This is a genomic window from Roseateles sp. AC306 (assembly GCF_979253795.1).
In genome coordinates this window covers 1-54085 of the sequence record NZ_CEEDEB010000010.1, presented here as the reverse complement: position 1 = coordinate 54085, position 54085 = coordinate 1, and the positions used below count along the sequence as shown (strand labels likewise).

The following is a 54085-nucleotide window of genomic DNA, read 5'->3' as shown; positions in this document are numbered from 1 at the left end:
CACCGGGCACCTATGAAGTGCAGCTCGGCGCGGGGTCGGACGACATCCGCGCCACCACCAAGCTGGCGCTGGCCGGCCGCCGGTTCACGTCCGCGCAGCTGCGGCGCTGAGCCTGCCGGTCAGGCCTCGGGCGCGTGGCAAACCGCCTCGATGTTGTGCCCGTCCGGGCCGATGACAAACGCGGCGTAGTAGTTCGCGTGGTACTTCGGGCGCAGGCCCGGCGGGCCGTTGTCCGTACCGCCGGCCGCCAGCGCTTCGCGGTAGAACGCGTCGACCTGCTCGCGCGTCTGCGCCACGAAGGCGATGTGCAGCTGCGCGGGCTTTTCCTTGGTCTCGAACAAGCACAGCGTGGCTACCTGGCCGTCGACGTAAAGCTCGATGCCGTACGACGGCTCGCCTTCGCCGCCCTTCAGGACGCCTAAAGGCGCCAGCGCCTGAAGGAAAAAGGCCTTGCTCGCGGCGTAGTCGCTGACGCCGAATTTGACGTGGTCGAACATGGGATCAGCCTTCCAGTGGGCGCGCGACGTTCAGCGGTCGGGCCGCTGGCTCTTGAAGAAGGCGTTGATCGTCAGCCGGCCCGCGCCTTCGAGGTAGGCGGCTGGCGGCGCTTTACCAACGTCGCCGGAATGGAAGATGCCGCCGTCGTAGAAGACGGCCCGGTTCCATCGGGCGGCCACGCGGCCGATGGCCTCGAAGTAGCGGTTGCTCTCGGTCATGTAGCCCGACGGGATGTCGTATTTGTCGCCGAAGGCGCTCGGGACCAGCGTGTTGGCGTCGCGGCAGAACTGGACCGTGTCGACATCGGACATCCGCGAGCGGAAGAACACCGTGCCGCCCAGCGCCTCGTCCTTGAAGAGGTAGTGGACGCAGGCGCCCATCAACTCGCCGGCTGACAAACCGATGTCGTCACGATGGCAAACCCGCTGCCGGGCGTCCAGCTCCGTGGCGGGCAGCACGACGCGGCCGAAGCGGGCATACATCCCCAGCAACCGCCTGGCGCCCAGGCGCGCGCGCATCTGCTGCTCGAAGAAGTGGGCCAGTTCGACGGCAACATCGCCCGTCAGATCCCGTTGTGGGCCGGGATAGGCATGGCCGGGGATGACCTGGAACTCGGCCGCCCCATCACGCGCCAGGTTCACGAGCGACTCGGGATCCTGCAGGAAGTCGTCGATAACGAAGACCCGGGCGCCGCCCTCCAGGGTCACCGTCTCCAGACGTGCCGCGCGGTTGATGCGCAGCACGTTGCCGGTCATGGCGCTCTGCGCGGACAGCTGCTCGTCTCGGGCGATCTCTCGGGGGTGTGGGTGACGGTCATCAAGGGCCATGGCGCCATTGTGTCGCGATACATAACGCCGCGTCCGAGCGTTCCCGAGGTGGGCTTACCGCAACCGCTGGTCCAGCCAGTTCAACACTCGCAGATCCTGAAAGTAGTTGGTGTGATGCGTCTGCGCACTCACACCCAGATCCTCCCAGTGCGGCGCCGTCAGCGTCAGGTCGCCCAGGCGGTTCATCGAGGCGCTGTCCACGACCAGATCGTTGGGCTGGTCGAAGATCAAGTCGGCGCCGTAGTACATCGCCTGGCCCTTGAGGTTCGTCACGCGCTTCCACAGTTTCCACAGCGGCTGGTTGACCTCGGCCGGCATGAAGCTGCCGCCGATGGCGCGCACCTCCGTCCCACCCGGCAGCGGGTAGAGCTGGGCCAGCTCCAGGTTGTTGTTGACGCGGCCTTGCGCCAGCAGGCCGGGCACCAGGCCGACGGCGGCATCGGTCAGCGGCGTGCGGGCGCCCAGCTCCAGCACCTTGCCCAGCACGCAGGCCAGGCCGCCCACGCCCAGGGCCAGCACCTGCAACCCGGGCGGCGCGACCTTGCGGGCCTGCGAGGCCACCTCGGCCACCGCGTCAGCAAAACTGGCGAGCGTGTCGAGCGCCTGGCGCAGCTTGTCGGGCGCGGCGAGCGACGTGCCGGCCAGCGGTGAGCCGACGAACAGCGCCTGGCGGGCGCGCAGTTCGGGCGCCATGCGCAGCAGCCAGGAGATGACGAGGCCGCCGCGGCTGTGGCCGACGAAGTCGAACTCGGCCGGGCAGGGCGCCAAGGCATCGCGCAAGGCCAGCGCGTTCAGCCAGGGTGCGACGCTCAGCGTCGGGTGGTCGAAGGCCAGCACAGCGTTGTAAGTGCCGCTGGCGTCGGCCAGGCGTTGGAGCAGCGTCTCGCCGTCCACCGTGGCGGTGAACTCCTTGGCGTACATCGCGCTGGCGCTGAAGGTGCCGTGCACGAGCACGAGCACACGGCCCGTCAACGCGGCCAGCTCAGCCGAAGCGATCGGCGCCCAGGCCTGGCCGTTCCAGCGGCGCAGGCCTTCGGCGGGCGACGTGATGGCGGCCAGCACCGGGTTGAGCCGGCGGTCCAGGTTGCGCAGCGCGTCGGTCAGCTGGTTGGCGCCCAGCTCGGGGAAAGCGATGCGCTGCACGGTCTCGCGCGACTCGGGCGCAAACGCGCGCCAGCTGCGCCGGCCCTGCGTGCCGAGCTGGCGCACCGGCGGCTCGTAGACCCAGCGCAACAGGCCGTCCTCGCCATCACCGCGCAGCAGCCGCACGGCGGCGCGGCCGTCCGCAGCCTGCGCGTCGAAGCCCCGACGGCGGCGTTGCTGAATGGGCGCGCGCCCCGCCTCGCCGCCGGGCGCGGGCACTTCGAGCTGGTCGCCCACCTCGGCCCACAACGTCTGGCTGGCGGCGGTCATTGGTCGTCCCTCAACAGCGGCAACGGCGTGATCTGCCGCTGCCGGGCCGTGATGATGTCCAGCATGGAGTCGTAGTCGGCCCGGTCGCTCAGCGCCTCGACACCGGCCTCGATGGCCTCGACAAAGCCGCAGTGCTCGGTCAGCCGCACCGTCTCGATGGGCACCAGCTTGCGGTCGAGGATGAGGCCGCGCACCTCGTCCCAGCTCGCGCGGCCGGCGTGCCACGGCACCGCCTGCGCGTTGGCGGCGGAGCTGCCGCTGGCGTCGGCCTGCACGGCGCCGCTGTAGTTGCCGGTCATCTGCATGTACTCCTCGCGGAAGGACGGGTGGCGCCACCAGCCCGGCAGCGCATGGCCTTCGAGCAGGAACACGACCGGGTAGATGTCCACCAGCTCCAGGCAGGCCGCAAACAGCAGGGCCAGGTCGATGCAGGTGCCGGCGCGGTCGGCCAGCACGGTGGAGGGCATGCGCAGCCGCTGCGAGTCGAGCTTCTTGCTGTAGCTGGGCGGCGGGTTGATGTAGCCCAATTGCCAGTCGTGCAGCAGCGTTGCCCAGATGGCCTCGACCTGGCGGTCCACGCCGAGCAGCAGTTCCTCGTCGATGCGACCACTGATCGAGACGGCGTTGTCAGGCACGCACTGGTAGCCCTCGAAGCCGGCCGTCGGGTCGTCGCGCAGCACACGGTTGTAGCGCTGCGACTGCGAGATGGCGCTCATCACCGCCGGGTCGCGCGGCAGCACGAAAGAGGGCAGCCATTGGCCGTCGCGGCGGTTGTCGCGCCACTGGTCCACCGGCAGCAGGCGCAGGCGGTGGCTGTCGTGATACAGCACCTTCTCGCCCTGGCGCACGCGCACCTGCAGGCTGGTGTTGATGGCCTCGTGCACGCCGCGCGCCACGTCGGCCGTCAGCGGCACATGAATGTCCTTGGTGAGGTTCTCGCGTTCGTGCTGCATGACGACGCGCCGCTCGTAGCGCGCCTCCTCGGCGCCCATGTGCACGGCCACTTCCACGTCCAGCGGCTCGGCCCGGTCGGGCGCGTCGCAGCTGAGCACGAAGCGGCGGAACAGCGGCTGGGCGTTGTGCAGCACGGCGTAGTTCAGTTCGGGGAAGGGCTCGATGGCGCAGCGCACCTCGCTCGACACCGGCTTGCGCTCGGCAGCCGCCATCGCGCGACGGGCCTCGTGCTCCGCCTTGGTGGCGACGTCGACAAAGACCGGCCCGTCCAGCCACAGCGTCACGCCGGTCGCGTCGACCGACTCGGGCAGCGCCCTCACCTCCTCCCACACGTTGCCAAAGGCCTTGGGCAGGTCGAAACCCGTGCTGAACAGCTGGCGCAGCAGCTGCGTGATCGCGTACTCGGCCAGCGAGTCCTCGAAGGCGTCCTGAAAGCCCAGCGCCGCGCGCGTGGCGCCCTCGGCGATCAGCATCGGCGCCAGCCGGGCGGCGCTGTTCCAGACGTTCAGCGTCGTCAGGTAGGGCGGTGTGCCGCCCACGGCCGCCGCCATGGCCTGCGACAGGGCCTGCGCATGCACCAGGCGCGGATAGCCCTTGCCGCCGCGCAGCAGCAGGCCGTCCAGCACACGGCGCGAATCGGCCAGCAGGTCATCGATGAGCTGCACGCGGCTGGGCGCGTCGGCAGCGTCCGAGTCCGGCGCCTCGACGATCGCTGCCTTGCCGATCAAAGAGCCCAGCTCGCGCAGGCCCTGGTGGCTGTCCATGCCCGCAAAGTGCAGCAGATGCGGCGGCCGCGCAGCCAGTTCGGTGGTCAGCTCCTCCAGGCTGGGGTAGTTCAGCACCCGCGGTGCCGGCACGTCGGCTGGCAGCGCGGCGGCCAGGTTCTTCAGCTCGGCGTCGACCGTCCAGCGCTCGCACAACTCGGTCGGCAGCGCGTTGACGAACAGCACGCGGAAGTCCTTCCACGCCGGGAAGACGACCGCCGCGCGCGGCACCGGCTGCCACGCGCCTTCCACCTCGTGCTGCACCTGCAGCTCGCGGATGACGGTCAGCGGCTTGGGGCCCTTGGCGGCGGCGCGGCGCTGCTCGCGCGTGGCTGCGGCCAGCACGTATTCCCACGGGAAGATGCGGCCCTCCCAGCAAATCGCCTCGTGCTGGAAAGGCACGCGCACGACCAGCATCTGCGCCTCGCCCAGCGCCTGCAGTTCGGCCGGGCCCAGGCCCAGGATGCGCAGGGTCTCGGCGGCGTCGGCCTGGTGCTGGTCGCGCACCTTGGCGTCGCGCAGCCAGCGCTGGCGGGAGCGCAGCAGATAGGTCCAGCGCAGCGCCTGCTGGGCCATGGTCTGGCGCGAGCGGGCGTCCACGCTCGCAACGGCCAGGCCCAGCGCGTCGCCGGGGCGGGCGATGTGCACGGCGTCCAGCAGCCGCTCATGCTCGGGCGGCAGCTGGGTGTTTTCAAGCGCTTTGCCGGATGTGCTCACGAACAGGCCTCTTCATCGAGAAGGCCCGCAGTATCGCGACGCTGCGCTGTCGCACAACGCCTAGACGAGACCCAGCGACTCTTCCAGCCCCAGGTGCACGTTCATCGACTGCACGGCCGCGCCGCTGGCGCCCTTTCCGAGGTTGTCCAGGCGGGCGATCAGCAGCACCTGGGTGTCGCTGGCGAACACGAAGATGTCCACGCGGTTCGTGTCGTTGCAGGCCTGCACGTCGAAGGCGCCGGCGTCCAGCGTGGCGGCATCGCGCAGCGGCTTGACGTTGATGAAGCGCTCGCCTGCGTAGTGCGCGGCCAGCGCGGCGTGAATCTGCTCGGGCGTCGTGCCCGCCTTCAGCTGGCTCAGGTGCAGCGGCACGCTGACCGCCAGACCCTTGTAGAAGGGGCCGACGATGGGCTGGAAGACCGGCGGCGTCGCCAGCCCAGTGTGGGCCGCCATCTCGGGCAGGTGCTTGTGCTTCAGGCCCAGCGCATAAGGGCGCGGCGCCTGCAGCTGGGCCGGCAGCGGCTGCTGCTCGTACTCGGCGATCATGCTTTTGCCGCCGCCCGAGTAGCCGGTGATGGATGTGGCGCTGACGGCCGCATCGCGCGGCAGCAGGCCGGCATCCACCAGCGGCCGCACCGTCAGGATGAAGGCGCTGGAGTGGCAGCCCGGGTTGGAGATGCGCTTGCTGGCCTGAATAGCGCCGCGCTGGCCGCGGGCCAGCTCCGGCAGGCCGAAGGCCCAGCCCGGTGCCGTGCGGTGCGCCGTGCTGGCGTCGATGAGGCAGGTGTGGGTGTTGTTGATCATGAACGCCGCCTCGCGCGAGGCCACGTCTGGCAGGCACAGGAAGGCCACGTCGGCAGCATTCAGCAGGCGCGAGCGCTCGGCGGGGTCCTTGCGCTTGTCGGCGTCGATCTTCAACACCTCGATGTCGCTGCGGGCCGCGAGGTACTCGTGAATCCGCAAGCCGGTCGTGCCCTCCTGGCCATCCACAAACACCTTGAACGTCATGCTCTCTCTCCGTCGGCCAACAAACCAAAGATCGAAGAATACGAGATACGCCGTGACAGGCGTTCCCAGCAACCGCACGGGAATAATGGAATCCTTTGTCGTCTGCCGGAGCCTGCTGAATGAAACCACTTGTTGACCGTTGGGCATTGATCACCGGCGCCAGCCGTGGCATCGGCCAGCAAGTCGCCCAGGCGCTGGCTGGCGAAGGCTGTCGGCTGATCCTTCACAGCCGCAGCATCGACGCCACCGCCGCGCTCGCCGGTCGCCTGCGCGGCCAGGGCGTCACGGTCCATCAGGTGGCCGCCGAGCTGAGCGACAGCGCCGCCGTGCAGCGTCTGGCAGGCGCGGTGGATGCGATCTGCGGCACGCTGGACATCCTCTACAACAACGCGGCGGTGATGACGCCCTACCACGAGGACTACCTGACCGTGGTGCCGGCCGAGTACGAGCTGAGCTTTCGCGTCAACACGGTGGCGCCCATCCTGCTGTGCAACCACTTCCTGCCGAAGATGGTGGCGCAGGGCTGGGGACGCATCGTCAACGTCACGTCGGGCATCAAGGACCAGCCCGAGCTGATGGCCTATGCCGCCTCCAAGGCGGCGCTGGACAAGTTCGTCTACGACACCGCGCCCAAGCTGCAAGGCACCGGGGTGACGATGAACCTGCTCGACCCCGGCTGGTTGCGCACCGACCTGGGCGGCCCGAACGCGCCGGGGTCGGTGGAAAGCGTGCTGCCCGGCGCGCTGGTGCCGGTGCTGGCGACCGACGGGGCCAGCGGCCGCTGGGTCAGCGCCCAGGATTTCGCTGCGCTCTGAGGGCGATGCGCGTCCTCCTGCTCCCCGGCTGGCAGAACTCCGGCCCCGCCCACTGGCAAAGCCGCTGGGAAGCCCTGCACGGCGACCGGCGCGTGGAACAGCACGACTGGGACTGGCCCCGCCGCGGCGACTGGATGGCGCGGCTGGACGAAGTGCTGCTGGAGAACGACCAGCCGGTGTTGCTGGCAGCGCATTCCCTCGGCTGCCAGCTCGTGGCCGCCTGGGCCGAGCATTCGCAACACACCGCCCGCGTCGCCGGCGCTCTGCTTGTGGCGCCGCCCGACACGGAGCGCGAGGACATGCCGCCCCAGTTGCACAACTGGCGTCCCATCCGTCGCACGCGGTTGCCGTTTGCCAGCATTGCGGTCATCAGCAGTGACGACCCCTTCTGCGCGCCCGAGCGCAGCACGCTGATGGCGGCCGACTGGGGCGCCAGCGTGGTCATCGCCGGGCCATGTGGTCATCTGAATGCCGAGTCTGGCCTGGGCGACTGGCCGGAGGGCCGGGAGTTGCTGATGAGTCTCTGAACGAGAATCCGGCGATGGTCACCAAGAAACCCAAAGGCCTCGGCCTCGGCCTCGAAGCGTTGCTCGGCCCCAAGGTCAGCGAGGCGCCCGCCACCGACTTGCCCTCCGTGCTGAAGCTCGAACAGTTGCAGGCAGGCAAATACCAGCCGCGTACGCGCATGGACGAGGGCTCGCTGTACGAGCTGGCCGAGTCGATCAAGGCGCAGGGGATCATGCAGCCCATCCTCGTGCGGCCCATCGCCCCCCATGGCGGCGTGAGCTACGAAATCATTGCCGGCGAACGGCGCTTCCGTGCCGCAAAACTTGCGGGCCTGCGCGAGGTGCCGGTGCTGGTGAAAGCAGTGCCCGACGAGTCGGCCGCCGCGATGGCGCTGATCGAGAACATCCAGCGTGAAGACCTCAACCCGCTGGAGGAAGCACAGGGCCTGAAACGACTCACCGACGAATTCGGCCTGACGCACGAACAGGCCGCGCAGGCCGTGGGCCGCTCGCGCAGCGCGGCGAGCAATTTGCTGCGCCTGTTGAACCTTTCGGCGCCGGTGCAGAACATGCTGATGGCTGGCGACCTGGACATGGGCCACGCCCGCGCGCTGCTGCCGCTGGACGGCGCCACGCAGATCACGACAGCCACCGAGATCGCCGCCAAGAAGCTCAGCGTGCGTGAGGCCGAGAAGCTGGTCGCAAGGCACCAAGGCGCCGCGCGCCAGACGCCGCTGCTGCGCGTGAAGAGCGACAAGAGCCGCGACGTGCTGAGGCTGGAAGAAGAGCTGGCCGACGCCCTCGGCGCCACCGTCGAGGTGCGCGTGAAGAAGAGCAGCAAGCGCGGCCAGAGCGGCGAGCTGGCCATCCACTTCGACTCGCTGGACGCGCTGTCCGGCCTGCTCGACAAGCTGCGCGGCGGCTAGCGCCGCTGCACCGCCGCCGCGCAATGCGGTGGCGTCCGACATCGGACCATGGCGGCGCATCCAACACTAGGATCCGTGCGGATGACCTTGCTGCCCCGCGGCATTTCGGGCGGGGCTGCTCAACACTTCTTCACGCTTGTCTGAGGGGCGCCACAAGGCCCCCTCGTTCGTGCGGTTTCCCCGAAAAGTGCCAGGTCTTGCCTAAAACCCGGGCGTATGCTGGGCTCGCCCTGTCAACGAAAACTCGACGAGATTTGTTGGTGGACGTACAGCGCTTATTCTCGTGATGGACGAGGTCTCGGAGCAACCCAAGCTGCCGAGCACCCGAGTGGAGAGTTCTGATGACGCCTTGCAGTTGAGGCGCGATCAGAACCCCCCAGCTGATCATGGGCACGGATCGTGCCTGTGACCCTGTGGAGTTCAAACCGCAGGAGATCGGCATGGACGTCATCAGTCATTTTGCAAAGCGCTACGAGCGCAGCAAGGTTGAGGAGCTCTCGCTGGAGGACTACCTCGCAGAGTGCAAGAGAAACCCCCTGGCCTACGCCACAGCTGCCGAGCGCATGCTCCAGGCCATCGGCGAGCCGCAGATGCTCGACACGCGCAACGACCCGCGCTTGTCGCGGCTGTTTGCGAACAAGACCATCAAGATCTATCCGGCCTTCGCCGAGTTCTACGGGCTCGAAGAAGCGATCGAGCAGGTGGTGTCCTATTTCAGGCACGCTGCGCAAGGGCTGGAGGAAAAGAAACAGATCCTCTACCTGCTCGGGCCTGTCGGCGGCGGCAAGAGCTCCATCGCCGAGCGGCTCAAGCAGCTCATGGAGCACGTGCCGTTCTACGCGCTCGCCGGCTCGCCGGTGAACGAGAGCCCGCTCGGCCTCTTCGACATCACCGAGGACGGCCCGCTGCTGGAGCGCGACTACGGCATCCCGCGCCGCTACCTGAACCGCGTGCTGTCGCCGTGGGCCGTCAAGCGCCTGGATGAGTTCGGCGGCGACATCCGCAAGTTCAAGGTCATCAAGCGCTACCCCAGCGTGCTCAAGCAGGTCGGCGTGGCCAAGACCGAGCCGGGTGACGAGAACAACCAGGACATCAGCTCGCTGGTCGGCAAGGTCGACATCCGCAAGCTGGAAACGTATGCGCAGGACGATCCGGACGCCTACAGCTACTCCGGCGGCCTGTGCCTGGCCAACCAGGGCTTGCTGGAGTTCGTGGAAATGTTCAAGGCGCCGATCAAGGTGCTGCACCCGCTGCTGACCGCCACGCAGGAAAGCAACTACAAGGGCACGGAAGGTTTCGGCGCCATCCCGTTCGACGGCATCGTGCTGGCGCACAGCAACGAGAGTGAGTGGAAGACCTTCCGCAACAACAAGAACAACGAGGCCTTCCTCGACCGCGTCTACATCGTCAAGGTGCCCTACTGCCTGCGCGTCAGCGAGGAGGTCAAGATCTACGAGAAGCTCATCCGCAGCTCCTCGCTGGCCGAGGCCAAGTGCGCCCCGGGCACGTTGAAGATGATGAGCCAGTTCGCGGTGCTCACGCGCCTGAAGGAGCCCGAGAACTCGTCGCTGTATTCCAAGATGCAGATCTACGACGGCGACAACCTCAAGGACACCGACCCGCGCGCCAAGAGCTTCCAGGAGTACCGCGACTACGCCGGTGTTGATGAAGGCATGAGCGGCATCAGCACGCGCTTCGCCTACAAGATCCTGTCCAAGGTCTTCAACTTCGACTCGGCGGAAGTCGCTGCCAATCCCGTGCACCTGATGTACGTGCTGGAGCAGCAGATCGAGCGCGAGCAGTTCCCCAAGGAGCTGGAAGAGAAGTACGTCGGATTCATCAAGGAGCAGCTGTCGCCGCGCTACGCCGAGTTCATCGGCAAGGAGATCCAGACCGCTTATCTGGAGAGTTATAGCGAGTACGGCCAGAACATCTTCGACCGCTATGTGACCTATGCCGACTACTGGATCCAGGACCAGGAGTACCGCGACACCGACACCGGCGAGGTCTTCGACCGCGTGTCGCTGAACGGCGAGCTGGAGAAGATCGAGAAGCCGGCCGGCATCTCCAACCCGAAGGACTTCCGCAACGAGATCGTCAACTTCGTGCTGCGCGCGCGCGCCAACAACGCGGGCAAAAACCCGCTGTGGACAAGCTACGAGAAGCTGCGCACCGTCATCGAGAAGAAGATGTTCTCCAACACCGAGGAGCTGCTGCCCGTCATCAGCTTCAACGCCAAGGCCAGCGCCGAGGACGCCAAGAAGCACGAGAACTTCGTGCAGCGCATGGTGGACAAGGGCTACACGGCCAAGCAGGTGCGGCTGTTGTGCGAGTGGTATCTGCGGGTGAGGAAGAGCAGTTAAGAAAGCAGGCGTTTGATGTCCCTGCAACAGATCATCGACCGACGCCTCTCCGGCAAGAACAAGTCGATTGGCAATCGCGAGCGCTTCCTGCGCCGGCACAAGGACCAGATCCGTGAGGCCGTGAAGCGCGCGGTGGACGGCCGCGGCATCCGCGACATGGAGCGCGGCGAGGAGGTGCGGATTCCGAAGAAGGACCTCACGGAGCCCGTCTTCGGCCACGGCGACGGCGGTGTGCGCGAGGTCGTGCGGCCCGGCAACACCGAGTACGTCAAGGGAGACCGCGTCGCCAAGCCCAAAGGCGGGCAGGGCGGTGGCGGTGGTGGCGGGCAGGCCAGCGATTCCGGCGAGGGGGAGGACGACTTCGTCTTCCATCTCACCAAGGAAGAGTTCATGCAGGTCTTCTTCGAGGACCTGGCCCTGCCCAACCTCGCCCGCACGACGCTGGCCGACACGCCTGAGTGGCGCAGCCAGCGCGCCGGCTATGTGTCTGACGGGACGCCCACCAACCTGCACGTCGTGCGCTCGATGCGCGGGGCGCTGGGCCGTCGCATTGCCCTGGGCATGGACAAGCGCCGCGAGCTGCACGAACTCGAAGCGCGCGAGCAGGAGCTGCTCAAGGAAGACCGCCCGGAAACGCCGCGCCTGCTGGCCGAGACGCGAGAGCGCATCCAGCACCTGCTCGCGCGCCTGAAGGCCATCCCCTTCCTCGACCCCATCGACCTGCGCTTCCGCTCGCGCGTGCGCATCCCGGTGCCGACGACGCGCGCCGTCATGTTCTGCCTGATGGACGTGTCAGGCTCCATGGACGAAGGCCGCAAGGACCTCGCCAAGCGCTTCTTCATCCTGCTCTACCTGTTCCTGACGCGGCACTACGAAAAGATCGACGTCGTCTTCATCCGCCACCACACGCAGGCACAGGAAGTCGACGAGCAGAACTTCTTCCACGCGACGGAGACGGGCGGCACCGTCGTCTCCAGCGCGCTCGTGCTGATGGAGCAGATCATCAAGGACCGCTACTCGCCGACCGAATGGAACATCTACGGCGCCCAGGCCAGCGATGGCGACAACTGGCACCACGACAGCGGCCGCTGCCGCGAGCTGCTCGCCGACAAGATCCTGCCGCTGTGCCGCTACTTCGCCTACGTGCAGGTCGCCGAGCCCGAGCAGAACCTGTGGGAGGAGTACCAGAAACTCTCCGACGATGCCCGCCACTTCGCCATGCGCAAGGCCGTGGAGGCCTCGCAGATCTACCCCGTCTTCCGTGAGTTGTTCAAAAAGGAAGGGGCAAGCGCATGAGCAGCAAAGAGGACCGCCGGCACCATGAGCGGCCGGCCAACCCGCCGCCCGGCACGCGTGACCGGCGCCAGCACCTGCCCCTGCAGCGCATGAAGCCGCTGGCCAACCGGCCGAGCCTGCCGCTGCCCTCGCCCAACGACTGGACCTTCGACCTCATCGAGGAATACCACGCCGTCATCAAGCACACGGCCGATCGCTTCGGTCTGGACACCTATGCCAACCAGCTCGAGGTCATCACCGCCGAGCAGATGATGGACGCCTATGCCTCGGTCGGCATGCCTGTCAACTACCGGCACTGGAGCTACGGCAAGGAGTTCATCAGCACCGAGCGCAACTACAAGCGCGGCCAGATGGGCCTGGCCTACGAGATCGTCATCAACTCCGACCCCTGCATCGCCTACCTGATGGAGGAGAACACGCTGGCGATGCAGGCCCTTGTCATCGCCCACGCCTGCTACGGGCACAACAGCTTCTTCAAGGGCAACTATCTCTTCCGCATGTGGACGGATGCCTCGTCCATCATCGACTACCTCGTCTACGCGAAGAACTACGTCGCCGAGTGCGAGGAGCGCCACGGCCTGGACGCCGTCGAGACGCTGCTGGACAGCTGCCACGCGCTGATGAACCACGGGGTCGACCGCTACCGCCGCCCGGCCAAGCTGTCGCTGGCCGAAGAGCAGGCGCGCGTGAAGGACCGCGAGCAGCACGCCCAGTCGCAGATCAACGACCTCTGGCGCACCCTGCCCAAGAAGCCCGACCGCCCGGACGAAGCCGCCGAGAGCCGCCGCTTCCCCGACGAGCCGCAGGAGAACCTGCTGTACTTCATCGAGAAGAACGCGCCGCTGCTCGACCCCTGGCAACGCGAGATCGTGCGCATCGTGCGCAAGATCGCGCAGTACTTCTATCCGCAGCGGCAGACGCAGGTCATGAACGAGGGCTGGGCCACCTTCTGGCACCACCGGCTGCTGAACCAGATGTATGACGACGGCTACCTGAGCGACGGCATGATGATCGAGTGGCTCAAGTCCCACACCAACGTCGTCTACCAGCAGGCCGGCGCCAACCTGAACCCGTATGCGCTCGGCTTCGCGATGTACACCGACATCCGGCGCATCTGCGAGAACCCGACGGACGAAGACCGCGACTGGTTCCCCGACATCGCCGGCAGCGACTGGCTGCCCACGCTGGACCATGCGATGCGCAACTTCAAGGACGAGAGCTTCATCGGCCAGTACCTGAGTCCGAAGATCATGCGCGACTTCCGCCTCTTCTCCATCCTCGACGACGAAGCCAAGAGCGAATACGAGATCAGCGCCATCCACGACGAAGGCGGCTACCGCCACGTGCGCCAAGCCCTGTCGCGCCAGTACGATCTGTCCACCCGGGAGCCCAACATCCAGGTCTGGAACGTCAACCTGCGCGGCGACCGCTCGCTCACGCTGCGCCATGTGCAGCACCTCAACCGCCCGCTGCACGACAGCGCTCAGGAAGTGCTCAAGCACGTCGGCCGGCTGTGGGGCTTCGCCGTGCAGTTGGAAAGCGTCAACCAGCGCGGCGACGTGACGCGCCGCTGGAACGTGCCGGCCCAGCACACCTGATGCGGGTTGCGGCGCTCATGGCCTTGGCCCTGGCCGCGCTGCTCGCCGGCCCGGCCAAGGCGGCTGGGCTGACCGAACGCCAGGCCTGCCTCAAGCTCATCGGCACGGCGCGGGCTCTGCATCTCGCTGGCGAGAACAAGCGCGGTGACTACCGCTGCAAGCGCCACGCGACGGACGCCGACTTTGTTTTCACGCTGCGCTTCGACGGCCCCAAGGAGCCCGCCGACGCCAGCCACCTGCTCGGCCACTACGTTGTCGACAAGGGCACGCGAAATGTCTACGAATGGGACGTCGCGACGCACAAGCGCGGCGTCATGCTGGTCCCGCCCAGACGGAAGCGCTAGGACGCCAGCTTCAGGCCGACGATCCCAGCCACGATGAGCGCCAAGCTCGCCAGCCGACCCACGCTCGCCACCTCGCCCAGCAGCACGATGCCCAAGGCCGCCGTGCCCACCGCGCCAATGCCCACCCACACCGCATAGGCGGTGCCCACCGGCAGCGTCTTCATCGCCACGCCGAGCAGGCCGACGCTCAGCACCATGGCGCCCACGGTTCCCACCGTGGGCCAGAAGCGCGTGAAGCCCTCGGTGTACTTCAGGCCGATGGCCCAACCCACCTCGAGCAAGCCAGCGACGACGAGCAACAACCAAGCCATGGTTTGAGTACCGAGTGATGACGAAGTGGCGGAATTCTGCCGGCCGGGCGCTTGGCCGCAGGTCGAAGGGCTATGTGCCGCCCGCCCCCGCTGGAAGGTCATCCAGCGGCACCGCCGGATCGAAGTGGTACAGCAGCAGGTAGTCGTCCCAGCCGTCGTCGCCCGTGCACATGCACATGCACGACAGCTTCAGCGCCTCGCCAAATTCCGCCGATTCCAGCAGCGCCTCCTTGAGCGCGGGCCATGAGGTCAACGGGTCCTCTGCGGCAAACAGGATGTTGACGAAGGCGCCGTCCTCTTCGCCCTCGGAGATGTCGATGCCGCGGATGCCCGGCGTGCGCCGGGCCACGGCCTCGCTGACCTCGGCCAGACGGGCAATATCCAGCGCAGGCACCCGGCCGGGGTGGACCTGGATGCAGATCCTGCCCAGCTCGGGTTCAGTGCTGCTCATGTGCGTTTCTCCATTGGCAAGACCCACGTTGCGCCAGCGCGCCGAGCGAGCAGCAACGCCGACGCCAGTAGCAGCGCCAGCCCCGTCGTAGCCTCCGCCCAGATCGTCAGGTTGGCGATGAAGGTGTGCTGCGAACACAAGCCCAGCGTGTAGTGCAGCAAGCCATCCAGCCCCAGCGCGCCGTAGACGGCCAGGGTCAACAGCGCGACGACCGACAGGCCCAGTCGCGCGAACACCAACGCGGCCAGCCCGACGCTGGTGACGGCGATCCAGAACAACCAGACCTTCCCCGGCGTCAGCCAGGCCGGCATGCCGGGATAGAAGGCGATGTACTGCGCGTTGTGGCCGAAGTGGGCAAGGCTGGCAGCGAAGTAGGCGGCGATCAGCAGGAGCAAGGCACGAGGCATGGTGTGCCTCTATCGCTTGAATGGCTGAATGACAGATGCTTTGTCGGAACGAGCCATTCGATTTAGCTTAGCAGCCGCTCGATCAGGTCTTGACGGCCCGGCGGCGTCAATCGCAGCTCGCGCGCATCGGCCACGCGCCGCAGCCAGCCCTTGTCCACCATGGCCTCCAGCCACGCCACCGCCAGCGGCCCGGCGAAATGGTCTCGGCGCTCGGACCAGTCCACACAGTCGTAGAGCAGTCGTCCTTTCGCCTCAAAGCCCTCGGGCATCAGCTCCGCCAGCGCCTCACGGCCCGCATCGCTGACTTCATACCGCCCATCCGCCGCAGCCCTGACCCAGCCCTTGGCCAGCAGCGCCTCGCGCCACTGCACGCCCAGCTCGCCGGCCAGGTGACCATAGCAACTCCGCGCATGCCGCAGCCCGTGCATATCCGGCTTCTGCCAACGCCGCACATCGGCTGCAGGTTCGGCATCGCGCCCATCGGCCACGCGCAGCAGTGCCTCCAGCGCATGCGCCACGTCGCCGTCGGCCAGGCCGAAGTAGCGGTGCCGCCCCTGCGGCCTCACGCGTGCCAGCCCTTCGTCGACGAGCAGCTTCAGGTGGGCGGACATCGTCGCGGCCGTGACGCCGGCATGCGTGGCCAGCTCGCCCGCCGTGTGCAGGCGGCCATCAAGCAGCCGGGCGAGCACACGCGCACGCGTCGGGTCGGCAATCGCAGCGGCAACGCGGGCGAGGCGGGGCTCTGCACTCATCGCGGCACCTGCTCCCGCTCATTCAAACCGTAGTCGCGCACGACGTCGGCCACGCGCAGCCGGTAGTCTGCAAACAGCCCACCTCGCCCTGCCGCCTGCGCCTCGCGGTGGCGCTCCATCTCGCGCCAGCCGCGCACCGCGTCCTCGTCGCGCCAGAAGGACAGCGACAAGAGCTTGTCCGGCTGCGTCAGGCTCTGGAAGCGCTCCACCGAGATGAAACCATCCATGCGCTCCAGCAGCGGCTTCAGCGCGGCGGCATGGTCCAGGTAGGCCTGGCGGCCTGCCTCGGTGGGCTGGACTTCGAAGATGACGGCGATCATGGCTTCACATCCTCACAGAAAGTTCGCTCCTCGCGCAGGATGAAGCGCTGCGCCTGCGCGAACTCGAAGTTGGCCCGCGCCTCGGGGTCGGCCTTGAGCCGCGCGCGGTAGGCCTCGTAGGCGGCCAGGGAGTCGAAGCCGACCAAGCCCCAGGCCTCGTAGTTCGTGCCCTCGTGTGGCAGCCAGTAGCCGAGCAGCCGGCCGCCCAGGCGGGGAATGATGCGGCCCCAGTTCCGCGCGTACTCGCGGAAGGCCTCGCGCTGGAAGGGATCGAGTTCGTAGCGGATGAAGCAGGTGATGTGGGCCATGGCGGTGCTGTTGACGTGATGAGACGCACCCAGTGTGGGCGGCCGCGGCACCACGATGCTTCGCTGTGCAACGAACTGTGATCCCGCCCCGTGGCCGCGGGCCGGCGGCTATCCTCGTCGCCGCCCATCCGCTCCCCCAACCACTGTGCAGCAGCCCGAGCCACCCGTTTCGACAGCCGCCGCACGCTGGGCCCGCTGGCTGCTCGGCCCCGAAGGCCAGGGCCGCGGCGCCGTCAAGCTGACGCTGCTGGCCTTGGTGGTCTACGGCCTGTTCGCGCTGAACGCTGCCGTGCAGGTGCACCTCGGCCTGATGCAGCCCCGTCCGGCGCTGTGGTTGAGCGGCACCAGCCTGGCCGGCATCGCCGCCTTCTACCTGCTGGTGCGCAGCGGCCTCAGCCGGCATCTCGGCAGCGACCCGACGCTGACGTTGCCGCAATCCCTCTTCGGCGCCCTCATCACCGCCTGGGGCTATGCCATCGACCCGCCGCTGCGAGGCGCCATCATCGCCATCATGCTGCTCAACCTGGTGTGGGGCATGTTCGTGCTGTCGCAGCGCCAGGCCTTCGGGCTCTACCTGTTCGGGCTGGCGGCACTGGCGGCCGCGATGGGTTACGGCGCGCTGGCCGACCCGGTGCAATTCCCGCCCGCCGTCGAAGCGCTGCACTTCAGCTTCGCGGCCATCCTGATGACGGCGGTGTCGGTGCTGTCGGTCAACATGGCGCGGCTGCGCGCCAAGCTGGCCGGGCGCACGGCCGAGCTGCGCGCGGCGCTGGCCAGCATCCAGTACCTGGCCCACCATGACGAACTGACGCGCATCAGCAACCGCCGCCACCTCAGCGAGCGCCTGGCCGCCGAGCAGCTCAACCAGCGCCACAGCGGCGAGACCATGAGCCTGGTGCTGATCGACATCGATCACTTCAAGACCGTCAACGACAGCCATGGCCACGCGGCGGGCGATGCGGTCCTGCGCCATTTCGCGGCCATGTTGCAGGGCACGCTGCGCAGCACCGACTTCGCCGGCCGCTGGGGCGGCGAGGAGTTCCTCGTCGTCACGCCGCAGGCCAGCGCCGACACCGCCGCCGCCCTCGTCGAGCGGCTGCGCGAGGCCCTGGCCGAGACGTCCTTCGACACCGTCGTGCCGGGCCTGCGCATCACCTTCTCGGCCGGCGTGGCCGAGTGCGCGCCGGGGGAGGACCTGCACCTCGCCATCGACCGCGCCGACCGGGCGCTGTATCAGGCCAAGCAGACGGGGCGTGACCGCACGGTCAGCGACTTCGCGCCGCTGCTCTGAGCCGGTCGAGCGCGCCCGCGAAGGGTGGGTTTCGCAACCGTGTGTTCCCAACCCCGCAGTCGCGGGGCCACCCCTCGAAGACGTGCTGGCTTCGTTCTAGGGGGTCCACTACCCTCGCGTCCGCCCGGCCGACGACCGGTGCCATGTCTTGCCTGGAGTTTTCATGCCCGCCGTCCGCCTGCCCGTGCTCCCGTCCACCTCCCGCCCCCTGCGCCGCGCGCTGACACGGCTGCGCCCGGTGGCCCTGGCCAGCCTGCTGGTGCTGGCGGGGACATCTCCGGCGGCGGACTACGCCTGGAACGGCGGCAGCTTCAGCGGCACCGGCCTGCCCACCACCCTCACGCTGAGCGACTCGCTCACCGTGCAGTGCCTGCCCGGCAACTGCGGCACCAAGGTGCTGGACGGCTCGCTGCAGAACAGCGGCTACGTCTACCTCACGGACAACCTCTACTTCCACTACATGAGCCACTCGCTGAGCAACAGCAAGTGGGTGCGGCTGCAAGGCGACGTCGGTCTGCTCAATGCCTACGCCGGCGGGCTCTTCATCAACGAGGCGCAGGGCAGCCTGGTGAAGACGGCCGGCACGGGCACGTCGCTCGTCGGCATCTCCTCGTTCCTCAAGGCCAACAGCCTCGTCGGCGCGACCACGGGCCGGCTGGAGTTCACCGGCAACACCACGTTCGACGCTGGCGCCCAGATGCTGGCCGCCAGCGGGGCCACGGTTGCCTTCACCGGCGGCACGCTGTCGCTGGGCAAGGACGTGAACCTGACGGGCGCGGGCCGCTACGAAATCGGCACCGACACCAGCGTGACCGGCAAGCTCGGCGCCAGCCAGCTCGTCTTCACGCACGGCCAATACACCGGCAACAACGCCACATTGACGAGCGACGCGTCGTGGACGGGCAGCGGCAGCTTCAACGGCGCCTGGACTGTGGCCGCCGGAAAAACGCTGGCGGTCGCCGACACCGGCAGCCACTACATCCGCGGCACCGTCGACAACCTCGGCACCGTCGACACGCAGAACCAGCTCTCGTTCGAATACGCCAGCTACCAGATCAACAACGCCGGCACGCTCAAGCTGCGCGGCGACGTCGGCCTCGTTACCGTCTACGCCGGCGGCACTCTCGTCAACACCGGCACGCTGGCCAAGGTGGCCGGCTCCGGCACGTCCACCGTCATGGGCCTGAGCTTCACGAACGACGGCGGCCTGATCGACGCGCAGACGGGCACGTTGCAGTTCAGCGGCGGTTCGCTGCTGTTCAAGGACGGCACGCGCTTCACCGGCGCCGGCACGGTCGTGGTCAACAGCGGCGCCAGCTTCGCCGGCCGCATCGACACCGGCAACCTCGTGCTCGCCGGCGCCAGCTACGACGGCGCGGCCGCCCAGTTGCACGGCAGCACCAAGCTAAACGGCGGCGCCTTGACCGGCCAGTGGGAGTTCGCCACCGACCACCAGCTCACGCTGAGCGCCGGCCCGGCCCTCTACTTGCGCGGCAACGTCACCAACACCGGCAGCTTTGCCGCAGGCGCCAACGTCAATTTCGAATACGGCTCCTACGCGCTGACCAACAAGGGCGGCATGACACTGCAGGGCGGCGCCAGCCTCGTCAACGTCTATGCCGGCGGCAGTTTCAACAACGCCGGCACGCTCACCGTCGCGGCCGGCAGTGGCAGCTCGCTCGTCCAGGGCATGACGACCTCCGTCACCGGCAACGTCAACGTCGACAGCGGCACGCTGCAGTTCAACAGCGGCTCGCTCAGCCTGGCCAGCACCGCCACACTGCAGGCCGCCAGTGGCACTGCCGTCATGCTGGCCGGCAGCACCACGTTCGCCGACGGCGCCCGCCTGCTCGGCAACGGCCAGTACCAGATTGCCGGCGACGCCAATGTCAGCGGCCAGCTCGGCGCGGCGCAGCTGGCATTCACCAACGGAAGCTACACAGGCAATGCCGCCACGCTCGCCAGCGGCGCCGCCTGGACGGGCAACGGCAGCCTCAACGGCACCTGGACCGTCGCCAGCGGCAAGACGCTGGCGGCCACCGGCGCCGGCTACCGCTACATCCGCGGAACCGTCGACAACCTCGGCACCCTCGACACGAGCGGCCACCTGTTGTTCGAGTACGCCAGCTACCAGATCAACAACGCCGGCACGCTCAAGCTGCGCGGCGACATCGGCCTGATCAACACCTACGCGGGCGGCACGGTCGTCAACACCGGCACCTTCGCCAAGGTCGCCGGCACCGGCACGTCCACCGTGCAGAGCCTCAACTTCACGAACAACAGCGGCGTCATCGAGGCGCAGACCGGCACGCTGCAATTCAGCGGCGGTTCGCTGCAATTCAATGACGGCACGCGCTTCATGGGCACGGGGCAGGTCTTGGTCGAGAGTGCTGCGACGTTCACCGGCCGCATCGACGCATCCAACCTCACGCTCAGCAGCGGCAACTTCAGCGGCGGCGGCGCCGGTGGCGCAACGCTGCATGGCAGCACAAAGATCCAGCACGCCTCGCTCGAGGGGAACTGGACCTTCGCGGCCGACCACCAGCTCACGTTTGCCGCCGGCACGACCCACGTGCGCGGCACCGTCCTCAACCAGGGCTCGGCGACGCTCGCCGGGGACCTGCGCTTCGAGTACCCGTCCCACACGCTTCACAACCAGGGTCGGCTGGAGCTGCAGGGCGACGTGCGCCTGCTCAACGTCTATGCCGGTGGCACCTTCACCAACAGCGGGACCGTCGTCAAGACCGAGGGCACCGGCACTGCCCACCTGGGCAGCATGACCGTCACCAACACCGGCACCATGGACGTGCACAGCGGCACCATCGCCCTGCCGTACAACTTCGTCAACGACGGGACGCTGACGGGCATTGGCACCTTCACGGCGGGCACCCTCACCAACGTCGGCCACATCGCCCCCGGCGCATCGCCCGGCACACTGACGCTGTCCAGCCATCTGGTGCTGGGCGAAACCGGCTCGCTGGACATCGAGCTGGGCTCAGCCACGCTGCACGACCTGCTCGTCGTCAACGGGAACGCCTCGCTGGGAGGCACGCTGGCGCTGTCCTGCTGGGGCGCTTGCAGCTTCGCTGCTGGCACCGACGTGCTGGTGCTCGATGCCGCCGGCACGCTCAGTGGCAGCTTCAGCCAGGTCACATTCGCCGGCTTTGCGCCGGGCTCGTTCGAAGTGCGGCTGGACGCCGGCAACGGCGAGCTGTGGTTGCACGCAACACAGAACATCACCGCCGCCGTGCCCGAGCCGTCGACCTACGGCCTGATGGCGCTCGGCCTGGGGTTGCTCGGCTGGCGCGCCCGCCGCCGCGTTCTTTGAAGTGGCGCGACCGGGATGCAGAGTTCGCAGTCGATCTGCGCGGCCTTCTCCAGCCGCCGGCGCGCGAGGTAGTCGCCCAGCGTCTGGTCCATCAAGACCAGGACGAGACGGTGGACGTGATTGGGCGAGGCGTGGGCCACGGCGGCCAGCGCCTCCATGTGCAGCGGCGCCCAGGTGGCGGGCGATGTGGGCCGCACGCGGTGCATGCGGGCCTCGTACTGGCGCCGGCTCGCGTTGGCCGTGATGGCGTCAGGTCCAGGCCTTCGCCACCAGGCGCATCGCGGCAGCCAGGTTGGCCGACAGGTCGTCCGTCGGGGCCCTGGAATCCGACTGCAGTGCCACCACCACCCACGGCGAGCGCCCCTCCGGCGGGAACACCAGTGCCACGTCGTTGACGGCGCCGCGGTAGCCGGTGCCGGTCTTGTCGATGACGCGCCAGCCTGGCGACGGCACGCCCGCACGCAAGCGCTTCAGGCCCGTCTGCGAGGCCTGCAGGTCGGCCCACAGCCGCGCCTGGTTGGGCCGCGTCAGGCCGCTGCCCAGCAGCAGGTGTTGCAGCGTCTTCGCAAAGGCGCGCGGCGTGCTGGTGTCGCGCGGGTCGCCGGAGGCGTTCTCGTTCAGGTCCAGCTCCCAGCGGTCCAGGCGCGTCACCTCGTCGCCCTGCTGGCGCAGCCACATCGTCAGGCCGGCGGGCGAGTCGCAGCAGTGGCGCAGCAGGATGTTCGCGCAGGGGTTGTCGCTCTCCACGACGATGCCCTGCACCAGCTCCGCCAGCGTCGCCCGGCCGCGCGGCAGCAGGCGGTCGAAGGCCGGCGAGTGCGAGATGCGCTCGCTCCTGTGCAACGGGATCTCGTCTTCCCACTGCCAGCGTCCGCCTTCCACGCCCTGGGCCACGCGCGCGGCGAGCAGGATCTTGAAAGTCGACGCAGTGGCGAAGCGCTCGTCGGCCCGGTGGGCCAGCGTGCGGCCGGTGGCGGTGTCGATGGCGAAGAAGCCGAGGCGGCCCTGCACGCTGCGCTCCAGCGCGGCGAAATCGGGGACCGAGGCGGCGTCGGCCGGCCCGAGGAGGGCGCACAACGCGGGCAGGGCGGCGAGCTGGCTGAGAAGGGTGCGGCGTTTCATGCGCCGCATTCTCGTGCGCCCGCGCGCACCGCCGGTGCAGGGGCACCAGCGTCGCCCGTCTGAAAACTGACTACTCCGTCAGACTTGCGCAACAACCCCGGCGTGGCCGCCGTTGCGCCCTGTGCCGGTCCGCACAATCGCCCGCGGCCCTGCAGTTGGGCCGCCTTTTTTTGGAGTTGTTGTCAGATGAACGCACCCCGCCTGAGCCTGCTGGCCCTCGCCTTGAGTACCGCCTTTTCCGCCCTGGCCCAGGAAGCGCCGGCCAAAGACCGCAGCCAGCTCGAGACCGTCGTCATCACGGCCGAGCGCCGTGCCGAGAACATCAAGGACGTGCCCAACGCCGTTGCCAAGATCAGCGGCGAGCGGCTCGACGTGCTGGCCTCGGGCGGCCAGGACCTGCGCTTCCTGTCCGGCCGCGTGCCCAGCCTGAACATCGAGTCCAGCTTCGGCCGCGCCTTCCCGCGCTTCTACCTGCGCGGCTACGGCAACACCGACTTCCGCCTCAACGCCTCGCAGCCGGTCAGCGTCATCGTCGACGACGTGATCCAGGAGAATCCCATCCTGAAGGGCTTCCCCATCTTCGACACCGCGGCGGTGGAGGTCGTCGCCGGCCCGCAGGGCACGCTGTTCGGCCGCAACACGCCGGCCGGCGTCGTCAAGTTCGACTCGGTCAAGCCGAGCAAGCGCCAGGACGGCTATGCCAGCGTCACGCTGGGCAACTACGGCACCGTCAACGTCGAGGGCGCGGCCAACCTGCCGCTGTCCGGCGACTGGGCCGCCCGCATCTCCGCGCAGAGCCAGCGCCGCGCCGACTGGGTCGACAACACCGCCGCCAACGCCGTCACGCCCAAGACCGAGGGCTACCGCGACACCGCCGTGCGCGCCCAGCTGCTGTACGAGCCGCACAAGCAGTTCAGCGCCCTGGCCAACCTGCATGTGCGCGACCTGGAGGGCAGCCCTCGCCTGTTCCGCGCCAACGCCATCAAGCGCGGCACGAATGATCTCGTCGACGGCTTCGAGGCCGACAAAGTCGCCTTCAACGGCGTCAACGCGCAGACGCTCAAGCAGACCGGTGGCAGCCTGCGCCTGAAGTGGTCGCTGCCCGAGCTGAACATCTACTCGATCACCGGCTACGAGCACGTCAAGCCGCTGTCCCGCGGCGACATCGACGGCGGCGTGGCCGGAGCGCCGGGCATTCCCTTCCAGTCGGAAACCGGCAGTGGCATGAACGGCCACCGCCAGCTCACGCAGGAAGTGCGCCTCGAGTCCAACACCGCCGGGCCCTTGAGCTGGCAGGCCGGCGTGTACCTCTTCGACGAGAAGTACACCATCGACAACATCACCTTCGACACCAACACCCACGTCGACAACGACCACATCTACAGCGCGCAGACCAACAAGGCCTGGGCGGCGTTCGGCTCGGTCAACTACGTCGTCAGCAACGACCTGAAGCTGCGCGCCGGCCTGCGCTACACCAAGGACAAGAAGGACCTGTCCACCACCCACGTCGGCTCCGGCCTGTTCAACACCTCCGCCGGCACGACAGCCGCGACCTCCGACGGCAAGTGGAGCGGCGACCTGTCGGCCACCTACAAGCTCGACGCCGACACCAACCTCTACGCGCGCTTTGCCAACGGCTTCCGCGCCTCGTCCATGCAGAACGCGTCGGCCTTCGCCGGCCAGTCGCAGGCCGGCCCGGAAAGCGTCAACTCGTATGAGGTCGGCTTCAAGAGCGAACTGCTCAAGCGCACGCTGCGCCTGTCGGGCTCGCTGTTCACCTACACCGTCAAGGACCTGCAGCTCACCGCCGTCGGCGGCAGCAGCAACGCCACCCGCCTGCTCAACGCCAGGAAGGCCACCGGCAACGGCGCCGAGATCAACCTCGAAGCGCTGATCACGCCGGACTTCACGGTCACGTTCGGCGGCTCGTTGAACAACACCAGGATCAAGGACGCCGCGCTCGGCGTGCCCCCGGGCGGCTCGCTGCGCGTGGCGGGTGCCTTCCCGACGGTGCAGGACACTATCGTCGGCGGCAACGCGATGGTGGACGGCAACGCCCTGCCCAACGCGCCCAAGTGGACCTACAACCTCACCGCACGCTGGAGCATCCCGCTGGCCAATGGCGACGAGGTCTATGTCTACACCGACTGGGCCTACCGCTCCAAGGTCAACTTCTTCCTGTACGAGTCCACCGAGTTCACGGGCAAGAGCCTGACCGAAGGCGGCGTGCGCGTGGGTTACCTGTGGGGCAACGGCAAGTACGAAGTGGCCGGTTTCGCGCGCAACGTGACCAACCAGGTCCGCGTGACGGGCGCCATCGACTTCAACAACCTGACGGGCTTCATCAACGACCCGCGCACCTACGGCGTGCAGGTCAAGGCCATGTTCTGAGCTGCTGCTGCTGACCTGCCAACGCCGCCTTCGGGCGGCGTTTTTCATGGGCTCGCCCGCAATGGCGGAACCCGTTCTCTGCGGCAGGGTGCTTGTCGGCGCCGCCGGTGCCCGGCCAGGGCGCCGGTGAGCGGCCCTCAGGCGGCGTGCAAGGCGGCGCGGCCCTTCAACCGCATCGACAGGCCCACCGGCCCCATCGCCAGCTGCAGCAGCTCGCGCGGCGGCTGGCCGTCCGGGGTGTCGACCGCCGTGATGTCGAAATGGCGCAGCAGCAGGACACAAGCCAGCTTGATCTCCATCAATGCCAGGTAGCGCCCCGGGCAGATGCGCGGCCCGGCACCGAAGGGCATGGACAGGCGCTTGGCCGCGCCCGCCTGCCTCGCGTCGCCCAGCCAGCGCGCGGGGTCGAATGCCGCGGCGTTGGGCAGGTGGCGCTCGCTGGTCGCGTCGCGGCGCATCACCGCCATGACGATCATCCCGGCCGGCACCTGCACGTCGCCGACCCGCGTGTCGTGCACGGCCTGCAGGGTGTTGATCGGCGCCACCGGCCGCAGCCGCATCGTCTCGTGCGCGCAGGCCTCGACGAAGTCCAGCGCCGCCAGCTGCGCCAGGTCCGGCAGCGCAGCGCCGGCAAGCACGCTGTCGACCTCCGCGCGAGCGCGGCGGAGCGCCTCGGGGTGCTGCCACAGCAGCCAGATCATCCAGGCCAGCGTGTTGGCCGTCGTGTCCTCGCCGGCCAGCAGCATGGTCAGCACGTTGCCGGCCACCTGGGCGTCGTCGATGCCGCTGTCGGGCGCGTCGGCGGCAACCAGCATGGCTTCCAGCAGATTGCCCGGTTCGGCATGCAGGGCTGGGTCTGCGGCCAGGCGCCCGCGCGCCTTGGCGATGAAGCCCTGCACGGCGCGGTCGATCTCGGCCACGCTGTGCGTCAGCGCCCGGTCCTCGGCCCGCGGCCACCAGCGCCAGACGGGCAAGGGCGCAAACATGCGCTTGAACAGCATCGGGAAGATGCGGTTCAGGTGCTGCTGGATGACGTCCTCGTCGGACTGCAGCGTGTTGACGTCCTCGCCAAAGGCCAGGCCCGCGACGGCGTCGACCGTGTAGCGCATCAGGTCGGCCTGCAGCTCGATGCGGCGACCCTCGCGCGCGGCGATCTGCCAGCGGCCGACGAGCCGCTCGGCCACGCGCAGCAGCGCCGGGTAGTAGCGCTTCACATGCACCGGGTCGAAGCCGGCCATCACCATGCGGCGCTGGCGCTTCCAGGCCTCGCCGTTGGACGCGAACAGCCCTGCGGTCAGGCCCATCTCGCCGCCCACGTCCTCCAGCCGCTGCGTGCGCCTGAAGCCGTCCGGCCGGTCGCGCAGCACCGTGTTGATCAGCTCATGGTCACCGACGACGACGAGCCGGCGCTTGCCCAGGCGCAACTTGAAAACCGGCCCATAGACCTCGCACCAGGCTTCGACCTGCTGGTGCACCCGCGTCGAGTCGAGCTGCAGCAGATTGCCGAACACCGGTATGCCGCGCGGGCCTGGCAGATCGTCGAACTGGCGCAGCGCGCCGGCGGGCGGGGCGGTGGTGGTGTCCATCGACTGAGTTTAGGAAGTGCGCGGACGCCTGCCTCGTTCAGTTTGAGGAGGTCGCCAACTCAACCCGTGAAGATCTTCCCCGGGTTCAGGATCCCCAGCGGATCAAGCGCCTGCTTCACCGCCCGCATCATCGCCACCGCTTCCTCGCCGGTCTCATCCAGCAGAAACCCCTGCTTGTGCAGCCCGATGCCATGCTCGCCCGTGCAGGTGCCCTCCAGCGCGATCGCCCGCGCCACCATCTGCGCGCTCAGGCGCTCCGCGGTCGCCAGTTCCGCCGGATCAACCGGGTCCAGCAGATAGGCCATGTGGAAGTTGCCGTCGCCGACATGGCCGACGATGAAGTAGGGCAGGCCGGCGGCCTCGACCTCAGCGATGGACGCGTTGATGTTTTCGGCCAGCCGCGAGATCGGCACGCAGGTGTCGGTCGTCACCGCGCGGCAGCCGGGGCGCATCTGCAGGCCAGAGAGATAGGCATGGTGACGCGCCGTCCACAACCGCGTGCGGGCCTCCGGCGTGGTGGCCCACTCGAAGGCCTCGCCGCCATGGTCGGCCGCCACCTCCTGCACGGTCGCCGCCTGCTCGGCCACGCCGGCCTCGCTGCCGTGGAACTCCATCAGCAGCATGGGCGCTTCCTTCAACCCCAGCTTGTCGTGGGCGTTCACGGCCTTGATCGCATTCGCGTCCAGCAGCTCGCAGCGGGCGATGGGCACGCCGATCTGGATGATCTGCATGGCCGTCTGCACCGCCGCGTCGATGGTCGGAAAGAAGCACACCGCCGCCGAGACGGCCTCGGGCAGCGGGTGCACCTTGACCGTCAGCTCGGTGATGACGCCCAGCGTGCCCTCGCTGCCGATGACCAGGCGCGTCAGGTCGTAGCCGGCGCTGCTCTTCTTCGCACGTGAGCCCGTGCGCACGACCTCGCCGCTGGCGTTGACGAAACGCAACCCCAGCACGTTCTCGCGCATGGTGCCGTAGCGCACCGCGTTCGTGCCGCTGGCGCGCGTGGCGGCCATCCCGCCAAGGCTCGCACCAGCGCCGGGGTCGATGGGAAAGAACAGGCCTTCATGCTTGAGCGCTTCGTTCAGCGCCTTGCGCGTGACGCCGGGCTGTACGGTGACGGTCAGGTCTTCGGCGGCGATGCGCAGCACCTGGTTCATGCGCGACACATCGAGGCTGATGCCCCCCTGCACGGCAAGCAGATGCCCTTCCAGCGACGAGCCGGCGCCGTAGGGAATGACCGGCACGCGGTGCTCGGCACACAAGGCAACGACGCGGGCCACCTCGGCCTCGCTTTGCGCGAAGACGACCGCCTGCGGCGGCGGCACCTCGAACACGGATTCATCGCGGCCGTGCTGTTCGCGCACCGCCAGCGCCGTCGAACAGCGTTCGGCGAAGTCGGCGCGCAGTGCGTCCAGCAACGCGGCCGGCAGCGGGGTGGGAGAGAAGGGTGTTTCGGGTGCATTCATGGGCAACTCCCAAGCGACCACAGGATTGTCTTGCAGCGCCGGCGCCGCAGTGACAGCATCGGCGCACCGCTGTCCCGGGAGAGCCGCATGGACCCCACCCTGAGCTGGCTGCTGCTGATCGCCGCCGCCGTCCTCCTTGTCGCTGGCGCGATGCGCTTCGATTTGTTGAGCATGACTTGGCGCGACGTTTTTGGTAGCGCACCCAAGCCACCTCACAATGCCCCACCGGCGCCAAGGCGGCGACCGGTATCAGGCTTCCAGCCGCACGACGCCCCAGCGCACAAGCCGGCGTTCCATCGCAGCGGCCGCCGACATTGACCGCTTTGCGCGGGGGGCACTCACTCAGGAGGAGACCCCATGACCGCGCAACCCCTTTCGATGACGGGCCTCACCATCAGCCGCAAGCTGATGTTGCTGACGCTGCTCGTCCCTCAGCGGCGATGTCGTCGTGCGTGCCCGCGACGAGATCGGCCAGCTCACCACCGCGCTGCTGGCCATGCGCGACAGCCTGTGCAGCGTCATCGGCGAGGTGCGCAGCAATGCCGGCGAAGTGGCGCAGGCCTCGCAGGAACTGGCCTCGGGCAACCGCGACCTCTCACAGCGCACTGAACAGCAGGCCTCGGCGCTGGAAGAAACCGCCAGCTCCATGGAAGAACTGACGGCCACGGTGCGCAGCAACGCCGACCAGGCCGGCGCATCGAGGAAATCATCGCCGTCATCGACGGCATCGCCTTCCAGACGAACATCCTGGCCCTGAACGCAGCCGTCGAAGCCGCTCGCGCAGGCGAGCAGGGACGCGGCTTTGCCGTCGTCGCCTCCGAGGTGCGGGCCCTGGCCGGCCGTTCGGCCGAGGCGGCCAAGCAGATCAAGCAGCTGATCTCGGAAAGCGTCGGCCAGGTGGAAGGCGGCGCTCGCCTCGTGCAGGGCGCGGGCGCAACCATGCGCGAGACCGTCGACGCCATCCGCTTGCTGGCCGAGCTCGTCACCAGCATCAGCCGCGCGTCCAGCGAGCAGAGCAGCGGCATCGGCCAGATCAGCGAAGCCGTCTCGCACATGGACCAGCTCACGCAGCAGAACGCCGCCCTCGTCGAGGAGACCGCCGCCGCCGGCATGAGCCTGCAGCAGCAGGCCGAGAAGCTGGCCGGCATCGTCAACACTTTCCGCATGCCGACAGCGCGGTCCTAGTTCAGGCAGGATGGCGGGTCCAGCCACGGACCCGCCACCATCATGGGCAACCGCCTTTCCCAGATCGCCACCCGCACCGGCGACGACGGCACCACCGGCCTCAGCGACGGCAGCCGCGTGCCCAAAGACCACCTGCGCGTGCAGGCCATGGGCGACGTCGACGAACTGAACTCCACCCTCGGCCTGCTGCTCTGCGAGCCGCTGCCCGAGGACATCCGCGACCTCCTCGTCACCATCCAGCACGAGCTGTTCAACCTCGGCGGCGAACTGTCGTGGCCGGGCGGCACGCTGCTGAAGGATGCCGCCGTGCTGCGCCTGGACGAAGCGCTGGAGCACTACAACGAGCACCTGCCGCGGCTCAAGGAATTCATCCTGCCGGCTGGCACGCGCAGCGCGGCCATTGCCCATGTCTGCCGCACCATTGCCCGCCGTGCCGAGCGCGTCGTCATCACGCTGGCCGGGTCCGAGCCCGGAGCCATCAGAGCCGCGCCGCGTCAGTACTTGAACCGCCTGTCCGACCTGCTCTTCGTGCTGAGTCGCGTGCTCAACCGCGCCAACCTCGACGGGCTGGGCGGGGACGATGTCTATTGGCAGAGCGAGCGCATGAAGCGCCTCGACGCCGCGGAGAACTGAGGAACTGAGGCTCAGCGCCGGCGCAACACCCGCCACACCAGCCACGCCCAGCGCAGTCCGGCCCAGAACCGGCCGCGCTGCTTCTGCCCCGCTGCGGCAAAGCAGGCGGCGCCGCCACCGGCCGCCGCCAGCACGACAGGGTCGGACAGCCAGTCGCGCACCGTGAGCACGCGGTTGACGAGTCCATCGGCGCGCTGGCCGAGGTCGTCCACGTCCCGCTGCGCCTGGCCACGCAGCAGCTCGGAGGCGAGCAGCAGGTTGGCCTTGCGCTCGGTGCGCAACTGAGGGTCATGCGGAATGCGCGGGATCATGGTCGGCGTAGCGCTGCGGCGTCTTCGCGCAGTTCGGCGAGGCTGGCCTGGAACAGCGTCGACGGCCTGTCGACCAGTCCCTTGACCTTCAAGACAGCGACGACCGCTGCGACGATCAGCACGACGGTGCTGCCCCCGAGCGCCAGCAGCCGGTAGCTGTCCCACAACGCCACGGTGACCAGCACCAGCAGCATCAGCAGGCCGAAACCCGCCAGCAACGCGGCGAGCACGGCCCACACCAGCAAGCCAGCGATGCGGTCCTTCTCTTCCTGGACCTCGATGGCGAGCAGTTCAAGGCGGATGCGGCTGAGCGTCAGCAGCGAGGTGCCGAGCCGCCTTAGCGGCCCGGAGACGGGTTCCTTGGAGTCAGTCAAATGACTCTCGCCGGACTTCAGCGGCGGCCGATCAGCACACCGAGCACCAGCCCCACCGCCGCCGCAGCGCCGATGGCCTGCCAGGGGTTGGCATGCACATAGTCATCGGTGGCCACGGCGGCGTCCCTGGCGCGCTGCACGGCCTCGTGCTGGGCGTCGAGCAGCTTCTCCTTGGTGCCATCCAGCCGCTCGCGGATGCGTGCTCGCAAGGCCTTCGCCTCGCCGGAAGCGTCCTTGCCGGTGGCGGTGATGAGCGCGTCGATGTCATCCATCACCGCGCGGAAATCCGCCGCCAGTTTTTCTTTGGCCTGGGTGGTGTCGGTCATGGCCGGCTCCTTGGTCGTGGGTTTGAGAAGCGGCCAGCCTAACGCGATTGGACGGGTGTCCGCCCTTGACCTTGCGATGAACCTAGGGAATCGACCGCCTGCCGCAGCCGCACCGCATGGGCCTCGCGCAGCGCCGCAGGTGCCACCACCTCGACCTGGCCGGCATGGCGCAGCAGGTCCATCAACAGCTCGGTGTCGTCCACATAGGGCAGCTGCAGGCGCCAGCGGCCGTCGGGCAGGAACTCGCTCTTCTGTGCCGGGTGCCATTCCTCGCGCGACACCCAGGCCGCCGCCTCGGGGCTGAACAGCAGCTCGGCCTCGCGCGGCGTGCCGCCGGCAAAGATGCCGTAGCCGCGGTCCAACTCGGCCTCCAGCTCGCTCAGGGCCAGGGCTTGCGCCTCGCTGTCCAGCAGCGTCGCGGCCTCGATGCCGTCCAGCGAAAAACGGCGCAGGCCCTGGCTCTGGTGGCAGAAGGCGTCTAGATACCAGGCATGGCGGTGATGCACAAGGCGCTGCGGCGACACCTCGCGCTCGCTCACTTCACCGGCGCCGGTCTTCTTGCGGTAGGTGATGGCCAGGCGGCGGCGCTTGACGACGGCGCTGCCGACGGTCTCGAAGCTGTCGCTGGCGATGCGGCGTCTGGCCGTGCCGATGAGCTTGACGCGCCGGCGCAGCTCCTGCGCCTCGCCCTGGTCCACACCCAGCATGCCGGTGATCTTGTCGAACATCGGTTGAAGGTGGCGGCCCACCACGCCCTGCTCGTCCAGCCCGGCCAGCATCTGCTGCATGGTCAACAGCGCATGCAGTTCAGCCTCGTTGAACCACACGCCCGGCAGCTCATGCTTGCCGCCACGCCATTGCTGGCCGAAGCGGTAGCCGTTGGCGCCGGCGTCGTACTCGATGGGCGCGTCCATCCGCTCGCGCAGATAGGCCAGGTCGCGCTTGAGCGTCGCCGGGGACACCTCCAACGTCTCGATCAGCTCGGCAAACGACACGCAGCCGCGGGAGCGGATCAGGTGCTCGATCTTGTAGAAGCGCTCGGTGCGGTCCATGCTGAAAATATTTACAGTGGTTTTGCGGTGGATCATCTCATGAGCCAGCTGGCTCAGAGACTGCTTGCAAGGCCCGCGAATCAACGGCGTGCCTCTCAACTCAGGAGTTCCGCCATGCAAGCCGTCCTCAACGCTCAAGCCACCGCCCAAGTCGTCGCCCACCCCGCCCTTGTGCAGTTCGCGCTGGACATGGACGAGAGCCAGGCGCCCGTCAGCGCCCACGAACGCATCGGTCTGGCCCTGGGCCGCGACTACGCGCTGCACGGCATCACGCCGCCCATCGCCCACCTCTATCCCCAGTCGCCGCTGCAACGCGGCTGGATGGCCGCCCGGCGTCGCACGGTCCGCACACCGGCCAGCCCGCAGGTCGAGCTGTGGCTGGCACTGCGCACCCATGCCTGGGCGCGCGGCCGCAGCTTCGAGGACATCCAGCTCACGCCCCACCACCTCGCCCAGCTCGACACCAGCCACTGCCCCATCACCCGCGAGCTGCTCGGCGATGACAACCGCTCCATCGACCGCGTCCGCGATGACGCCGGCTACGCGGCCGGCAATCTCGCCGTCATCAGCCGCCGCGCCAACCAGGCCAAGGGCAGCCGTGGCCATCAAGGCCTGACCGACATGGCGGCCAGCTGCGCCGCCGGACCCATCACCCGCATCGGCGGCCTGGTCGAGGCGGACTGGCAGCGCCTGGCCGTGCTGGCCAGCTTCGTCACGCCGCTCAGCCACGAGGAAGCCGCCAACATCCCGCTGCACGTGCTGCCGCCGAACCGCCTGCGCCTCTTCAACCCCATCCAGGCCTTGCAGGCCCTCGTCACGCGCCAACTGGCCACGCCGGGCTGGAGCGCCCGCCTGAGTCGCCTGGAAGACCTGCTGCCGACGGACCAGCTCCGCACCGACTTCAATCGCTTCCTGCTGGCCCTGGCGCCGCGCGTGCTGGCGGCTAGCGAGCTGCAAGAGCCTCATCAGATCCGCTGGGCGCTGGAAGACGCCTGGGCCCTGCCGCTGGTGCAGAAGCGCTGGACGCGTTTCGCGCTGCAGCTGACGCCGGAACAGGCCGAGAACCTGGTGGAACGCGCGGCAGCCAGAAAGCTCTGCCCGGTGCACGTGCAGCGCCATGACGACGCGACAGACGGCTGGGCGTTGGCGACTGCGGGCTACGCCACCTGAACTTCAGAGCGCCGTGTGGGGCGCCTCGTCGTCAGACGAGCGAACGATGCAGGCGGATCTCTTCGATGCGTGCGCCGCCGACTTCCGTCGTGCGGGCACTGCCCAGTTCGCGCTTGAAACCGGCCAGTTCAAAGAAACGCAGCGCGCGTTCATTGCGCAGGTAGCACCACAGCGTGGCCTTGGTGCAGCCTTCTTCCTGAAGGCCGTCGCGCGTGGCATCCCACAGCGCCAGGCCAACGCCCTTGTCCCAGTGCACCGGGTCCGCAAACAGCGCCCAAACCTCGCCGACGGTGGCGGGCGTGCCCTTGTCGCGCGAACGATCAAAGCCGGCGAAGCCCATGACCTTGTTGTCCAGATGGGCGACGACGACCTGCGGCTCGCAGAGGTCGATGGCTTCACGCCAGAAGGCCTGGCGCTTCTGCACCGACATCGCATCCAGCGCAGCTGCCGGCAACAGGGCCTTGTAGGCGTCCTGGCTGGAGGCGACGTGGATCTCGGCGATGGCCTTGGCATCGCGCAGGGTGGCGGGGCGAACCTGGATCACGGACATGGAACTTTTGGGCAATAGCGCGGGGACGAAAGGGCGAGATTGTCTTTGCCCAAAGCCACGAGCAGGGGCCTTGACAGAATTTATTCCTGCGCTCAGGCCGACATTTTTTGCACGGATTCCAGCGATTTCACATGCTCGACGAGGCCGCGCCTCAGCCAGCGCAGGGGCGTGCGCTGCAGCTGGGCCAGCAGCGCATGGTCGACATCGGCGGCCCCGAGGTCCATGGCGAAGCGGCTGGCAACCTCGACACGCACCTTCAGCAGCAGCTCGGCCGTGACGCGGGCATCGGCCATCGCACGGTGGGCACGGCCGCTGAAGCGCAGGTCATGAAAGCGCACCAGCGAGCCGAGTGAATGACTCTTCGCCTCGGGCCACAGCCGGCGCGACAGCAGCACGGTGCAGGCGAACTCATGCGCCGGGTCGGGGTCGATGCAGGCGCGCGCCATCTCGGCCTGCCAGAAGCCCCGGTCGAAGGATGCGTTATGCGCCACCAGCGGGCAGCCCTCGGTGAAACGGGCCAGCTCGCGCATGACATGGGCCGAGTCCGGCGCACCGGCCAGCATCTCGTTGCTGATGCCGGTCAAGGCCTCGATATAGGGCGGCACCCAGGCGCCGCTGTTCATCAGGCTGCTCCAGGCATCAACCACGACACCTCCGCGCACGAGCACGGCCGCGATCTCGGTGGCCCGGCCGCCGCTGGTGGGGCCAAGCCCGGTGGTCTCGAAGTCGATGACAGCGATCGTTTCCATCAATGCGGTTTTTTTCTCAAGACTTCTTCGCCGGATGCTTGATGGCATTCATCGCCAGTTTGCGCTCCACGGCGGCGTCCAGGTCGACACCGCCATGGTCAGCAATCTGCACGAGATAGAGCAGCACGTCGGACAACTCCTCGCCCAGATGGCGCCGCTGATCGTCGCTCAGGTTCAGGGACTGTTCGGGTGTCAGCCACTGGAAGATTTCGAGCAGCTCGGCAGCTTCCACCGTCATGGCCATCGCCAGGTTCTTGGGGGTTTGATAGGGCTGCCAGTCGCGCTCGTCGGCGAAGCGGCGCAGGCGCTGCTGGAGGGTGGAGAAGTCCATGCCAAAGTGTCCGATGTATTTCTAAACGGTCTTGAAGATTTCAAGGTAGTGGTCGTAGTAGAGGGCGGCCTGCGCTGTGGACAAGCGCAAAAATCACTTGCATGGCAAGCACTTGGCTACGGCACAAGCCTGTGTGCCAGGCCGGGTACGGACACGTTCGCGTTTGGGCACAACTTTGGGAATGGGCCGTTGCCTGTGGATATCTGTCCAGTTGTCCCAGCGCCATCCACAGGCTTGCGCCTGGCTTTCCGGCGCAGTTCTTTACGCGATTGAGGGAAAAAACGAACGACCGTTCTAAAAAGCTGCCGCTAGAGTGGCCCTCCCCGAATTTCGTGCGACCGCCTGCGAGCTGTCGCCTAGGAGACAACGATGAAACCCTTCCTCACCCGGATCGCTGCGGCCTCTGCCGCGCTGTTGGGCGGCCTGCTTGTGGCGGGTTGCGGAGGCGGCGGCGCCACTGCCGACACAACGCCCAAGGTTTCGATCACCTCGGTCAAGGTCTTTGGCGACAGCCTGCAGGACAGTGGCACCTTTGGCTACAAGTTCACCGTCCAGGCCGCCAGCAACCCCATCTACGTCGAGCGCATCGCGGCCAACTACGGCCAGACGCTCTGCAACTTCTTCACCTTCACCGGCACCACGTTCGCGGTGAACACCGCCAAGACCGGCTGCACCAATTTCTCCATCGGCGGCGGGCGCATCACCTACACCGGTGCCGGCGGCGCGGCCAACCCGTTGAACGTGGGCACGCAGATGGCGACCTATGCCGCGGCCGGCAGCTTCACGGCCAGCGACCTCGTCATCATCGACGGCGGCGGCAATGACTCGGCGGACCTCGTCGGTGCCTACCTGAACATTCCCAAGGACGCAGCGGGTGCGTTCAAGGGCCTGCTCGGCACGCTGCTGACGCCGACGCAGATCGGCACCGCCCTGGCCGGTGGCGCCACGACGACCGCCGCGATCGGCGCCACCTACATGACGGCGCTGGCGGACAAGTTCCATGGCCAGATCAAGGCCAGCGTGCTGGACAAGGGCGCCACCCGCGTCGTCGTGCTGAACATTCCCGACATCACCTTCACGCCGCGCTTCCAGATGGTGCTGGACAGCATCGCTGCAGCCAGCGGTGGTGGCACTGCTGGCGCTGCAGCGCGGGCCCAGTCGCAGGCGCTGTTCCAGGGCTGGATCACGGCCTACAACACCCAGCTCGCCGCCAAGCTGGCTGGCAACGATGGCGTCATCCTCATCGACTTCTACAAGGCCTTCCAGGACCAGATCGCCACGCCGGCCCAGTTCGCGTTGACCAATGTGACGACGCCCGCCTGCCCCATCACCGGCGTGGGCGGTGACGGCCTGCCCACCTACACCTTCCAGACCTGCACGGATACCGCCCTGTCTGCCAAAGCCGGCGCGACGAGTGCCGACTGGTGGAAGAGCTATGCCTTTGCCGACAGCTTCCACCCCACGCTCTACGGCCACCAGCTGACGCAGCAGCTCATCGCCAAGGCGCTCGCCATCAAGGGCTGGCTCTAAGCCGCGGCCCCTCTTCGGAGACAACCCATGAAAACCAATCTCCTCCTCGGCGCCACGGCTGCGTTGGCCACCCTGCTAGCCGCCGGCAGCGCCAGCGCGCAATCGGCCGGCAGCTTCATCGTCTACGGCGGCGCGGCCCAGATCAGCCCGCAGGTCGAAAGCGGCGACCTCACCGCACCCAGCCTGGCCGGGACCAAGGTCGACGTGAAGAAGGCCAGTTCCTTCGTCGGCGGTGTGACCTACTTCTGGACCGACAACATCAGCATCGACTTCCCCATCGCGCTGCCGTTCAAGCATGACGTCGTCGGCGCGGGCGCCATCGAGGGCGTCGGCAAGCTCGGTACGGTCAAGTCGCTGCCGATGACGCTGCTGGCCCAGTACCGCTTCGGCGATGCCAACAGCGCCTTCCGGCCCTTTGTCGGCGTGGGCCCCACCTATGGCTATTTCTTCAAGCCCAGGGCCACGGCCACGCTGTCCGGCATCACCGGCGGCACACCCGCCAACCCCACCACGCTGTCCATGAAGAGCCGCCTGGGCGCGACGCTGGAACTCGGTGCGGCCTACAACGTCACCAAGGACTGGTCGGCCAGCCTGTCGGTCACCAAGACCTTCATCAAGACCACGGGCAGCCTGTCGACGGGCCAGACCATCGAGACAACGCTGGACCCGGTGTCGATCAAGTTCGGCGTGGGCTACCGGTTCTGAACCACGCCCGGAAGTTCGCTTGAGAGAGGGAGCCTGCGGGCTCCCTTTTTCTAGATCGAGCTGTCAGGTTGAAAGGGCGGGCGCGACTCAGTTTGCATGAAGCTGCTCCCTTTTCTTCTCTTTCTCACCGTGCCTCTGGTGTCTGCGCAGACCTGCCCCGCAACCACCGTGCAAAGCGGTGCCGCCGTTCCGCGCGTCGTCGAGCTCTACACGTCGGAGGGCTGCTCCTCCTGCCCACCGGCCGACCGCTGGCTGAGTTCGCTCAAAGGCCAGTCCGGCGTCATCACGGCGGCCTTCCATGTCGACTACTGGAATGGCCTGGGCTGGCCGGACCGCTTTTCCAGCCCCGCCTTCACCGAGCGGCAGCAGCAGGGCGTGGGTGTCAACGGCGCGCGCCAAGCCTACACGCCGCAGATCGTTGTCAACGGGCGGGACTGGCGCGGCGCCCGCCTGCTGCCGGCTTCGGCCGAGCCCGCCCGCGTGAAGCTCGCCTGGGCACGCCTGGCCAGTGGTCAACTGCGCCTGACCGCCGAGGCGCTTGCCGGTGCGCCGGCAGGCATCCAGCTCTGGTGGGCGCGCGTGGAAGATGGCCACCAGAGCCGCGTGCGGGCCGGCGAGAACCGCGGCGAGACCTTGAACCATGACAGCGTCGTGCGCGAGTACGCCCGGCTGCCGGCCTGGGATGGTCGGGTGCGTGGCGAGTGGGCGGTTCCCGTCAGCGCGGGCGAAGCGGGGCATGCCAGCCGCTGGATCGCGGTGGCGAGCGATGCGCGCAATGGCACGGTGTTGCAGGCGGTGGAAATCGGCTGCTGAGGCGCTTTGCCTGGCCGCCGCATTTGTTGGCATAGTCGGCGGCCCGTGTTGCGAAGTGCCCTGCCCATGAATGACGTTGTCTCGCCCAAGACGGTGGCTGCCGGCCTCGTGGAGCACTGGTCGCCGCGCGTCGTCGCGGAACTCGACGATTCCTTCGTCAAGGTCGCCAAAGTCCAGGGCTCCCTCACCTGGCACAGCCACGACAACGAGGACGAGCTGTTCTACATCCTCAAGGGAACGCTGACCATCGAGATGGAAGACCGCACCGTTGTCCTGCATGAGGGTGATGCCTTCGTGGTGCCCAAGGGTGTCCGGCACAACCCGATCGCTGAGCAGGAGTGCCACCTCATGCTGATCGAGAGAAAGTCGACGCTGCACACCGGCAACGAGGTCATGGAAAAGACGCGCAGCGTGGCCGAACAACTGCGCCCGGTATGACACGCGCATCCAGCATGCCCGTGCAGATGCAACACATCCTTGGAGCAATGGCCGTTGCGGCAGCGCTGGCCGGCTGCGGCAGGCCAGCGACGGAGCCTATGGTGTCGCCTGCACCCGCCGCATCGCCGCCCGCTGCCGGGCCCGCCCGCTGGATCGGCCGCTGGCAGGGCCCCGAAGGCAGCTTCCTGGACATCAGCGGCGGCGCGGGCGCCTACCGCGTCACGGTGCAGAACCTCGACGGCCCGCGCAGCTTCGATGCCGCCGCGAGTGAAGACGCCATCCGCTTCACGCGTGACGGCGTCACCGAAACCATCCGCGCCGGCAGCGGTGCCGACACCGGCATGAAATGGCTGGCGGACAAGAAGGATTGCCTCGTGGTGAAGGCCGGCGAAGGGTATTGCCGAGGCTGACGCACCGTGTGTCGCCGCAGGCGTTGATATTCCCACGCGGGCCGGCCGCGGCAGTGGGTGCGGCGCGGCACACTCCGGCTTCCTTTTTCCTGGAGTGAGCAATGTTCAAGAAGCTGGCTTCCGAGGCGCTGGGCCTCAGCGATATCGGCGTCATCGTGCCCGCCGCCGACTTCGGCAAGGTCGATGCCGACGACTACCTGTTCAGCGAGGACGGCGAGAAGATCTTCTTCCTCATCAAGTCCAAGAAGGACGAGTACTGCTTCACCAACCTCGGGCTGGTGCATGTCGACGGCGACTCGGCCGTCTCGTCCAAGCGCGTCATCAAGCGCTACGACTACCTGAGCCATCGCATCAGAAACGTCACGCTGGAAACCGCCGGCACCATCGACATGGATGTGGAGATCAAGTTCCAGATCGGCGACGGCGCACCGTTCAGCATCGACGTGCGCAAGAACTTCATCGAGCAGTTGAAGGACCTCTACAAGGCGCTGCACAGCATCGGCAAGCTGCAGGAGCGCGACGATCAGGCCCGCCAGATCGCCATGCAATGCCTGGGCGTGACCGGCCAGATGTTCAAGCTTGGCCACGAGGTCAGCGAGGAGGCCGTCAGCCGCCACTACCTGTCGCTGCTGAACACGGTGAACGGCGTGGTGCTGGACAAGCTCAGCCGCAAGGATTACGGCGGGGTGTTTGAGCGGTATATCCAGAACTAGGCGCCGGCCGGTTAGCCTCATAGAACCCCCGCACTGCCAATGAGCAAAGAACTCCGCCCAGTTGGACTCAACCGCAGCGTTGACAGCGAACTTCTCGCGCTAGAAGGCAGCATTGATGCCCATCAGCATGCGATCAATGAAGAGGGAATCTGGCTTTTTCTTGTCGTCTTGGGCTGTTGGAGCGTCACGCCAGGAATCCTTCGTCTTGGCGCCTTGATTTGTGCGGCATTTCTTTTCGGCCATCGCTATTCGTCGTACAAAACCGACCGACGAGACTTTAAGAATTTGTTCGTTGCGGCAAGAGAGAGAGTTACTGCACTGGCTTCTGAAGGAGAGGAACGCACTGAAGGTTTGGCACGCCTTACCGACATTGAGCGCGAACGGCTCGGCGGCCTGAAGCCGTTCTACAAGGTGCCTGGCTTTGTGGTTGGGTGGTTAGCCTTCATAGCTACCCTCGTCGAAACCTACAGCACGCTGGTACCTAGTGGTTCGACATAACCGATCGATCGAGCTGACATGCTCCGGCAACCCGGATCATGCAGCTCAAACTCTAAGCAATTCCCACCACTTTGTGCATCTGCACCGACAACCGCCACTGCGGATGCGCCATGCAGTAGGCCACCGCCGCCTTGGTGTGCTCGCGCTGCAGTACCGAATCCATCGGCTGCAGGAAAAAGTTCTTGAAATCCAGCCCGGCAAACCGCTCGGGCTGAGCCAGCGGCTGCGGGTAGACGAGCTTCAACTCGTGGCCCGAGGTCAGCACAAGTGGCGCGTCGGCCTTGGGGCTGACGCAGATCCAGTCCAGCCCCGGGGGCGCGGGTTGCGTGCCGTTGGTCTCCACGGCGATCTCGAAGCCTCGGGCGTGCAGGGCCTCGATCAGGGGCGTGTCCAACTGCAGAAGCGGTTCGCCGCCGGTGCAGACGACGTAGGGCCGTCCGCCGCCCGGCCATGCCGCGGCAATTGCATCCGCCAGCGCGTCGGCCGTCGCGAACTTGCCGCCACCCTCGCCATCCGTGCCGACGAAATCCGTGTCGCAGAAGGTGCAGACGGCCTTCTCGCGATCCTGCTCGCGGCCGGTCCAGAGGTTGCAGCCGGCAAAGCGGCAGAACACCGCCGCGCGGCCGGCCTGTGCGCCTTCGCCTTGCAGCGTGTAAAAGAGTTCTTTAACGCTGTACGTCATACGGGGATCAATTCTTCGGAGTCAGCGCGGCTGACGATGGCGCCGGAGCCGCGCGTCTCGTACAGGTCCACGCGGTCGATCTGCGGCAGCACGCCGCCGCCCTCGCGCAGCACCCAGGCGGCAATCGAGGCCACGTCGCCATCAGGCAGCCCGGCAATCTCATAAAGAGGGTGATGGTCCAGCCGTTTGAAGATCGGGTTGAACAGCGTCTTCACATCGCCGAAGTCCACGGTCCAGCCCATCACCTGGTCGAGCGGTGCGGCGAGGTGCAGGCGCAGCGTGAAGGTGTGGCCATGCGTGCCGGCCAGCGGGTGGCCGCCGGGTGCGTGGCGCAGCCGAACGGCGCTGTCGAGCGTCATCTCCTTCCAGATGCGGTAGCTCTGGCCGTTGAAATTGGCGCCGCTCGATCCCGTCTCGTAGACGGTCACCCAGCTCAGCTCCGGCAGCGTGGGCTTGAGGCGCTCCCACAGCCAGGCGGAGATGTTCTCGCTGGTCGGATTGGCGAGACCCTCGATGTCGTTCAGGCAGCGGTAGTTCAGCGCAAAGTGCAGCGGCGCCCAGACCTCGTCGAGGTGGTCGTAGTCGATGGCCAGGTCACGCTCCCCCAGGTCGGCATTCGCATGCAGGATCACCTCGAACCCGTGGCCGTGCATGCGGCCGCACTGATGGCCGGCGGGGACATTGGGCAGCTGGTGCGCGGCCTGGAAGCGGTAGCGGCGCCACACATGGGCGTGGCCAGCGCCGTCCAGGTCCACGCCGCTGTGCGCGGTGCTCTGCACACCCACCTGCACGATGCCGGGAACGTCCATGCGCGAACGCACCCAGCGAGCCAGGTTCTCGTCGGTGGGTTCGGCGAGGTGGTCGTTCAGCAGCGCGTGGTCCAGCGGCGCGACGGCGCTCGCCATGCGGGCGCGCAAGGCCTCGACCTCGCCACCCGGAAAACTGTCGATGGAGGCGGCCCAGCCGCCGGGCAGCGCCGTACGGACGGTCGCGAAATAGCTGTGCCCATGCAGGCCATGGCTGCGGTGCGAGGCGGGCAGAGCGGGAATGCGGCAGGCCGACTCGAAGCCGGCCGAGGCACAGTGCAGGACTGAAACTGACATGCCGCGATTGTCCCGTAGGGCTTCATCGCCTGCTTGACTTGAAGTGGGCTTGAGCTTTTAGGCTCCATGTCCATGAACCTTGCCGACCCCGTGAATACGCCCCTGGCCCCGTCCGACACCAGCCTCTTCGCCCCCGGCCGCCGGGCCGCCTGCGTGGGTGCCATTGCGCTGATCTCCATGCTGGCCTTCGAGTCGATTGCCGTCGCCACCGCGATGCCGGCCGTGGCCGGTGCGCTGGACGGCCTGCCGCTGTACGCGCTGGCCTTTGGCGCCACGCTGGCCACCTCCGTACTGGGCATGACGGCGGCCGGCCAGCTTTGCGACAAGCGCGGCCCGTACGTCGCCGCGCTGGCCGGGCTGGCTGCGTTTCTCGCCGGGCTGCTGCTGGCAGGCTTTGCCACCTCCATGCCGGCGCTGGTGCTGGGCCGCGCGCTGCAGGGCCTGGGCAGCGGTGTGCTCGGCGTGACCCTCTATGTCGGCGTCGGCCAGGTCGTCCCGCCGGCCCTCCATCCCAAGCTGTTCGCGCTGTTCGCCGGCGCCTGGGTGGTGCCCGGGCTGGTCGGGCCGGCGCTGGCGTCCTTTCTTGTGCAGGGGCTGGGCTGGCGGTCGGTCTTCCTGGCCGTGGCCGCTGCCGTACCGGTCGCGGCGGCGCTGATGCTGCCGGCGCTCAAGCGCATCGGCACCGGCACGGGCGAGGGGCTGCGCTGGGCCGCGATGGGTTGGGCGCTGCTGGCCAGCGCGGGCGCGCTGACATTGCATGCCGCCAGCCAGCAGGCCGGCGTGTGGGCCGGGCTGCTGTTTGCTGCCGGCCTGGCCGGGGCAGGTCTCGCCGCGCGGCAGTTGTTGCCGGCAGGCACGATGACGGCGGCGCGCGGCCTGCCCACGGTCATCCTGCTGCGCGGCCTCATCGCGGCCGCCTTTGCCAGTTCGGAGGCCTTCCTGCCGCTGTTGCTGACCGGCCATTTCGGCTGGAGCCTGACGCAGGCCGGCATTGCACTCAGTGCCGGCGCGGTGACGTGGAGCATCGGCAGCGCCGTGCAGGCCCGCGTGCAGAGCGAGGCTGCGCGCCGCCGCCTGCTGCCGGCCGGCTTCGGGCTGGCCGCCGCGGGCCTGGCCGTTGTCATGGCGCCTCTGCTGTGGGCGGTGCTGCCGGCGTGGCTGGTGCTGCTGGGCTGGGTGGGCGTGGGCCTCGGCATCGGGCTGTCATTCCCGATGCTCTCGGTGCTGCTGCTCAAGCTGTCGCCACCCTCCAGCCAAGGCCGCAACACATCGGCGCTCCAACTGACCGACGCACTCGTCAGCAGCGCGGCCCTGGGTTTGGCCGGACTGCTGTTCGACCCCGCCACGCGCCAGGTCTTGCCGGTGCTGGTGATGGCCTGCACGCTGGCCGCGGCGGCCTCGGCGCTCAGCCCGCGCGCGCTGCGCTGAGGCCGGACATGAGCCGCCTGCGCGCCCACGGCAGCACCGCCAGGCCGGCCAGCATCAACGCATAGCTTGCGGGCTCCGGCACGGGGGCCGTCGCGGCCATGAACTGCCCGGACGCCGACGCGACCGTCACGCCCTGGGGCAGCTCCCAGTGAAAGCGTGCCGTGTGCGAGTAGTCGGCTACCGCGCCGCCCTCGGCGAAGACAGACAGCGTGCCGTAGGCATAGAGCGTCAGCGGGCTGCCGTCGCTGGGCATCACGAAGCTGCCGCCAACGGAACGCGACTGGCGCTTCGCGTCCAGGTAGACCGCGTCGCGCCAGCCATCGGCGCTGGGGCCGATGTAGACGTAGCTGACGGCCGACGCGCCGCTCCACCACTTGCCGTTCGTCGTCGTGCCGCCGACCGACCAACTCCAGGGAATCACCTGGCCCGGCTCATAGGCCGCGCCGGCCGTGAGCGTGACCTGATCCCAGAACATGGCCGTCGCGCCTATGCCCCAGTTGCACGACAGCATGTCCGGCCGGCAGCCCGTGCGCAGCGTCGGGTTGTTGCTCGACCACGCGTAGGCGTGCAGCGCCCCTTCCGACAGCGAGGCAGAGGCGATGGCCTGCACGTTGACGTTGGCGTAGTTGTTGTCGGCGCTGGCATGCCCGGCGCCGCCCACACTTTCGGCGCCTGCCGTGGCCTTGGCACCGGAGAAGCCGGCAGGTTGCCCCGCGGCGGCGAGGGTGAGCAACGGCGCGGTGGCCAGCAGCAGGGAGGTCAGTAGTTGTTTCATCGGGACAGTTGGATGGGTTGAAGCGGGTCGCAGTGTGTTGTTGACAGCGCCTGTCACGCATCGCCCGTGAAGAGCCATGCGGGAGCCATGGCGTGCGCCATCGGCGCTGGCTCCCCGCGGGCGATGCGCGGGCGGGTTGTGCGGCCGACGATGCAGGCCATCCCATATCCGCCGGAACACACCATGCGCCTTTCAGCCCTGCCCCCCTCACGTACCACGCTGACGCTGCTGCTCGGCCTCGCCGGCTTCTGCCTGCTGGCCGACGGCGCCCAGGCGCAAGCGCAGCAACGCCGCCTCGTGCTCGACATCGAACTGCAGCGCCAGGGCCCCGTGCAGGCCGGCGCCGACCGCGGCGAGCAGAAGCTCAGCCAGCGCTGGCAGCTCAGCGCCCTGCTGCAGAGCGACGGCACGCCCATCCCCTACAACCCGCTGGACCCGGAGGACCACCGCCGCCAGCTGCGGGCCGCGCAATCGGCCCAGCAATCGGCCCAGCGGATGGCCACCGCAGCGCCCATGCCCGACGTCGCTGCCATGCAGGCCAAGGCCCAGGCCTTGATGGCCCGTTGCGGCCAGGACAGCGCCTGCCTGATGCGCGAGGCCTCGGCCCTCACGGCGGCCACGATGCCCGCCTCGACCCAGGGCCGGCTCCAGGCCTATGGCAACGCCGCTGCCGCCTGCGAACGCCAGCCCGCCGGCACGGCCCGCGAAGCCTGCCAGGCCAATGCCCGACGCCAGGCCGGCGGCGGCGTCGATGCACCGGAGGACAGCGGCCCCGCCACGCCCTATCTGCTCTTCACCGGCGCCATGGCCTGCGGCCTGCAGCTGACGGCGCGGATTGATGACCGTGTGAAAGGCAGCTTCAACGACGTGCAGGGCGTCGTCAACTACACCGAGACCGCCCAGGGCAGCGAGACCCGCCGCGACGACCTGCCCTGCCCCACGATGCAGGCCGTGCTCGACACCCGCAACGGCCGCGTCTGGACGGCGCTGAGCCTGGTGCCGCAGGACGTGCAGGGCGTGCGCACCCGCGAGGAAACCAACCGCCGCGCCCAGCGTCACGAGGGCCGCATCGGCCTGCGTTGGATGGAGGCCCAGGCCTGGCTGCAGCAGCGCCTGGTGCAGCTCAGTTCAGAGGGCCAGGATCAGGCTCGCCTGCCAGCGGGAGCCGGTGGTCAGGCGGAGATCAAGATGAAGTGGAGCTTCCGGCCCGCTTGAGCGCGGCGTCAGGCCGGCGGCGCCCGCAGGTCGCTGACGCGGCGCCCGCGCTTGCTGGCCGCCGAGCGCAGGTGCACCAGCGACTCCACGCGCTTGAGCAGGTCGCGGTCGTTCCAGGGCTTCTTGAAGATGCCGTAGACGCCTTCGATCTGGCCCACGCGGCCATGTAGTTCGTCGTGGCCGGTGATGGCGATGACGGGCAGGTCCTCGGTGGCGAGGCTGCCGTGCACGTCGGCAATCAGCTCGAAGCCGTCCTTGTTGGGCATCTCCAGGTCGGTGATGAGGACGGCGATCTCGGGCTGGGCCTCCAGCGCGGCCGTGGCCTCATTGCCGTCATTCACCTGGAGCACGACGAAACCGGCGCCTTCCAGCAGGCGCTTGAGCTTGGTGCGCACCACCGCCGAGTCGTCGGCGATGAGGACGGTGGCCGGGCCTTCGGGCACGACGGGCGCCGGGGCGGCCGGCGGCTGCATGGGCGTGGGCGCCGTGACGAAGGCGCTGGACATGGTCGGCCCGGTGCCCGGGAAGCCCGGGATGGGCGGCAGCACGACGGGCGGCTGGGCCGCGCGGGGCCGGCGGCCCTGGGGCGGCAGCGGCGGCGGCGTGTACTCGCGCGGCGGGCGGTAGTCGTCACGCTTGAAGGCGGCAATGAGCACGATGATGGCCAGCGGTATCGCGATCAACACCGGCATCAGATAGGCGCCCAGCAACTCCTGCAACTCGTGAAACATCGACTCCGTCCCTGGGGTGTGTGAGCGGGGAGCCTATCACCCGCCACCGGCGCCCACCACCGAGGAAAGCCGAAGGATGTCGCCCGTCGCCTGGTTTTGCCGCGCTGAACGCGGCGCAAACCAGTCGGTCTTGCAGACCGCAAGCACAGGTCCGCGGCCTCAGTCCCGGCTGGAGACGCAGGCGCGGCTCTTCACGAGGCAGCGCGCGTAGTCCGGGTCGTTCTTCAGCAGGAACATCGTGCGGGCGACGAAGGCTGCGTCGGCCTGATCCGCGAACACGCCGTCCACGCCCAGCTCATAGAAGCCCAGGTATTCGTTGACTGCGCTGCCCTTGTAGTCGCTGGCCAGGCGCTTTTGCTCGCTGCGGAAGGTGTAGGGGTGCACCAGCAGGCCGAGCTTGTGGGCGTTGGCGACGATGTCCGTGGCGGGCAGCAGCTTGCGGTCGCGCTCGTCGACGAGGCCGTCGCCCGTCACGTCCGCGCAGCCGCCGCTGGCGGCCACCGTCTTGCAGGCGCTGGGCAGCAGGTAGACCTTCCAGGGGCCGACGCCGTCGGCATAGCTGCGCACCTCGGCCAGCCCGGCGGGCGTCAGCAAGTCCCTGAACAGGCCGGCGCGGCCGGACACGACCCAGTCATACGGCTTGTCATAGGGCTTGTTGAAGGCCAGGCTGCCGTCGGCGTTGATGTCGTCGGCGTCCACCAGCTGCACCAGGCGCAGGCTGGACCTGCTGCGCAGGTACTTCAGGTTGGCCGTCTCGAAGGACTGCACGATGACCGGCGCGCCGCGATGGTTCCAGCCGGCGCGCTCCAGGATGCGCAGCAGGCGGTCTTCCAGCGCCAGGCCCAGCTGCTGGTGGTAGGTCGGGTGCTTGGTTTCCGGGTAGATGCCGATGCGCCGGCCTTCCTCGGCGGACTTGCGCTTCACCAGCTGGATGACCTCTTCCAGCGTCGGGATCTCGAACTGGCCGTTGAACGACGGGTCGCGGTCGGCCAGCGGCTGGATGGCGCGCAGCGTCTTGATCTCGGCCAGCGTGAAGTCGCTGGCGAAGAAGCCCACCTCAGGCACGCCATCGACGACCGCCGTGCGCTTGCGCGACGCAAACTGCGGCAGCGAGGCGACGTTGGTGGTCGCGATCATGTTGGGCTCGTGGCGGGCGATCAGGTGGCCGTCCTTGGTGGCGACGAGGTCGGGCTCGACGTAGTCGGCCCCCATCGCGATGGCCAGCGCATAGCCTTCCAGCGTGTGGTCCGGCAGATAGCCGGCCGCGCCGCGGTGGCCGATGACCAGGGGCGCGTTTTCGGCGCGGTCGCGGCCATGGCCGCGGGCGGACGCGTGGTTGGATACGGCCAGCGAGGCGGCGGCCAGCAGGCAGACGCCGGCAAGGCGAAGGGATTTGGACATTGCGAGGGCTCCTGAACGGACAGTCGCCGCAGGCTAGGTGGGGGCGGTGACAGGGCCGTGACCCCTGGGCGTCGAACGGCCCCCTAACTTGCCTTCAGAACGTCAGCACAAAGCAGGCGCCGCCGCCTGGACGCTTGGCGTGGCGCACCGTGCCGCCCAGGCCGTGCACCAGCTGGCGCACGACGGCCAGGCCGACGCCGCTGCCGCCTTCGCGCGTGCTGAAGAAGGGCGTGAAGATGCGCTGCTCCAGCCCTGGCGCCACGCCCGGGCCGTTGTCGGCCACGGTGAGCCGCAGGCGCGCGCCGCGGCTCAGGCGGGCATCGATGCTGAGCCTCGGCGCGGGCCGGCCGGCGCAGGCCTGCAGCGCGTTCTGCGCCAGGTTGATCAGCACCTGCTCCAGCTGGGCCGCGTCGGTGCGCAGGGCCAGGCTCCCGGGATCCACGGTCACGTCCACCACGCCGCCTGCGGCCTCCCAGGCCGGCGCCACCAGCCGCTGCACGGCCTGTAACAGCGGCAGCAGCGGCGTGTCGGCCAGCGTCGGTGCCGGCGGCTGGCTGACGCTGCGGTAGCGCTCGACAAAGCCCTGCAGATGCGCCGCTCGCCGCGCCAGCGCGGCGAGCGCGGCCTGCAGCTCGTCGTGCTCGCCCGCCTCCAGCAGCGCCGGCGCGCTGGCGGCCAGCGAGGCGATGGGCGTCAGCGAATTCATGATTTCGTGCGTCAGCACCTGCACCAGCTGGCGCCAGGCCACCAGCGTCTCGGTCTCCAGCTCCGACTCGATGGGCGCCAGCGCCGCCAGCCGCCAGGCCTGGCCCTGAACGGTGAGCGCTGACACGGCCAGCACCGCGCGCTCCTGGCCGTGCTCCGTGGGCAGCGTGACGACACGCCGGCCAGGCTCGGCGTCCAGCAGCGCCAGCAGGGTTGCGGGCTCGACGGCACGGCCGGGGGCGATGAGGCGGCGCGCGGCGGCGTTCAGTGCGAGGGGCGGGCTGCCGGCGACGAGGCGCCACAGCGCCAGCGGCGCGTGCTCCAGCGCGGCGTCCAGGTCGGGCCGGGGCGCGGGCGGCGGGTCGGGCGGCAGCGGCTTGGGCTGGTGGGCGAGGCGGGTCAGCGCGGCCCAGCCGAAGGCGACAGCGATGAGGCCGGCCAGCACGCAGGCGACGAGCAGGCGCGGCGAGTCGAGCGACGCACCGGCACCGGCTGAACTCGCCGTCAGCACAAGCGCGGCGGCAACTACGCGGGCGCGATCAAAGGCCATGCTTGTCCAGCCGCCGGTACAACGCCGCGCGGCTGACGCCGAGCAGCTTGGCGGCCTGGCTGATGTTGCCGTCGACCTGCGCCAGCGCGGCCTGCACGGCGTCGCGTTCGCGCTGGGCGAGGTCCAGACCTTGTTCAACGGGGGCGGGTGTGGCCACCTCGGGCAGGCCGAAATCGGCGAAGGCGAACACCGGCCCGCGCGCCAGCAGGGATGCGCGCTCGCAGGCCTGGCGCAGCTCGCGCACATTGCCGGGCCAGCGGTAGGCCGTGAGGCGCGCGAGCGCGTCGGGCGTCAGTTCCACCGCGCGCTTGGCGAACTGGGCCAGGTAGTGCCGCAGCAGCATCGCGATGTCGCCTGGCCCGCGCTCGCGCAACGGCGGAACGCGCAGCACCACCGTGTTGAGGCGGTAGAGCAGGTCGGGCCGAAAGCGCTTGGCATCGAACAGCTCGGCCTCGGCCACGTTGGTGGCGGCCAGCACGCGCACGTCGACCGACACGGGCTTGTCGCTGCCCAACGGCGTCACCTCGCGGCGCTCCAGAGCGGCCAATAGCTTGGCCTGCTGCGCCAGGGGCAGGTTGCCGATTTCGTCAAGAAAGAGCGTGCCGCCGGCCGCCGCAACGAAGCGTCCGGGCCGCGACTCGCGGGCGTCCGTGAAGCTGCCGCGTTTGTGGCCGAACAGCTCGCTCTCCACCAGCGCCTCGGGCAGGGCGCCCATGTCCACCGCCAGCAGCGGGCCGCTTGCGCGCGGCGAGGCACGGTGCAGCGCGCGAGCTACCAGTTCCTTGCCAACACCGTTCTCGCCAAGGATGAGCACGCTGGCCTCGCTGGCGCCCACTTGCGCGATCTGCGCGCGCAGCGACTGCATCACGGGCGACTCACCCAGCAGCTCGCCCACCGCGGGCGCCGGTGCGCGGCGCGCCAAGGCCGCCTGTACGCACGCCACCAGCCGCTCGTTGGCCCAGGGCTTGGTGATGAAGTCCACCGCGCCGGCCTTCAGCGCCTGCACGGCCAGCTCGACTTCGGCATAGGCCGTCATGACGATGACGGCCGGCGCCTCGCGGCGCGCGACGACCTCGCGCAGCAGCGCCAGGCCCGCCGCGCCGTCGCTGGCGCCGGGGGTGAAGTTCATATCCAGCAGCAGCACGTCGGGCCGGGTCTCGTCCAGCACGGCCATCAGCTCGGCGGGCGCGTGGCGCACGGCCACGGCGCTGAGCTTGCGCAGCGCCAGCCGTGCGGCCAGCGCCACGTCGGGGTCGTCGTCGAGGATGAGGATCATGGGAGGGCGCGACTCTAAGGGTGCGCGGGGGCCGGGGCAAGGCGGTGTCCGGAAGCGGACAGTGCAGGTGTCCGCAAGCGGACGCTCATGGCGCGTTCCGGCCGGCTGGTCCTGGGACGTGCGCCTGGCCCGCCTCTTGCAGAAAGAGCCGCCATGAACCTGCTTTCCCCCACCACCTGGCGCGGCGCCTGGCGCCAGTTGCGCGCCGAACCCGGCCCGGCCGCCCTCGTCATCACCGGCCTGGCGCTGGGCCTGGCGCTGACGCTGCTGACGGTCAGCTTTCTGCGCGACGTGCTCTGGCCCCACGCCGATTTGCCCGAGGCCGACCGCCTCGTCGCCTTCGAATGGAAGGTGCGCTCCCCCGACGGCGGCCACAGCGACTGGATGAAGGACATCCCCAACACGCCGCTGAGCCGGGCGCTTCGCGACACCGGCGCGCCGGTCGGCGCGATGAGCCGCGTCATCTACCTGCCGCTGCTGTCCCAGGCCGTTGACGCCCAAGGCGCCAGCCACCACGCGCGGCTGACGACGGCGCTGGTCGACGCCGACTTCCAGACCCTGTTCGGCGTGCGCCCCATCGCCGGCGACCTGAAGGCTGCGCTGACCTCGCCCGAGGGCATCGCGCTGACGGAGACCGGCGCAAACAAGCTCTTCGGCACGACGCAGGTCGTCGGCCGGCCGATCAGCGTGCTGGTCACGGTGGACGGCGACAACGGCCAGCAGCAGTCGGTCAAGCTGACGTTGACCGTCATGGCGGTGCTGCCTTCGCCCAGCCTGAACTCGTCGGTCATCTACGAGGCGTTGGCCGGCTTCAACGCGCCCGCCGCCAAGGCCTTTGTCGAGCGCGCCAGCATGTGGACCTGGGGCAACGGCCACCTCTATGCCCGCCTGCAGGCCGGCGCCACGGCCGGCCAGGTCGGGGCGCTGGCGAATGGCCTGCTGCAGAAGCAGCCGGTGCCGCCGGGCCTGCCGGCCGACTTCCTGAAGGGCGGCGGCAGCTTTGCCACGCTGCGCGCGCTGCCCGTGCTCGACCTGGGCCTGCATGGCGCGGGCAGCACGCAGCGCCGCCTGCAACTCGGCAGCCTCACGGCGGCGGCGGCCGGCGTGCTGGCGCTGGCCGTCATCAACTTCATCAACCTGTGGAGCGTGCGCACGCTCAGGCGCCAGCGCGAGATCGGCCTGCGCAAGTCCATGGGCGCCGGGGCGCCCGCGCTGGCCGCGCAGTTCTTCGTCGAGGCGCTGGCCGTGGCGGGCCTGGCCGGGGCCTTGAGCCTGCTGCTGGCCTGGTGGGGCACGCCGGCGGTGTCGGTGCTGATGCAGCACAGCTTCGATGCGCCCGTGCTGGCGCCCGGCATGGTTGCGTTGACCGGTCTGCTGTGCGTGGCGATCGCAGCCCTGAGTGCGATGCCGTTGACTCACATCGCGCTGCGCGTGCGGCCCGCCGAATCGCTGGCCGGGCGCAGCCACAGCGAGGGCGCCGCCAGCCGCTGGCTGCGCCGGCTGATGACGACCGTGCAGTTCGGCGCCGCCGCGCTGTTCACGGCCGTGGCGCTGACGGTGGCCTGGCAGAGCCGGCATGTGGCCGACATGCCGCGTGGCTTCGACGTGGAGGACCGCGTGGCCGTGGACCTGCCCTGGGAGACGCAGCCTGCGCAGGTGACGGCGCTGCTGGCGCGCATCCAGGCCTGGCCCGAGGTCATGGCCGCCACGGCGGCCGATGACGTGCCGGGGCGCGAGTTCGGCGCCTGGTTCTCCGAGTTCGCGGGCCCCGGTGGCAAGCGCATCAACCTGCGCGCCGGCGTGAGCTTCACGCCGGGCTATCTCCAGGTCTACGGCATGCGTGTGCTGACCGGTCGGCTGTCTGCGGACCACCGGGCGGAGGTCGCGCAGCACGGTGTTGTGCTGGACCGCAGCGCCGTGCGCGCGCTGGGCTTTGCCAGTCCTGAGGCCGCCATCGGTCAGAGCCTGGGGGTGGACGCCCATTACGCCGAAGGCAAGCCGGTCACAGTCGTGGCCGTCATCGACGACATCCGCATTGAAGGCCCTCGCAGCCCCGTCATGCCGCACATCCTGACGCCGGTGGCCGAGCGCGCTGCCGGCGTCATCAGTGTGCATAGCCGCAACACGGCCGAGACGCGCCGCAAGCTGGCCGCGCTCGTCAACGACAGCCTGCCCGACGCCCGGGCGCAGGTGCTGTCAGTACGCGAGCAGCAGGCACGTGCGATGGAAGAGGACTTGCGCATCGGCCAGCTCATCGCCATCACCAGCGCGCTCGCCCTGCTGCTGGCGGCCGTGGGCATCTACGCGCTGGCCGCCTACACGCTGCGCCGCCGCGAGCGCGAGATCGTGCTGCGCAAGCTGCACGGCGCCGGGGCCGGCGCGGTGGCCGGGCTGCTGCTGAAGGAGTTCGCCGGCGTGCTGGCCGCGGCCTGCGTCGTCGCGTTGCCGGTGGCGGCCTGGGTCACGCAGTTCTATCTCAGCGGCTTTGTCGAGCGCGCACCGGTGGGACCGGGGTCGGTGTGGGTGCTGCTGGCATCGGTCGCGCTGCTGGCCGTGGTCACGGCCGTGGCCGTGGCGCGGCATCTGCATGCGGCGCTGGCGCTGAGGCCCCTGCAGGCCTTGAGAGGATGACCGCTGTGCTGACCTCCGGCGCCGCGATGGACCGCCGCGTGGTGCTGCCGCGCCGCTATGGCCTGATCGCGCTGGCCGTCGTCGCCGCGCTGGCCATGGCCCTGCTGCTGGTGCGCTACTGGCCACGCGGCGTGCCGGTGGCTCGCGCCGATGTGGAGATTGCCGCCGCGAAGCCCGGCGTCTTCCGCGACGTCGTCGTCGGCCGTGCGACGGCGCAGCCGCTGCAGTCCGTGCTGCTGGACGCGAGCGAGGAAGGCCGCGTAGAACAGGTGCTGGTGAAGGACGGCGCGCGTGTCGAGGCCGGCCAGCTGCTCGTCGTGCTGGCCAGCAGCCAGCGTGCCCAGGAGCTGATGGCGCGCTCCAGCGAGGCCGCGCAGCAGCTCGCCAACTTCTCGACGCTGCGCGCCGCGTGGATGCAGGCGCAAGCCTTGCAACGCCGCACGCTGACGGAGGGTCAGTTCGAGCTGGAGCGCGTGCGCCGCCTGCACCAGCGCAACCGCGAGCTGGCCGCGCAGGGCTTCCTGTCGCCGTCGGCGCTGGAGGATTCGGCCGACAAGCTGGCGATGGCCGAGCGCCTGTTCGCCCAGCAGCAGGCCGACGGCCGCGAGGAGCTGGCCGTGCGCGAGCAGTCCGTCCAGGCCATGCAGCGCGCCGTGGCCGATCTGAACAAGCGGCTGGACGCCATGCGCACCGCCAGCGAGGGCCTGGCCGTGCGCGCGCCAGTGGCAGGCCGCGTGACCGGCCTGACGCTGCAGGTGGGCGAGAGCGTGCGCAGTGGCACGCGCATCGCGCGGCTGGACAGCCTGGGCCGCTTCAAGCTGGACCTGCGCCTGGACGAATTCCACCTCGGCCGCGTGCGCGAAGGCCTGGCTGCCGAGCTGGTGCACGACGGCCGCAGCCATGCGCTGCATGTCGCCCGCATCGACCCGCAGGTCAAGGACGGCCGCTTCACCGCCGAGCTGGCCTTCGATGCCGATCCGCCGCCGCTTCAGGTCGGCCAGGGCCTGGACGTGAGGCTCACGCTGGGCAATACGCAACAGGCGCTGCTGCTGCCCGACGGTGGCTTCTACGCCGACACCGGCGGCGCCTGGGCCTTTGTGCTCGACGCCAGCGGCAGCCATGCCGAGCGGCGCACCCTCCAGCTCGGCCGCCGCGCCGATGGCGTCATCGAAGTGCTGGGCGGCCTGCGGCCCGGCGAGCAGGTTGTCGTCTCCCCTTATCGCGCCCTTGTTGGCGCTTCAGCACTGGATCTCCATTGACCATGTTCAAGCTCAAGCATCTCACCAAGACGTTCCACACCGGCGACATCGAGACCACCGCGCTGGACCGCATCGACCTCGACCTCGAGGCCGGCGAATACCTCGCCATCACCGGCCCGTCGGGCTGCGGCAAGTCCACGCTGCTGGGCATCCTCGGCCTGCTGGATGCGCCGAGCGGCGGCGAATACTGGTTCGACGGGCACAACGTGGCGGGCTGGAACGAGAAGCAGCTCAACACGCTGCGCCGGGGGCGCATCGGGTTCGTGTTTCAGAGCTTCAACCTCATCGACGACCTGAGCGTGGCCGAGAACATCGCGCTGGCGCTGGAGTACGGCGAGCTGCCGGCGCGGGAGCGGCGTGCGCGGGTGGTTGAAGTGATGGAACGCCTGGGCCTGACGCATCGCGCTTCACATCGGCCGAGCCAGCTGAGCGGCGGGCAGCAGCAGCGTGTCGCCATTGCCCGCGCGATTGCCGCGCGGCCGGCTTTGTTGCTCGCCGACGAGCCGACCGGCAACCTGGACAGTGCCCATGGCGCGGAGGTCATGCGCATCCTGCGTGAGCTGAATGCGGACGGCACGACGCTGGTGATGGTGACCCACTCGCTGGAGCATGCGGCGCAGGCGTCGAGGACGTTGCGGTTGCTGGATGGAAGGGTGGTGGTGGATGCGGTGGTGGCTTGAGCTGATGTGGGTTTGTGCCCACGCCCAGCCGGGATTTCGTCCCGGCGGCCGACTCACTTTTTGCGCCGCCAAAAAGTAAGCAAAAAGCTCTCCCCTGCG

Annotated in this window: 55 protein-coding genes and 1 pseudogene (1 of these 56 cut by a window edge); 27 read left to right on the top strand and 29 right to left on the bottom strand. The window is 68.7% G+C overall.

Annotation, left to right across the window (positions count from 1 at the left end; translation table 11 throughout):
* On the top strand, window positions 1-110 hold the 3' end of the coding sequence (locus AC0IZJ_RS18800) for a beta-glucosidase (protein WP_471852786.1). Its footprint begins 2128 nt before the window's first position; only the last 110 of its 2238 coding nucleotides appear in the window; the start codon falls outside the window, past its left edge; its stop codon occupies window positions 108-110.
* A gap of 9 nt (window positions 111-119) precedes the next feature.
* On the opposite strand, the gene AC0IZJ_RS18795 is transcribed toward AC0IZJ_RS18800, so the two are convergent.
* The 5 genes from AC0IZJ_RS18795 to argC are packed head-to-tail and all read right to left on the bottom strand — an operon-like array spanning window position 120 to window position 6181.
* A complete protein-coding gene (locus AC0IZJ_RS18795; protein ID WP_471852784.1) occupies window positions 120-497 on the bottom strand; it encodes a VOC family protein in 378 nt (125 codons plus the stop codon).
* Window positions 498-527: 30 nt separating this feature from the next.
* A complete protein-coding gene (locus tag AC0IZJ_RS18790; protein WP_471852782.1) occupies window positions 528-1325 on the bottom strand; it encodes a DUF6445 family protein in 798 nt (265 codons plus the stop codon).
* A 54-nt stretch (window positions 1326-1379) separates the two neighbouring features.
* Window positions 1380-2738, bottom strand: a complete 1359-nt coding sequence (locus AC0IZJ_RS18785; RefSeq protein WP_471852780.1) for an esterase/lipase family protein — start codon at window positions 2736-2738, stop codon at window positions 1380-1382.
* Entirely contained in the window at window positions 2735-5173 is a 2439-nt protein-coding gene (locus AC0IZJ_RS18780) for a hypothetical protein (RefSeq protein ID WP_471852778.1), read from the bottom strand. The genes AC0IZJ_RS18785 and AC0IZJ_RS18780 overlap by 4 nt, the downstream gene beginning before the upstream one ends.
* 60 nt (window positions 5174-5233) lie before the next feature.
* A complete protein-coding gene (argC, locus tag AC0IZJ_RS18775) occupies window positions 5234-6181 on the bottom strand; it encodes an N-acetyl-gamma-glutamyl-phosphate reductase (protein WP_471852776.1) in 948 nt (315 codons plus the stop codon).
* Window positions 6182-6300: 119 nt separating this feature from the next.
* On the opposite strand from argC, the gene AC0IZJ_RS18770 reads away from it, so the two are divergent.
* The 7 genes from AC0IZJ_RS18770 (at window position 6301) to AC0IZJ_RS18740 (ending at window position 14029) form a co-directional block, all read left to right on the top strand.
* Window positions 6301-6996, top strand: a complete 696-nt coding sequence (locus AC0IZJ_RS18770) for an SDR family NAD(P)-dependent oxidoreductase (protein ID WP_471852774.1) — start codon at window positions 6301-6303, stop codon at window positions 6994-6996.
* Window positions 6997-7001: 5 nt separating this feature from the next.
* Complete coding sequence (locus tag AC0IZJ_RS18765; RefSeq protein WP_471852772.1) at window positions 7002-7523, top strand: RBBP9/YdeN family alpha/beta hydrolase; 522 nt, start codon at window positions 7002-7004, stop codon at window positions 7521-7523.
* A 14-nt stretch (window positions 7524-7537) separates the two neighbouring features.
* Window positions 7538-8428, top strand: a complete 891-nt coding sequence (locus AC0IZJ_RS18760) for a ParB/RepB/Spo0J family partition protein (RefSeq protein WP_471852770.1) — start codon at window positions 7538-7540, stop codon at window positions 8426-8428.
* Between the two features lie 440 nt (window positions 8429-8868).
* A complete protein-coding gene (locus tag AC0IZJ_RS18755; RefSeq protein ID WP_471852768.1) occupies window positions 8869-10791 on the top strand; it encodes a PrkA family serine protein kinase in 1923 nt (640 codons plus the stop codon).
* 15 nt (window positions 10792-10806) lie between these two features.
* Window positions 10807-12087, top strand: a complete 1281-nt coding sequence (locus AC0IZJ_RS18750) for a YeaH/YhbH family protein (protein WP_471852766.1) — start codon at window positions 10807-10809, stop codon at window positions 12085-12087.
* 89 nt (window positions 12088-12176) lie between these two features.
* Window positions 12177-13685, top strand: a complete 1509-nt coding sequence (locus tag AC0IZJ_RS18745) for a SpoVR family protein (RefSeq protein ID WP_471853017.1) — start codon at window positions 12177-12179, stop codon at window positions 13683-13685.
* Window positions 13686-13702: 17 nt separating this feature from the next.
* A complete protein-coding gene (locus AC0IZJ_RS18740) occupies window positions 13703-14029 on the top strand; it encodes a hypothetical protein (RefSeq protein WP_471852764.1) in 327 nt (108 codons plus the stop codon).
* Here AC0IZJ_RS18740 and sugE read toward each other — a convergent pair.
* From sugE to AC0IZJ_RS18710, 6 genes are all read right to left on the bottom strand, one after another.
* Window positions 14026-14340, bottom strand: coding sequence for a quaternary ammonium compound efflux SMR transporter SugE (gene sugE, locus AC0IZJ_RS18735; protein WP_471852762.1), 315 nt, complete (start codon window positions 14338-14340; stop codon window positions 14026-14028). The two genes, AC0IZJ_RS18740 and sugE, sit on opposite strands and share 4 nt — an antisense overlap.
* A 70-nt stretch (window positions 14341-14410) precedes the next feature.
* Window positions 14411-14791, bottom strand: a complete 381-nt coding sequence (locus AC0IZJ_RS18730; protein WP_471852760.1) for a hypothetical protein — start codon at window positions 14789-14791, stop codon at window positions 14411-14413.
* Entirely contained in the window at window positions 14788-15198 is a 411-nt protein-coding gene (locus AC0IZJ_RS18725; RefSeq protein WP_471852758.1) for a hypothetical protein, read from the bottom strand. The genes AC0IZJ_RS18730 and AC0IZJ_RS18725 overlap by 4 nt, the downstream gene beginning before the upstream one ends.
* Window positions 15199-15260: 62 nt before the next feature.
* Window positions 15261-15950, bottom strand: coding sequence for an ArsR/SmtB family transcription factor (locus AC0IZJ_RS18720; protein WP_471852756.1), 690 nt, complete (start codon window positions 15948-15950; stop codon window positions 15261-15263).
* Window positions 15947-16270, bottom strand: a complete 324-nt coding sequence (locus tag AC0IZJ_RS18715; RefSeq protein WP_471852755.1) for an antibiotic biosynthesis monooxygenase family protein — start codon at window positions 16268-16270, stop codon at window positions 15947-15949. The genes AC0IZJ_RS18720 and AC0IZJ_RS18715 overlap by 4 nt, the downstream gene beginning before the upstream one ends.
* Window positions 16267-16578 carry an NIPSNAP family protein gene (locus AC0IZJ_RS18710; RefSeq protein WP_471852754.1) on the bottom strand — a complete coding sequence of 104 codons (312 nt, stop codon included), beginning with the start codon at window positions 16576-16578 and terminating at the stop codon, window positions 16267-16269. The genes AC0IZJ_RS18715 and AC0IZJ_RS18710 overlap by 4 nt, the downstream gene beginning before the upstream one ends.
* 145 nt (window positions 16579-16723) lie before the next feature.
* Here AC0IZJ_RS18710 and AC0IZJ_RS18705 point away from each other — a divergent pair, with 145 nt between their 5' ends.
* Both AC0IZJ_RS18705 and AC0IZJ_RS18700 read left to right on the top strand, forming a co-directional pair.
* Complete coding sequence (locus AC0IZJ_RS18705; protein ID WP_471852752.1) at window positions 16724-17869, top strand: GGDEF domain-containing protein; 1146 nt, start codon at window positions 16724-16726, stop codon at window positions 17867-17869.
* 163 nt (window positions 17870-18032) lie between these two features.
* Window positions 18033-21197 (top strand): beta strand repeat-containing protein, encoded by a 3165-nt coding sequence (locus AC0IZJ_RS18700; RefSeq protein ID WP_471852751.1) that lies wholly within the window; start codon window positions 18033-18035, stop codon window positions 21195-21197.
* Here the strand turns inward: AC0IZJ_RS18700 and AC0IZJ_RS18695 are convergent.
* Window positions 21134-21403: a helix-turn-helix transcriptional regulator gene (locus AC0IZJ_RS18695; protein ID WP_471852750.1), complete on the bottom strand. Its 270-nt coding sequence runs from the start codon at window positions 21401-21403 to the stop codon at window positions 21134-21136. The two genes, AC0IZJ_RS18700 and AC0IZJ_RS18695, sit on opposite strands and share 64 nt — an antisense overlap.
* Window positions 21404-21446: 43 nt before the next feature.
* A complete protein-coding gene (gene bla, locus AC0IZJ_RS18690; RefSeq protein ID WP_471852749.1) occupies window positions 21447-22319 on the bottom strand; it encodes a class A beta-lactamase in 873 nt (290 codons plus the stop codon).
* Window positions 22320-22505: 186 nt separating this feature from the next.
* On the opposite strand from bla, the gene AC0IZJ_RS18685 reads away from it, so the two are divergent.
* Window positions 22506-24710, top strand: coding sequence for a TonB-dependent receptor (locus tag AC0IZJ_RS18685; protein WP_471852748.1), 2205 nt, complete (start codon window positions 22506-22508; stop codon window positions 24708-24710).
* Between the two features lie 137 nt (window positions 24711-24847).
* Here AC0IZJ_RS18685 and AC0IZJ_RS18680 read toward each other — a convergent pair whose 3' ends face one another.
* Window positions 24848-26296 (bottom strand): cytochrome P450, encoded by a 1449-nt coding sequence (locus tag AC0IZJ_RS18680; protein WP_471852747.1) that lies wholly within the window; start codon window positions 26294-26296, stop codon window positions 24848-24850.
* 59 nt (window positions 26297-26355) lie between these two features.
* Window positions 26356-27762, bottom strand: coding sequence for an FAD-binding oxidoreductase (locus tag AC0IZJ_RS18675; protein WP_471852746.1), 1407 nt, complete (start codon window positions 27760-27762; stop codon window positions 26356-26358).
* Between the two features lie 87 nt (window positions 27763-27849).
* Here AC0IZJ_RS18675 and AC0IZJ_RS18670 point away from each other — a divergent pair, with 87 nt between their 5' ends.
* From AC0IZJ_RS18670 to AC0IZJ_RS18660, 3 genes and pseudogenes are all read left to right on the top strand, one after another.
* A complete protein-coding gene (locus AC0IZJ_RS18670; protein WP_471852745.1) occupies window positions 27850-28080 on the top strand; it encodes a hypothetical protein in 231 nt (76 codons plus the stop codon).
* A gap of 130 nt (window positions 28081-28210) precedes the next feature.
* A pseudogene (locus AC0IZJ_RS18665) lies at window positions 28211-28947 on the top strand (methyl-accepting chemotaxis protein); the annotation flags it as partial.
* Window positions 28948-28989: 42 nt separating this feature from the next.
* Complete coding sequence (locus tag AC0IZJ_RS18660; RefSeq protein ID WP_471852744.1) at window positions 28990-29580, top strand: cob(I)yrinic acid a,c-diamide adenosyltransferase; 591 nt, start codon at window positions 28990-28992, stop codon at window positions 29578-29580.
* A gap of 11 nt (window positions 29581-29591) precedes the next feature.
* Here AC0IZJ_RS18660 and AC0IZJ_RS18655 read toward each other — a convergent pair whose 3' ends face one another.
* From AC0IZJ_RS18655 to AC0IZJ_RS18640, 4 genes are read right to left on the bottom strand one after another with little or no spacing between them, the layout of a single operon-like run.
* The gene (locus AC0IZJ_RS18655) at window positions 29592-29891 is read right to left on the bottom strand and encodes a hypothetical protein (RefSeq protein WP_471852743.1); all 300 of its coding nucleotides are present in this window, start codon (window positions 29889-29891) and stop codon (window positions 29592-29594) included.
* On the bottom strand, window positions 29888-30265 hold the full coding sequence (locus AC0IZJ_RS18650; RefSeq protein ID WP_471852742.1) for a phage holin family protein: 378 nt from the start codon (window positions 30263-30265) through the stop codon (window positions 29888-29890). Before AC0IZJ_RS18650 ends, AC0IZJ_RS18655 begins: the two co-directional genes overlap by 4 nt.
* Before the next feature lie 17 nt (window positions 30266-30282).
* A complete protein-coding gene (locus AC0IZJ_RS18645) occupies window positions 30283-30591 on the bottom strand; it encodes an ElaB/YgaM/YqjD family protein (RefSeq protein WP_471852741.1) in 309 nt (102 codons plus the stop codon).
* A 38-nt stretch (window positions 30592-30629) separates the two neighbouring features.
* Window positions 30630-31643: a helix-turn-helix transcriptional regulator gene (locus AC0IZJ_RS18640; RefSeq protein WP_471852740.1), complete on the bottom strand. Its 1014-nt coding sequence runs from the start codon at window positions 31641-31643 to the stop codon at window positions 30630-30632.
* 114 nt (window positions 31644-31757) lie between these two features.
* Here AC0IZJ_RS18640 and AC0IZJ_RS18635 point away from each other — a divergent pair, with 114 nt between their 5' ends.
* Entirely contained in the window at window positions 31758-32813 is a 1056-nt protein-coding gene (locus tag AC0IZJ_RS18635) for a hypothetical protein (RefSeq protein WP_471852739.1), read from the top strand.
* Between the two features lie 31 nt (window positions 32814-32844).
* Here AC0IZJ_RS18635 and AC0IZJ_RS18630 read toward each other — a convergent pair whose 3' ends face one another.
* The 3 genes from AC0IZJ_RS18630 to AC0IZJ_RS18620 all read right to left on the bottom strand — a co-directional run bounded on the left by AC0IZJ_RS18630 (window position 32845) and on the right by AC0IZJ_RS18620 (window position 34443).
* Window positions 32845-33363, bottom strand: a complete 519-nt coding sequence (locus AC0IZJ_RS18630) for a GNAT family N-acetyltransferase (protein WP_471852738.1) — start codon at window positions 33361-33363, stop codon at window positions 32845-32847.
* Window positions 33364-33455: 92 nt separating this feature from the next.
* The gene (locus tag AC0IZJ_RS18625) at window positions 33456-34112 is read right to left on the bottom strand and encodes a 3'-5' exonuclease (protein ID WP_471852736.1); all 657 of its coding nucleotides are present in this window, start codon (window positions 34110-34112) and stop codon (window positions 33456-33458) included.
* 16 nt (window positions 34113-34128) lie between these two features.
* Window positions 34129-34443, bottom strand: coding sequence for a nucleotide pyrophosphohydrolase (locus AC0IZJ_RS18620; RefSeq protein WP_471852735.1), 315 nt, complete (start codon window positions 34441-34443; stop codon window positions 34129-34131).
* Between the two features lie 369 nt (window positions 34444-34812).
* Between AC0IZJ_RS18620 and AC0IZJ_RS18615 the strand changes: the two genes are divergently transcribed.
* From AC0IZJ_RS18615 to AC0IZJ_RS18585, 7 genes are all read left to right on the top strand, one after another.
* Window positions 34813-35973 (top strand): SGNH/GDSL hydrolase family protein, encoded by a 1161-nt coding sequence (locus AC0IZJ_RS18615; protein ID WP_471852734.1) that lies wholly within the window; start codon window positions 34813-34815, stop codon window positions 35971-35973.
* A 27-nt stretch (window positions 35974-36000) separates the two neighbouring features.
* Window positions 36001-36678: an OmpW/AlkL family protein gene (locus AC0IZJ_RS18610; protein WP_471852733.1), complete on the top strand. Its 678-nt coding sequence runs from the start codon at window positions 36001-36003 to the stop codon at window positions 36676-36678.
* A gap of 96 nt (window positions 36679-36774) precedes the next feature.
* Window positions 36775-37491 carry a DUF1223 domain-containing protein gene (locus AC0IZJ_RS18605; RefSeq protein WP_471852732.1) on the top strand — a complete coding sequence of 239 codons (717 nt, stop codon included), beginning with the start codon at window positions 36775-36777 and terminating at the stop codon, window positions 37489-37491.
* 66 nt (window positions 37492-37557) lie between these two features.
* Entirely contained in the window at window positions 37558-37929 is a 372-nt protein-coding gene (locus AC0IZJ_RS18600; protein ID WP_471852731.1) for a cupin domain-containing protein, read from the top strand.
* Window positions 37926-38339: a hypothetical protein gene (locus AC0IZJ_RS18595; RefSeq protein WP_471852730.1), complete on the top strand. Its 414-nt coding sequence runs from the start codon at window positions 37926-37928 to the stop codon at window positions 38337-38339. Before AC0IZJ_RS18600 ends, AC0IZJ_RS18595 begins: the two co-directional genes overlap by 4 nt.
* Before the next feature lie 101 nt (window positions 38340-38440).
* Window positions 38441-39052: a PH domain-containing protein gene (locus AC0IZJ_RS18590; RefSeq protein ID WP_471852729.1), complete on the top strand. Its 612-nt coding sequence runs from the start codon at window positions 38441-38443 to the stop codon at window positions 39050-39052.
* A gap of 39 nt (window positions 39053-39091) precedes the next feature.
* Window positions 39092-39550 (top strand): hypothetical protein, encoded by a 459-nt coding sequence (locus tag AC0IZJ_RS18585; protein ID WP_471852728.1) that lies wholly within the window; start codon window positions 39092-39094, stop codon window positions 39548-39550.
* A 52-nt stretch (window positions 39551-39602) separates the two neighbouring features.
* On the opposite strand, the gene queE is transcribed toward AC0IZJ_RS18585, so the two are convergent.
* Window positions 39603-40232 carry a 7-carboxy-7-deazaguanine synthase gene (gene queE / locus AC0IZJ_RS18580; RefSeq protein WP_471852727.1) on the bottom strand — a complete coding sequence of 210 codons (630 nt, stop codon included), beginning with the start codon at window positions 40230-40232 and terminating at the stop codon, window positions 39603-39605.
* Window positions 40229-41335 carry a 6-carboxytetrahydropterin synthase gene (locus AC0IZJ_RS18575; RefSeq protein ID WP_471852726.1) on the bottom strand — a complete coding sequence of 369 codons (1107 nt, stop codon included), beginning with the start codon at window positions 41333-41335 and terminating at the stop codon, window positions 40229-40231. Before AC0IZJ_RS18575 ends, queE begins: the two co-directional genes overlap by 4 nt.
* 72 nt (window positions 41336-41407) lie before the next feature.
* Here AC0IZJ_RS18575 and AC0IZJ_RS18570 point away from each other — a divergent pair, with 72 nt between their 5' ends.
* Window positions 41408-42763: an MFS transporter gene (locus tag AC0IZJ_RS18570; RefSeq protein WP_471852725.1), complete on the top strand. Its 1356-nt coding sequence runs from the start codon at window positions 41408-41410 to the stop codon at window positions 42761-42763.
* On the opposite strand, the gene AC0IZJ_RS18565 is transcribed toward AC0IZJ_RS18570, so the two are convergent.
* Window positions 42741-43538 carry a PEP-CTERM sorting domain-containing protein gene (locus tag AC0IZJ_RS18565; RefSeq protein ID WP_471852724.1) on the bottom strand — a complete coding sequence of 266 codons (798 nt, stop codon included), beginning with the start codon at window positions 43536-43538 and terminating at the stop codon, window positions 42741-42743. The genes AC0IZJ_RS18570 and AC0IZJ_RS18565 overlap by 23 nt on opposite strands.
* A gap of 183 nt (window positions 43539-43721) precedes the next feature.
* On the opposite strand from AC0IZJ_RS18565, the gene AC0IZJ_RS18560 reads away from it, so the two are divergent.
* Window positions 43722-44753, top strand: a complete 1032-nt coding sequence (locus AC0IZJ_RS18560; protein WP_471852722.1) for a hypothetical protein — start codon at window positions 43722-43724, stop codon at window positions 44751-44753.
* 8 nt (window positions 44754-44761) lie between these two features.
* On the opposite strand, the gene AC0IZJ_RS18555 is transcribed toward AC0IZJ_RS18560, so the two are convergent.
* The 4 genes from AC0IZJ_RS18555 to AC0IZJ_RS18540 form a co-directional block, all read right to left on the bottom strand.
* Window positions 44762-45484 carry a response regulator gene (locus AC0IZJ_RS18555; protein ID WP_471852720.1) on the bottom strand — a complete coding sequence of 241 codons (723 nt, stop codon included), beginning with the start codon at window positions 45482-45484 and terminating at the stop codon, window positions 44762-44764.
* A gap of 159 nt (window positions 45485-45643) precedes the next feature.
* Window positions 45644-46885: a glycerophosphodiester phosphodiesterase gene (locus AC0IZJ_RS18550; protein ID WP_471852718.1), complete on the bottom strand. Its 1242-nt coding sequence runs from the start codon at window positions 46883-46885 to the stop codon at window positions 45644-45646.
* A gap of 94 nt (window positions 46886-46979) precedes the next feature.
* Window positions 46980-48140 carry a sensor histidine kinase gene (locus AC0IZJ_RS18545; RefSeq protein ID WP_471852717.1) on the bottom strand — a complete coding sequence of 387 codons (1161 nt, stop codon included), beginning with the start codon at window positions 48138-48140 and terminating at the stop codon, window positions 46980-46982.
* Window positions 48130-49416 (bottom strand): sigma-54-dependent transcriptional regulator, encoded by a 1287-nt coding sequence (locus AC0IZJ_RS18540; RefSeq protein ID WP_471852715.1) that lies wholly within the window; start codon window positions 49414-49416, stop codon window positions 48130-48132. The genes AC0IZJ_RS18545 and AC0IZJ_RS18540 overlap by 11 nt, the downstream gene beginning before the upstream one ends.
* A gap of 153 nt (window positions 49417-49569) precedes the next feature.
* On the opposite strand from AC0IZJ_RS18540, the gene AC0IZJ_RS18535 reads away from it, so the two are divergent.
* From AC0IZJ_RS18535 to AC0IZJ_RS18525, 3 genes are read left to right on the top strand one after another with little or no spacing between them, the layout of a single operon-like run.
* A complete protein-coding gene (locus AC0IZJ_RS18535) occupies window positions 49570-52047 on the top strand; it encodes an FtsX-like permease family protein (RefSeq protein ID WP_471852713.1) in 2478 nt (825 codons plus the stop codon).
* Window positions 52044-53306, top strand: a complete 1263-nt coding sequence (locus AC0IZJ_RS18530; protein WP_471852712.1) for an efflux RND transporter periplasmic adaptor subunit — start codon at window positions 52044-52046, stop codon at window positions 53304-53306. Before AC0IZJ_RS18535 ends, AC0IZJ_RS18530 begins: the two co-directional genes overlap by 4 nt.
* 2 nt (window positions 53307-53308) lie before the next feature.
* Entirely contained in the window at window positions 53309-53986 is a 678-nt protein-coding gene (locus AC0IZJ_RS18525; RefSeq protein ID WP_471852711.1) for an ABC transporter ATP-binding protein, read from the top strand.
* Window positions 53987-54085 lie beyond the last annotated feature (99 nt).

Bases quoted from the DNA above. Each gene is read 5' to 3' on its own strand.
- AC0IZJ_RS18530 (WP_471852712.1), top strand. From the start codon at position 52,044: ATGACCGCTGTGCTGACCTCCGGCGCCGCGATGGACCGCCGCGTGGTG.
- AC0IZJ_RS18595 (WP_471852730.1), top strand. From the start codon at position 37,926: ATGACACGCGCATCCAGCATGCCCGTGCAGATGCAACACATCCTTGGA.
- AC0IZJ_RS18755 (WP_471852768.1), top strand. From the start codon at position 8,869: ATGGACGTCATCAGTCATTTTGCAAAGCGCTACGAGCGCAGCAAGGTT.
- AC0IZJ_RS18605 (WP_471852732.1), top strand. From the start codon at position 36,775: ATGAAGCTGCTCCCTTTTCTTCTCTTTCTCACCGTGCCTCTGGTGTCT.
- AC0IZJ_RS18745 (WP_471853017.1), top strand. From the start codon at position 12,177: ATGAAGCCGCTGGCCAACCGGCCGAGCCTGCCGCTGCCCTCGCCCAAC.
- AC0IZJ_RS18535 (WP_471852713.1), top strand. From the start codon at position 49,570: ATGAACCTGCTTTCCCCCACCACCTGGCGCGGCGCCTGGCGCCAGTTG.
- AC0IZJ_RS18730 (WP_471852760.1), bottom strand. From the start codon at position 14,791: ATGAGCAGCACTGAACCCGAGCTGGGCAGGATCTGCATCCAGGTCCAC.
- AC0IZJ_RS18525 (WP_471852711.1), top strand. From the start codon at position 53,309: ATGTTCAAGCTCAAGCATCTCACCAAGACGTTCCACACCGGCGACATC.
- AC0IZJ_RS18740 (WP_471852764.1), top strand. From the start codon at position 13,703: ATGGCCTTGGCCCTGGCCGCGCTGCTCGCCGGCCCGGCCAAGGCGGCT.
- AC0IZJ_RS18675 (WP_471852746.1), bottom strand. From the start codon at position 27,762: ATGAATGCACCCGAAACACCCTTCTCTCCCACCCCGCTGCCGGCCGCG.
- AC0IZJ_RS18670 (WP_471852745.1), top strand. From the start codon at position 27,850: ATGGACCCCACCCTGAGCTGGCTGCTGCTGATCGCCGCCGCCGTCCTC.
- AC0IZJ_RS18785 (WP_471852780.1), bottom strand. From the start codon at position 2,738: ATGACCGCCGCCAGCCAGACGTTGTGGGCCGAGGTGGGCGACCAGCTC.
- AC0IZJ_RS18770 (WP_471852774.1), top strand. From the start codon at position 6,301: ATGAAACCACTTGTTGACCGTTGGGCATTGATCACCGGCGCCAGCCGT.
- queE (WP_471852727.1), bottom strand. From the start codon at position 40,232: ATGACGTACAGCGTTAAAGAACTCTTTTACACGCTGCAAGGCGAAGGC.
- AC0IZJ_RS18590 (WP_471852729.1), top strand. From the start codon at position 38,441: ATGTTCAAGAAGCTGGCTTCCGAGGCGCTGGGCCTCAGCGATATCGGC.
- AC0IZJ_RS18560 (WP_471852722.1), top strand. From the start codon at position 43,722: ATGCGCCTTTCAGCCCTGCCCCCCTCACGTACCACGCTGACGCTGCTG.
- AC0IZJ_RS18750 (WP_471852766.1), top strand. From the start codon at position 10,807: ATGTCCCTGCAACAGATCATCGACCGACGCCTCTCCGGCAAGAACAAG.
- AC0IZJ_RS18585 (WP_471852728.1), top strand. From the start codon at position 39,092: ATGAGCAAAGAACTCCGCCCAGTTGGACTCAACCGCAGCGTTGACAGC.
- AC0IZJ_RS18625 (WP_471852736.1), bottom strand. From the start codon at position 34,112: ATGGAAACGATCGCTGTCATCGACTTCGAGACCACCGGGCTTGGCCCC.
- AC0IZJ_RS18645 (WP_471852741.1), bottom strand. From the start codon at position 30,591: ATGACCGACACCACCCAGGCCAAAGAAAAACTGGCGGCGGATTTCCGC.
- AC0IZJ_RS18720 (WP_471852756.1), bottom strand. From the start codon at position 15,950: ATGAGTGCAGAGCCCCGCCTCGCCCGCGTTGCCGCTGCGATTGCCGAC.
- bla (WP_471852749.1), bottom strand. From the start codon at position 22,319: ATGAAACGCCGCACCCTTCTCAGCCAGCTCGCCGCCCTGCCCGCGTTG.
- AC0IZJ_RS18790 (WP_471852782.1), bottom strand. From the start codon at position 1,325: ATGGCCCTTGATGACCGTCACCCACACCCCCGAGAGATCGCCCGAGAC.
- AC0IZJ_RS18725 (WP_471852758.1), bottom strand. From the start codon at position 15,198: ATGCCTCGTGCCTTGCTCCTGCTGATCGCCGCCTACTTCGCTGCCAGC.
- argC (WP_471852776.1), bottom strand. From the start codon at position 6,181: ATGACGTTCAAGGTGTTTGTGGATGGCCAGGAGGGCACGACCGGCTTG.
- AC0IZJ_RS18700 (WP_471852751.1), top strand. From the start codon at position 18,033: ATGCCCGCCGTCCGCCTGCCCGTGCTCCCGTCCACCTCCCGCCCCCTG.
- sugE (WP_471852762.1), bottom strand. From the start codon at position 14,340: ATGGCTTGGTTGTTGCTCGTCGTCGCTGGCTTGCTCGAGGTGGGTTGG.
- AC0IZJ_RS18680 (WP_471852747.1), bottom strand. From the start codon at position 26,296: ATGGACACCACCACCGCCCCGCCCGCCGGCGCGCTGCGCCAGTTCGAC.
- AC0IZJ_RS18555 (WP_471852720.1), bottom strand. From the start codon at position 45,484: ATGTTTCACGAGTTGCAGGAGTTGCTGGGCGCCTATCTGATGCCGGTG.
- AC0IZJ_RS18620 (WP_471852735.1), bottom strand. From the start codon at position 34,443: ATGGACTTCTCCACCCTCCAGCAGCGCCTGCGCCGCTTCGCCGACGAG.
- AC0IZJ_RS18575 (WP_471852726.1), bottom strand. From the start codon at position 41,335: ATGTCAGTTTCAGTCCTGCACTGTGCCTCGGCCGGCTTCGAGTCGGCC.
- AC0IZJ_RS18630 (WP_471852738.1), bottom strand. From the start codon at position 33,363: ATGTCCGTGATCCAGGTTCGCCCCGCCACCCTGCGCGATGCCAAGGCC.
- AC0IZJ_RS18610 (WP_471852733.1), top strand. From the start codon at position 36,001: ATGAAAACCAATCTCCTCCTCGGCGCCACGGCTGCGTTGGCCACCCTG.
- AC0IZJ_RS18760 (WP_471852770.1), top strand. From the start codon at position 7,538: ATGGTCACCAAGAAACCCAAAGGCCTCGGCCTCGGCCTCGAAGCGTTG.
- AC0IZJ_RS18565 (WP_471852724.1), bottom strand. From the start codon at position 43,538: ATGAAACAACTACTGACCTCCCTGCTGCTGGCCACCGCGCCGTTGCTC.
- AC0IZJ_RS18795 (WP_471852784.1), bottom strand. From the start codon at position 497: ATGTTCGACCACGTCAAATTCGGCGTCAGCGACTACGCCGCGAGCAAG.
- AC0IZJ_RS18765 (WP_471852772.1), top strand. From the start codon at position 7,002: ATGCGCGTCCTCCTGCTCCCCGGCTGGCAGAACTCCGGCCCCGCCCAC.
- AC0IZJ_RS18550 (WP_471852718.1), bottom strand. From the start codon at position 46,885: ATGTCCAAATCCCTTCGCCTTGCCGGCGTCTGCCTGCTGGCCGCCGCC.
- AC0IZJ_RS18655 (WP_471852743.1), bottom strand. From the start codon at position 29,891: ATGATCCCGCGCATTCCGCATGACCCTCAGTTGCGCACCGAGCGCAAG.
- AC0IZJ_RS18570 (WP_471852725.1), top strand. From the start codon at position 41,408: ATGAACCTTGCCGACCCCGTGAATACGCCCCTGGCCCCGTCCGACACC.
- AC0IZJ_RS18710 (WP_471852754.1), bottom strand. From the start codon at position 16,578: ATGGCCCACATCACCTGCTTCATCCGCTACGAACTCGATCCCTTCCAG.
- AC0IZJ_RS18715 (WP_471852755.1), bottom strand. From the start codon at position 16,270: ATGATCGCCGTCATCTTCGAAGTCCAGCCCACCGAGGCAGGCCGCCAG.
- AC0IZJ_RS18635 (WP_471852739.1), top strand. From the start codon at position 31,758: ATGCAAGCCGTCCTCAACGCTCAAGCCACCGCCCAAGTCGTCGCCCAC.
- AC0IZJ_RS18685 (WP_471852748.1), top strand. From the start codon at position 22,506: ATGAACGCACCCCGCCTGAGCCTGCTGGCCCTCGCCTTGAGTACCGCC.
- AC0IZJ_RS18545 (WP_471852717.1), bottom strand. From the start codon at position 48,140: ATGGCCTTTGATCGCGCCCGCGTAGTTGCCGCCGCGCTTGTGCTGACG.
- AC0IZJ_RS18660 (WP_471852744.1), top strand. From the start codon at position 28,990: ATGGGCAACCGCCTTTCCCAGATCGCCACCCGCACCGGCGACGACGGC.
- AC0IZJ_RS18695 (WP_471852750.1), bottom strand. From the start codon at position 21,403: ATGCACCGCGTGCGGCCCACATCGCCCGCCACCTGGGCGCCGCTGCAC.
- AC0IZJ_RS18600 (WP_471852731.1), top strand. From the start codon at position 37,558: ATGAATGACGTTGTCTCGCCCAAGACGGTGGCTGCCGGCCTCGTGGAG.
- AC0IZJ_RS18615 (WP_471852734.1), top strand. From the start codon at position 34,813: ATGAAACCCTTCCTCACCCGGATCGCTGCGGCCTCTGCCGCGCTGTTG.
- AC0IZJ_RS18540 (WP_471852715.1), bottom strand. From the start codon at position 49,416: ATGATCCTCATCCTCGACGACGACCCCGACGTGGCGCTGGCCGCACGG.
- AC0IZJ_RS18640 (WP_471852740.1), bottom strand. From the start codon at position 31,643: ATGGACCGCACCGAGCGCTTCTACAAGATCGAGCACCTGATCCGCTCC.